At 45.0% G+C, this 57,671-nt stretch carries 46 protein-coding genes (1 of these 46 running past the window's edge); 23 read left to right on the top strand and 23 right to left on the bottom strand.

Features of this window, described 5'->3' with window-relative positions; genetic code table 11:
• A protein-coding gene (locus tag QE357_RS20485; RefSeq protein WP_309711685.1) for an FAD-dependent monooxygenase crosses the window boundary here: on the top strand, nt 1-1,088 show its 3' portion. Its footprint begins 85 nt before the window's first position; the window shows 1,088 of its 1,173 coding nt (coding positions 86-1,173); the start codon falls outside the window, past its left edge; the stop codon is at nt 1,086-1,088.
• A 665-nt stretch (nt 1,089-1,753) separates the two neighbouring features.
• Here QE357_RS20485 and QE357_RS20480 read toward each other — a convergent pair.
• Nucleotides 1,754-2,725, bottom strand: a complete 972-nt coding sequence (locus QE357_RS20480) for a replication initiation protein (protein WP_309711679.1) — start codon at nt 2,723-2,725, stop codon at nt 1,754-1,756.
• Between the two features lie 1,732 nt (nt 2,726-4,457).
• Between QE357_RS20480 and QE357_RS20475 the strand changes: the two genes are divergently transcribed.
• The 3 genes from QE357_RS20475 to QE357_RS20465 all read left to right on the top strand — a co-directional run bounded on the left by QE357_RS20475 (nt 4,458) and on the right by QE357_RS20465 (nt 6,788).
• A complete protein-coding gene (locus tag QE357_RS20475) occupies nt 4,458-5,114 on the top strand; it encodes an AAA family ATPase (protein ID WP_307144340.1) in 657 nt (218 codons plus the stop codon).
• A 125-nt stretch (nt 5,115-5,239) separates the two neighbouring features.
• Nucleotides 5,240-5,536, top strand: coding sequence for a hypothetical protein (locus QE357_RS20470; RefSeq protein WP_309711674.1), 297 nt, complete (start codon nt 5,240-5,242; stop codon nt 5,534-5,536).
• Between the two features lie 874 nt (nt 5,537-6,410).
• A complete protein-coding gene (locus QE357_RS20465) occupies nt 6,411-6,788 on the top strand; it encodes a hypothetical protein (RefSeq protein WP_309711671.1) in 378 nt (125 codons plus the stop codon).
• Nucleotides 6,789-7,213: 425 nt separating this feature from the next.
• Here QE357_RS20465 and QE357_RS20460 read toward each other — a convergent pair whose 3' ends face one another.
• Complete coding sequence (locus QE357_RS20460) at nt 7,214-11,248, bottom strand: two-component regulator propeller domain-containing protein (RefSeq protein WP_309711667.1); 4,035 nt, start codon at nt 11,246-11,248, stop codon at nt 7,214-7,216.
• A 301-nt stretch (nt 11,249-11,549) separates the two neighbouring features.
• On the opposite strand from QE357_RS20460, the gene QE357_RS20455 reads away from it, so the two are divergent.
• The 9 genes from QE357_RS20455 (at nt 11,550) to QE357_RS20415 (ending at nt 26,951) form a co-directional block, all read left to right on the top strand.
• The gene (locus QE357_RS20455) at nt 11,550-14,873 is read left to right on the top strand and encodes a TonB-dependent receptor (protein ID WP_309711665.1); all 3,324 of its coding nucleotides are present in this window, start codon (nt 11,550-11,552) and stop codon (nt 14,871-14,873) included.
• Between the two features lie 12 nt (nt 14,874-14,885).
• Entirely contained in the window at nt 14,886-16,631 is a 1,746-nt protein-coding gene (locus QE357_RS20450; protein ID WP_309711662.1) for a RagB/SusD family nutrient uptake outer membrane protein, read from the top strand.
• Nucleotides 16,632-16,761: 130 nt separating this feature from the next.
• A complete protein-coding gene (locus QE357_RS20445) occupies nt 16,762-17,583 on the top strand; it encodes a glycoside hydrolase family 16 protein (protein WP_309711659.1) in 822 nt (273 codons plus the stop codon).
• Nucleotides 17,584-17,592: 9 nt separating this feature from the next.
• Nucleotides 17,593-19,605 (top strand): glycoside hydrolase family 2 TIM barrel-domain containing protein, encoded by a 2,013-nt coding sequence (locus QE357_RS20440; protein WP_309711656.1) that lies wholly within the window; start codon nt 17,593-17,595, stop codon nt 19,603-19,605.
• 24 nt (nt 19,606-19,629) lie between these two features.
• A complete protein-coding gene (locus tag QE357_RS20435; RefSeq protein WP_309711652.1) occupies nt 19,630-21,168 on the top strand; it encodes a beta-N-acetylhexosaminidase in 1,539 nt (512 codons plus the stop codon).
• Nucleotides 21,169-21,388: 220 nt separating this feature from the next.
• A complete protein-coding gene (locus QE357_RS20430) occupies nt 21,389-25,147 on the top strand; it encodes a polysaccharide lyase family 8 super-sandwich domain-containing protein (RefSeq protein ID WP_309711649.1) in 3,759 nt (1,252 codons plus the stop codon).
• 312 nt (nt 25,148-25,459) lie between these two features.
• Nucleotides 25,460-25,669: a helix-turn-helix transcriptional regulator gene (locus QE357_RS20425; protein WP_309711646.1), complete on the top strand. Its 210-nt coding sequence runs from the start codon at nt 25,460-25,462 to the stop codon at nt 25,667-25,669.
• A complete protein-coding gene (locus tag QE357_RS20420) occupies nt 25,666-25,995 on the top strand; it encodes a HipA N-terminal domain-containing protein (RefSeq protein ID WP_307144329.1) in 330 nt (109 codons plus the stop codon). Before QE357_RS20425 ends, QE357_RS20420 begins: the two co-directional genes overlap by 4 nt.
• Before the next feature lie 26 nt (nt 25,996-26,021).
• Entirely contained in the window at nt 26,022-26,951 is a 930-nt protein-coding gene (locus tag QE357_RS20415; protein WP_309711639.1) for a HipA domain-containing protein, read from the top strand.
• A gap of 494 nt (nt 26,952-27,445) precedes the next feature.
• On the opposite strand, the gene QE357_RS20410 is transcribed toward QE357_RS20415, so the two are convergent.
• Nucleotides 27,446-27,595, bottom strand: coding sequence for a hypothetical protein (locus QE357_RS20410; protein WP_309711636.1), 150 nt, complete (start codon nt 27,593-27,595; stop codon nt 27,446-27,448).
• Nucleotides 27,596-28,386: 791 nt separating this feature from the next.
• Between QE357_RS20410 and QE357_RS20405 the strand changes: the two genes are divergently transcribed.
• From QE357_RS20405 to QE357_RS20390, 4 genes are all read left to right on the top strand, one after another.
• On the top strand, nt 28,387-29,070 hold the full coding sequence (locus tag QE357_RS20405; RefSeq protein WP_309711633.1) for a mutarotase: 684 nt from the start codon (nt 28,387-28,389) through the stop codon (nt 29,068-29,070).
• Nucleotides 29,071-29,171: 101 nt separating this feature from the next.
• A complete protein-coding gene (locus tag QE357_RS20400) occupies nt 29,172-29,324 on the top strand; it encodes a hypothetical protein (RefSeq protein ID WP_409050276.1) in 153 nt (50 codons plus the stop codon).
• Between the two features lie 485 nt (nt 29,325-29,809).
• Complete coding sequence (locus QE357_RS20395) at nt 29,810-30,208, top strand: hypothetical protein (RefSeq protein ID WP_309711630.1); 399 nt, start codon at nt 29,810-29,812, stop codon at nt 30,206-30,208.
• Between the two features lie 33 nt (nt 30,209-30,241).
• Nucleotides 30,242-31,147: a DUF5677 domain-containing protein gene (locus tag QE357_RS20390; RefSeq protein WP_309711624.1), complete on the top strand. Its 906-nt coding sequence runs from the start codon at nt 30,242-30,244 to the stop codon at nt 31,145-31,147.
• A 73-nt stretch (nt 31,148-31,220) separates the two neighbouring features.
• Here the strand turns inward: QE357_RS20390 and QE357_RS20385 are convergent, their stop codons facing one another.
• Entirely contained in the window at nt 31,221-31,604 is a 384-nt protein-coding gene (locus QE357_RS20385; protein WP_309711621.1) for an XRE family transcriptional regulator, read from the bottom strand.
• 12 nt (nt 31,605-31,616) lie between these two features.
• Complete coding sequence (locus tag QE357_RS20380) at nt 31,617-31,910, bottom strand: type II toxin-antitoxin system HigB family toxin (protein WP_309711618.1); 294 nt, start codon at nt 31,908-31,910, stop codon at nt 31,617-31,619.
• A 460-nt stretch (nt 31,911-32,370) separates the two neighbouring features.
• Here QE357_RS20380 and QE357_RS20375 point away from each other — a divergent pair, with 460 nt between their 5' ends.
• Nucleotides 32,371-33,435, top strand: a complete 1,065-nt coding sequence (locus QE357_RS20375; RefSeq protein WP_309711614.1) for an alpha/beta hydrolase — start codon at nt 32,371-32,373, stop codon at nt 33,433-33,435.
• Nucleotides 33,436-33,578: 143 nt separating this feature from the next.
• Here QE357_RS20375 and QE357_RS20370 read toward each other — a convergent pair whose 3' ends face one another.
• The 8 genes from QE357_RS20370 to QE357_RS20335 all read right to left on the bottom strand — a co-directional run bounded on the left by QE357_RS20370 (nt 33,579) and on the right by QE357_RS20335 (nt 39,873).
• Nucleotides 33,579-34,061 carry a cupin domain-containing protein gene (locus QE357_RS20370; RefSeq protein WP_309711611.1) on the bottom strand — a complete coding sequence of 161 codons (483 nt, stop codon included), beginning with the start codon at nt 34,059-34,061 and terminating at the stop codon, nt 33,579-33,581.
• A gap of 25 nt (nt 34,062-34,086) precedes the next feature.
• The gene (locus tag QE357_RS20365; protein ID WP_309711608.1) at nt 34,087-34,818 is read right to left on the bottom strand and encodes a carboxymuconolactone decarboxylase family protein; all 732 of its coding nucleotides are present in this window, start codon (nt 34,816-34,818) and stop codon (nt 34,087-34,089) included.
• A 70-nt stretch (nt 34,819-34,888) separates the two neighbouring features.
• Entirely contained in the window at nt 34,889-35,530 is a 642-nt protein-coding gene (locus QE357_RS20360) for a flavodoxin (protein WP_309711605.1), read from the bottom strand.
• Nucleotides 35,531-35,676: 146 nt separating this feature from the next.
• A complete protein-coding gene (locus QE357_RS20355) occupies nt 35,677-36,660 on the bottom strand; it encodes an aldo/keto reductase (RefSeq protein WP_309711602.1) in 984 nt (327 codons plus the stop codon).
• Nucleotides 36,661-36,715: 55 nt separating this feature from the next.
• Nucleotides 36,716-37,189 (bottom strand): nuclear transport factor 2 family protein, encoded by a 474-nt coding sequence (locus QE357_RS20350; RefSeq protein WP_309711599.1) that lies wholly within the window; start codon nt 37,187-37,189, stop codon nt 36,716-36,718.
• A gap of 56 nt (nt 37,190-37,245) precedes the next feature.
• Entirely contained in the window at nt 37,246-37,701 is a 456-nt protein-coding gene (locus QE357_RS20345) for a cupin domain-containing protein (protein WP_309711596.1), read from the bottom strand.
• Nucleotides 37,702-37,830: 129 nt separating this feature from the next.
• Entirely contained in the window at nt 37,831-38,943 is a 1,113-nt protein-coding gene (locus QE357_RS20340; RefSeq protein WP_309711593.1) for an alpha/beta fold hydrolase, read from the bottom strand.
• Nucleotides 38,944-39,024: 81 nt separating this feature from the next.
• On the bottom strand, nt 39,025-39,873 hold the full coding sequence (locus tag QE357_RS20335; protein ID WP_309711590.1) for an aldo/keto reductase: 849 nt from the start codon (nt 39,871-39,873) through the stop codon (nt 39,025-39,027).
• A 156-nt stretch (nt 39,874-40,029) separates the two neighbouring features.
• Between QE357_RS20335 and QE357_RS20330 the strand changes: the two genes are divergently transcribed.
• Complete coding sequence (locus QE357_RS20330; protein WP_309711587.1) at nt 40,030-40,929, top strand: helix-turn-helix transcriptional regulator; 900 nt, start codon at nt 40,030-40,032, stop codon at nt 40,927-40,929.
• 100 nt (nt 40,930-41,029) lie between these two features.
• Here QE357_RS20330 and QE357_RS20325 read toward each other — a convergent pair whose 3' ends face one another.
• Both QE357_RS20325 and QE357_RS20320 read right to left on the bottom strand, forming a co-directional pair.
• Entirely contained in the window at nt 41,030-43,210 is a 2,181-nt protein-coding gene (locus QE357_RS20325; protein ID WP_409050275.1) for a molybdopterin cofactor-binding domain-containing protein, read from the bottom strand.
• Nucleotides 43,211-43,277: 67 nt separating this feature from the next.
• Nucleotides 43,278-43,748 (bottom strand): 2Fe-2S iron-sulfur cluster-binding protein, encoded by a 471-nt coding sequence (locus tag QE357_RS20320; RefSeq protein ID WP_309711582.1) that lies wholly within the window; start codon nt 43,746-43,748, stop codon nt 43,278-43,280.
• 471 nt (nt 43,749-44,219) lie between these two features.
• On the opposite strand from QE357_RS20320, the gene QE357_RS25075 reads away from it, so the two are divergent.
• The 3 genes from QE357_RS25075 (at nt 44,220) to QE357_RS20310 (ending at nt 45,877) form a co-directional block, all read left to right on the top strand.
• The gene (locus QE357_RS25075; protein WP_409050274.1) at nt 44,220-44,462 is read left to right on the top strand and encodes a recombinase family protein; all 243 of its coding nucleotides are present in this window, start codon (nt 44,220-44,222) and stop codon (nt 44,460-44,462) included.
• Nucleotides 44,463-44,849: 387 nt separating this feature from the next.
• Nucleotides 44,850-45,398 carry a Crp/Fnr family transcriptional regulator gene (locus tag QE357_RS20315; protein WP_309711579.1) on the top strand — a complete coding sequence of 183 codons (549 nt, stop codon included), beginning with the start codon at nt 44,850-44,852 and terminating at the stop codon, nt 45,396-45,398.
• Nucleotides 45,399-45,520: 122 nt separating this feature from the next.
• Nucleotides 45,521-45,877 carry a VOC family protein gene (locus QE357_RS20310; protein WP_309711577.1) on the top strand — a complete coding sequence of 119 codons (357 nt, stop codon included), beginning with the start codon at nt 45,521-45,523 and terminating at the stop codon, nt 45,875-45,877.
• A gap of 197 nt (nt 45,878-46,074) precedes the next feature.
• Here the strand turns inward: QE357_RS20310 and QE357_RS20305 are convergent, their stop codons facing one another.
• On the bottom strand, nt 46,075-46,818 hold the full coding sequence (locus tag QE357_RS20305) for a hypothetical protein (protein ID WP_309711574.1): 744 nt from the start codon (nt 46,816-46,818) through the stop codon (nt 46,075-46,077).
• Nucleotides 46,819-47,067: 249 nt separating this feature from the next.
• Between QE357_RS20305 and QE357_RS20300 the strand changes: the two genes are divergently transcribed.
• The gene (locus QE357_RS20300) at nt 47,068-48,003 is read left to right on the top strand and encodes an alpha/beta hydrolase (RefSeq protein WP_309711571.1); all 936 of its coding nucleotides are present in this window, start codon (nt 47,068-47,070) and stop codon (nt 48,001-48,003) included.
• Nucleotides 48,004-48,367: 364 nt separating this feature from the next.
• Here the strand turns inward: QE357_RS20300 and QE357_RS20295 are convergent, their stop codons facing one another.
• The 7 genes from QE357_RS20295 to QE357_RS20265 form a co-directional block, all read right to left on the bottom strand.
• Nucleotides 48,368-49,771: a S41 family peptidase gene (locus QE357_RS20295; protein WP_309711568.1), complete on the bottom strand. Its 1,404-nt coding sequence runs from the start codon at nt 49,769-49,771 to the stop codon at nt 48,368-48,370.
• Nucleotides 49,772-49,843: 72 nt separating this feature from the next.
• Nucleotides 49,844-50,650, bottom strand: coding sequence for an AraC family transcriptional regulator (locus QE357_RS20290; protein WP_309711565.1), 807 nt, complete (start codon nt 50,648-50,650; stop codon nt 49,844-49,846).
• A 477-nt stretch (nt 50,651-51,127) separates the two neighbouring features.
• Nucleotides 51,128-53,149, bottom strand: coding sequence for a cytochrome c biogenesis protein CcdA (locus QE357_RS20285; RefSeq protein ID WP_309711561.1), 2,022 nt, complete (start codon nt 53,147-53,149; stop codon nt 51,128-51,130).
• 24 nt (nt 53,150-53,173) lie between these two features.
• Nucleotides 53,174-54,262 carry an alpha/beta fold hydrolase gene (locus tag QE357_RS20280; RefSeq protein WP_309711558.1) on the bottom strand — a complete coding sequence of 363 codons (1,089 nt, stop codon included), beginning with the start codon at nt 54,260-54,262 and terminating at the stop codon, nt 53,174-53,176.
• Between the two features lies 1 nt (nt 54,263).
• Nucleotides 54,264-56,243 (bottom strand): TlpA disulfide reductase family protein, encoded by a 1,980-nt coding sequence (locus tag QE357_RS20275; RefSeq protein WP_309711555.1) that lies wholly within the window; start codon nt 56,241-56,243, stop codon nt 54,264-54,266.
• Between the two features lie 20 nt (nt 56,244-56,263).
• On the bottom strand, nt 56,264-56,419 hold the full coding sequence (locus tag QE357_RS20270; protein ID WP_309711551.1) for a hypothetical protein: 156 nt from the start codon (nt 56,417-56,419) through the stop codon (nt 56,264-56,266).
• 64 nt (nt 56,420-56,483) lie between these two features.
• A partial coding sequence (locus QE357_RS20265) for a RagB/SusD family nutrient uptake outer membrane protein (protein WP_309711548.1) occupies nt 56,484-57,671 on the bottom strand: 1,188 nt, incomplete at its 5' end.

The raw sequence follows: 57,671 nt of genomic DNA, 5'->3' as shown, positions 1-57,671 counted from the left end.
CCATTTTAGAGCGAGCCAAGGCATTTACAAATGCGGGTTATTTGCTATCCCTCAAAAATTTTGGGGTGAGAATTATGGAGGAGCTAAATCTGGCCAAGCCGTTACGTCAGGCAGCAACGCCCTCTGACTTCATGGATTTTGTAGAGGGGCAGGGAAACCTCATCCGGCGTATTAGTTACGAAAAGATGAACGAAGGGATGGAACCATCCATCACGCTCACCCGGGGTGACCTGCACCGCGAAATTCACCAAGCCATAAAAGACAAAGTGAATATTCTGATGGACACCTGCATTGACTCTGTGGACCAGGACGCCCATACGGTAAGGGTTACCTTAACTACTAAAGAAATTCTGGAAGCAGATGCTCTCATTATTTCTGAGGGCTTACGATCTACTACTCGCGAGAAATGTTTCGAAGACAGCAAACTAGAAGATTTCAACGTTTTTTACGTAGGGGGACGACTACGCAGAAATCATACGTACCAAGTTGGGTCTTTTAAAACCTTCATTGATGTTCATAAAATGCTTTCCATCTACCCAATTAGTAAAGATGAACTGGCTATTCAATGCTATATCTATCAGACACAGGAGGTTTCCAGCCTACGGCAAAATGCCCGGCAACTCTTAGAGCAGACGTTCCAGAACTATTCTGTGGAAGTGCAGACCTTAATGGCTGACCTGGTCGAAAGTGGATTAGTCTTCGCTGATAAAATGGGAATGATTCATGCTCCAAATCTAGTTAACGGAAGAATTCTTTTGCTGGGCGATGCGGGCTATTGCCCTACGGCTCTATCTGGAATGGGAGCTTCATTGTCAATCTACGGAGCAAAAGCTTTGGCCCATTTCATGGCCGACTCCCCTCAGGATCTTTTGCAGGCGTTTACGCATTACAATGCTCTCATGCAGCCAGTCATTGAGAAATTTCAAAGCAATGCCAGAAATAACGCCGCCTCCTTCCTGCCCAAAGACGAACGGAATTTACAGGCATTTGCTTCTGCCTTCAGGAATGCTTCCGAATCCGAAGCTCACCGGAGGTTAACGGATCAAATCATTCTTACTCCTGATCAATGGCAATTGGTCCTTCCCTAAGCACACGATAAAAATCAATAAGGCATTATTCATTCTAGTCTGCTGTAATCAAACATGCAGACGGCCAGAGCATTAGTGTAAAGATTTTGAGGACTTTATTGTAGCTTCAGCATGAGTTTGACGGCGAATCTCATGTTGGGATTATTGAATGGATTTAGCGGAGACCGTTGGTAATAATAACTATCTCTTAGCTGAGGGATACTATCATTACTTAATCATCAGCGTCTGTCATTCAGAGTGAAGCGAAGAATCTTAGGTCCTTTTTTAAGCTTATTGGGTCATGTGGTAACTTGATTAAACCAGCCCCGCCCCTACGATAAGGCAGGTTCCACCTGCCTTATCTCCCTAGTAAAGCGAAGGATCGCATTCCGATTCGCATGAAGCTATTTAATTTTTAAACAATCTCTTAGACCTTGGCAATCATTGGAGAGATTCAATGCCTTCTACTGATCCCCTACCTAATTAAGTAAAAGTTTTTCAATGGGTGCATGTATAAGCGGACTAGTTGTATGTATTATGAATGAAGCAATATTGATGAATAAAGAGCAGATGAAACTTCGATAGTTAATTATTTTTTTGATTTAATAACGATATAAAAACGTTTTTAAAACTAAAATTATTAATTGCATATTTTCCTTTTCATTTGATCTACTAACGGTAATACCTCAATTTAACTTATCTAACCCCAGACTCTTAGCTAAGTACTTGGTTCGATTCTTAGGTCCTTTACCCTTCGTTGTTTTATCCTCAATGATCAAATCAATACGAATCAGTTCATTAACCCGATCCTGACTTTCCAGAATCCATTGAATCTGCTTTTCTGTGAGCGTGTATTTTTGACAGGCCGCCCTCACCTTGCTGGCAATGTGAAGGTCCCCTAAGGAAGTGACATAATCTATCGTTTTGATGGTTTCTTCGGCTAAAAATTCGCGATTCAGTTTTTCACGATCCCGAATCGTGAAGGTCAGGGCCGTAATTTTTTTTCGCTCTTTAGCCGCCACTTCCCAATCAAAGAAAACGCCGCAATGCTCGGCTAATTCGTTCTGGGTATATTTGAGAATCCGAGTCTCAAAAAGGTTAAAGTTTTTGTAAGCCCCTAACTCGATGTCAAGCAGATTCTTGAGCGTATCTACCTCTATGGTCCAGGGTTCCTGCCGAGCTTTCATACTCAGCAGTTCGTACAATCGAATGGAATAATTGCTTTTGAGGCTGAGAATAGCTTGTAGATCTAGCGTTGAATACCCATTAGAAAGCTCCAGAAACAACTTCTTGGCATCTGGGTTAATTAATACTGTAATCTCTGAATTAACGCCTTTCTTGCCTTCGTATTTAGCTGAAATGATAGGAACAATGAATCCAAAATAATCATGACCAGGCTTGGAGTAATCAAAGTGAATTTTACGAGTTGTCAATCGCTCCAGAGATTCCTTAATTCGTTCCCGGTTAGTCTCCTTCAATTCCGACGCGTTAAAGGTTATTTCGAGAGCCTCGTGCTTCCCACCAAAGTCAGCCTTCATTCCCTGCTTTCCCTTGAGACTTAGCAACGTAAGTAAAACGATATGTTTTTCGACAGCCAAAAATTCCTGCCGTGTAAAATTCATCGTGTTACTGATCCGAACCAAACTCTTTTCTTTCATAGCCAAGTATTGTAGGGTCTCAGCAAATATACATCATCAAATTGCATCATGATTCTTTTATTTGATTTATTTCCCACCCACCTTATGCAATTTGATGCAATACCTTATGCAATTTGATGCAATTACTAAGGGGTAACTTTATGCAATTTGATGCAATACCTTATGCAATTTGATGCAATACCTTATGCAATTTGATGCAATAGAAACATTTTAATTATTGATAATCAATAGATTATCTCATTTATCCACACTCCAGCAATCAATCAATTAATTAATACTACATTTTATCAATTAATTTTCCCCCCACTTTTTCGGCCTGCGTCGGCTCCGCCGCACGCTCATTTTTTGAGAGGAAAAAGTTTTAAATCAATACGTAAAGGTCAGCGGTGAACTAAATGATTAGTTCACCGCTGACCTTTCACAATAAATGTTCTTCTATTCTCTTCAATTACGTATATCTTCATAATTTTTAATTAATTGATAATCAGTATATTAATAAAATATACCTTATGCAATTTGATACAATTAGAAGTGAAAAGGAAGAATTGATACTTTGATTATCAGGCACTTACCTACTAATTGCTCATCTAAAACCTGGTTTATGCAATTTGATGCAATTAAGGATTATATCTGGAGTATTTATTGTATAAACTCCTGACAATCAGTTTATATAATGACTTCATAGTATTACAACCGCTTCAACTACATGTGTTAGCAAGCTTTTACCTTATGCAATTTGATGCAATTAGGCACCTAAAATTTCCAATCATAGTTTCTTACCTCCTGTTATACAGGCAGTTAACAATGTGTTTCATTATACTTTTGGAGTTTATGCAATTTGATGCAATTAGAAAATATTAATAGCTTCCTTGATGCTAAACCTTTTACTTCAGGCATATTGGCTAACTATCTATTCACCAGACCACTAACCACATTTATTATATAAAATTTAATATATATAGTATATTAGTATACATATCAAAAATATATTCAATTGGAAATCTATTCACTTCATTTACATAAGCTTTTCTTCATCTGTTATTTATGTACCTGAAATTTAGTTTACATGTACAGAGGCCTCTATGCTTTGAGTCTATGTCTTTACTCCTATCCTGATCTTAACTAAGATCAGGGAACTTTAGAGTATTTGCATCACAACGATCAAATTATAAGGCTGAAAACGATCTAGAGCTTAAAAGTCAAAGAGATGGAGCTCCCTTCTTCTTATTTCACTGATCTACCTGTAATTATTCGTAGTCAAACCAACGAAACCTTACTGCTAATCCATTTTCCAGAAATACGATTGTTGGCCTGTTTAGAAAAGCTAGATGGGTTCGCATGATCTGCCTTTATTGGGATTAAGGACCTAAAACAGATATATACTAAATGATAGTATATTGATATATAAAGTATTTAAGAACTTCTATCAACCTAGGGTAGAAAATGTCTTCTTAATTAATCTCTTTCGTGAACTATATAAGATGTATGCAATATCTTTTATCGATTAATTGCTCTACTATTTAGCCCTCCCCTTCATCTATATATATTTTTTCATATACTTGTAAATGCTTAATAATTAGATAACTGTAATATTTTATGATATCATTATTGATATAAACTGTATATATACAATAGTTTATAATTTATATAGAATATGATAAGCTTATTGATATTAGTATATATATCGAAACTAATAGTATATTCGCTGCTCAAAGAAAACTCCATAACACTTATGATTTTCACTACAGGTGGGATTAAGGGCGGTAGCGGGAAAACAACTTTAGCGACCAATCTAGCCGTATACCTCAGTAATCAGGGAAGAGATGTTCTGTTCGTAGATGCGGATGATCAGGAATCCGCTCATGAATTTTCTGTACAGCGAGAAATGGCATTAGAAGGTAATAAAGGGTACACTGCCATTCGTCAGTCAGACAAAGAAGTACGATCTGAGGTGCTAAAATTGGCTAGCAAATTTGACGACGTAGTTATTGATACGGGTGGTCGTGATACAGCAAGTCAGCGAGCTGCTTTATCAATTACTGATGTATACATGGTACCATTTTACCCTCGTTCCTTAGACATCTGGACGCTAGAAAAGGTGGAGCATCTGATTTCAGAAATGCAGATAGTAAACCCTAAACTAAGGGCTATGTCTTTTGTTAACCGGGCTGACCCCAAAGGCATTGACAACCGGGAAGTAGGGGAAATGCTAAAAGAATCGCAGGTATTGACCTATCTGGATACGCCCCTGATCAATCGTAAGGCCTTTGCAAACGCCATTTCCTACGGACTTGGAATCCTGGAATTAAAGCCTGCGGATGAAAAAGCTTCAGCAGAGTTTCTAGCTTTATATGAAGCAATGCTAACAGCATTAAATCAGAAAGCGTAGAGAAATCACTTGATATATTCTATTGATATAAATTTTGTAGATCTCGTATACTATAATAGATATATAAACTATATATCTATAAATATCTAAATTGGTATCTTTTTTTGATGTAAAAATCTGTAAGTATGGCAATTGCAAAAAAACCATCTGTAGCAAAGTCTATTGTAGAGCCTGTGGTAGATGAGAAAAAAATAGAAGCTTTGATTAATAAAGGTGGATCATCTACCAAGGCAAAACCTGAGGTGGTAGATAACCTGGATGAAGATGCTGTGAAGACCGTATTACTTCGTTTGTATCAAAGTCAGTTAACGGAGATAGAAGAAGTGTTAGCGAAAATTCCCAAGCGACAGCGGCCTTCCCGGCATGCTTATATCATTCAGGCACTGGAAGAAAAAATTCAGCGAGATTTGAAAAAGAAATAAGTCAGTGTAGATAACGTACTATTTAGAGGTGAAGTACCTGATCTGACAATAGCTAAAGGAGGGTAGGGTAGAAGAGCCAAGTGAAGAAAAGCAATACGTAGTTCATGGTTGACTTTCTCACTGCTATTACGAGCTGAAGAGTCTATCTGTGTAGTAGAAAGCAAATATTAAACAGATAGACTCTTTAACTTACAATCAAAGGCTATAGATATATGCTGATTACTGGCTGAGTTTATTATTGGGGTTCTTTCCAGGGCTGCTGCTATAGCACACGTTTAACTATAGAGCTAACTCCTTTTTAAGAGCTAGAATTTTTCCAGCACTAAGCAGACTACGTCATTGTGGATGTAAGAACATTCGAAAGTCGCCATACTGAACTGTATTCATGAATAAGTAAATACTAACTGCCTGAGTAGTTAGCACATATTAGTACGGGCTTTTAAAACATTGTTGAACAGTCTCTAAAAGATAGTCCCTTAGCGTAAACGTCTTCAATACATAAGATATGTTATATATATATGAATGATATCTATTAAAATATAAAAAACATATAATAGTTAATACTAAAAATAGAATGCTCACAGAAAACATAAGTGATGGTAAATGCAAATGATTCCATAGTACTCGCCCTTATCCCAAACAAGTAACTATAATAAGTAGCTAACTATTTTCTAGTGTTGAGCACCCAGTATTCTTACATAGGTAGATGCCCTAAGAAGCTGATTGTTAATTCAATTAAAATCAGTTTTGTGGAGTTGATCAGGAGTGAAGCAGGCAAAATTCATACGATGGTAAAAGTTGATGCAGCCTATAAGCGTAATTATTGATCTCTCAACTACTAAACCGAATCCCTATCTTATTCACTCTAAAAGCCATGTCAATGATCCGTTTTGTATTATGCCTTACTATAGCCTTGTTTCTTACGGCGTGTTCTTCTACTAAAAACTGGCAGGGCAATTCGAATGATGAGTCTACTCAGGCTGAGTTTAAAGAGTTAAACGGTAAACAGCATTTCATACTACGTGTCCCTAGTAATGATACCTATCTATCGTACCGATTTACAACAGCAGCGGGGGCATTACAAGCTTCCATCAAGTCAGCCTCAGGATTTGTATTTAATGATAAAATTAAATCTTTAGAGGAAAAACGAATTCATGTGGTGAATCAGAAGGGGGCCACGTATAAGGTGATGTTAGAAGGTAATCAGGCTTCGGGCACTATGGATGTTCGTTTTGTATCCTCTAACCTATAGAAATTAGTTTGACTCTAGTGGCTTCCTTGTTATCCACGTCCTTCAGAAGTGAGTAGGCCGTTCGTCGATTCTTTTACGGAAAACTTGTGTTGGATCATCTGCTTTAGTATAGGTTTAGGTAGCACCTATGCTCAGATAAGTCTGGGCATAGGTGCTACCTTCCTTGAGCGAGTAAGGGAAGCGATAACTAAAAAATTAAGGTAACCCCCGCCTGTAAGGGAGAAGCATTACTTAGGATTGGGTTAATCCTTCGGGTTTGAGTGTTGATAGGAGAGAAGGGAAGGGCCTTCGCTTCTCTCTGGATGACAGGGATAATGAACATAAGGTAAACAACAAGAGTCCTATTGAATGCACGGAAAGGCCTACTTGTGGTTTTGCAGCTTCTTTAAATACCATTCTCTGCATTAACATAAAACCTTTACTTCTTACATTTCTGAGGATTGATGAAGGGATGCGTATTCGCTTGGCGTTTGACCGAAATACTTTTTAAACTCTTTGCTAAAGTATTTTCGATCATCGAAGCCTACGGCGTACGCTACCTCATAAACGGTTAGGGGCTGGCTGATCAATAGCTGTGCTGCTTTCTTAAGTCGAATGGTTTTTATAAAATCATTGACTGATAAATCCGTCAGGGCCTTTAATTTTCTGTACAGGACAGGGGTACTCATCGCTACTTCTGAAGCTAGCTTATTTACTCCGAAATCAGGGTGATCCAGATGAGCTTCTATGATGCTGATAAGCTTATGGAGAAAAACTTCGTCCTGTGTATTGATGGGAATTTGTTGCGGTTCAAGCGTCATCATGCGGCTGTATTTTTGCCGCATTTTTTCCCGCGAGGCCAGGAGGTTATGAATCTTGAGTTTGAGAATTTCAACGCTGAATGGCTTGGTGAGGTAATCGTCTACGCCCCGTGCAAGGCCACTGATTTGATGGGCCTGGCTTGCTCGTGCTGTTAACAGAATGAGAGGAATGTGGCTGGTCCGGTCATCCTGTTTTAGCTTCTCAGAAAGCTCCAGTCCATCCATTTCCGGCATGGTTACATCGCTAACGATTACGTCTGGAATCTGACTAGTGGCTAGTTGCCAACCTTCCGAGCCATTCCGAGCCGTTAAGATCCGATACGTAGGCAGTAGTGATTCCTGAATGAACGTCAGCACGTCAGGGTTATCTTCAATCAACAGCAGTAGCGGCCTTTGGGGATCATCCACCGAAGGGATAAATTCTTCCGACGGTACTGCAAACGAAGGCGTGCTAACCTTCCAGGAAGGAGCCTCCCCGAAAGGTTGATTTAACTCCTGAAAAGCATGCTTGGATAGGGCGATTGTAAAGGTGGTTAAACCGGTTCGGCCCGCCTCGGGAAGTGTACTCTCAACGGTTAAGGTTCCGTGGTGCAGTTCGACGATGCTTTTAGCCAGAGCCAGACCAATACCATATCCGGTATTCTGGTGAAGCAGCTCCTGCACCTGAAAGTAGTTGGTAAAGAGTTTTTTGAGGTGCTCAGGAGCAATACCCTGCCCTGTATTGGAAATTTGAATGCATACCTGATTAGCCTTCTCAATGATAGAAACCTCGATGCGGCCCTGTTTCGGCGTAAACTTAAAGGCATTGGTCAGCAAATTGTACAGTACTTTTTCCATCTGCTGAGGGTCAAAGTAGAGTTCAAAATGAGGAGTCTGGGCGTAAAACGACGTTTCTAGGTGATTGGATTGGGCTGCATCTTCAAAGGAGGCAAAAATTTCATCGACAAAAGCTACGATATTCAAACGGCTTACTTTAAGGTCCAGTTTTTGAGACTCAACTCTGCGGAAGTCCATCAACTCGCTTACCAGTTTAAGTAAGCGGTTCGAATGATTTTGTACATGCTGGAGCTGCCTGGAGGCAAAAGGATCCTCTCGCAGAGCCTCTATGAGCGTATCAACGGGTCCCAGAATCAGGGTTAAATGTGTACGGATTTCGTGAGAAATGTTGGTGAAAAAATTCAGCTTCAATTGGTGAAGTTCCTGATTTCGCCTAAGCGAAGCCCGCAGCCAGAGAAAACGAATAAGGATGAAAAGCAATCCGCTAAAACTACAGGCGTATAGCAGATAAGCCCACCAGGTGGCCCACCAAGGAGGAAGTATCCTAATACGAAGCGAAACGGGCTGGGGTGTCCAGATGCCATCATTATTGGCCGCTTTTACAAGTAAGGTGTAGGTACCTGGAGCAAGGTTGGTATAGGTAGCGGAAGGAATCTTGACGTAATTCCAGTTTTTTTCGAATCCCTGGAGTTGATAAGCATATTGATTTTTGCCCGGTTTGATATAGTTGAGCAGGGCAAAATCAACGGAGAAAATATTCTGATCGTGCGTAAAGGTAACCGTTGAGGTTGAGCTAATGTCTTGGGGTAAAATGCCTTCCCCGTCACCAACCTTCACGGCTTGATTAAAGAGTTTAAGTGAAGTAAATACCAGGGGTGGTAAGAATTGATTAAGGGCTATTCGGCTGGGATCAAAGCTAACTAGGCCGCTGTTGGTACCAAAGTATAGGGAACCCCAGGGACTTTTAAAGTAAGCCCGGGGGCTAAACTCGTTGGCTGGTAATCCGTCGCTGGTCGTATAGGTCTTAAAAGTCCCTTGTTCGGGGTTAAAACGGCTGAGTCCGTTCTCAGTACTTAACCATAGGTAGTGTTGATCGTCTTCGAGAATACCGAGCACATTATCATTGGCTAGTCCGTCTTTCTCCGTAAAGGTCGTTACCGATTTTCCATCGGGATTTAACAGACAAAAACCTCCGTAATAAGTACCCATCCAGATGCGTCCCTTGGCATCTTCGGCAACGCAGTTGATATCATCAGATTTTAAATGCAGGGTATTTCTTTTGGTAAACGAGGTAATCTTTTTTCCCGTGGCATCTACCCGGTTGAGACCAGATCCCGTGGCAATCCACAGGTTTTTCTTAGAATCCAGAAATAGGTTACGGATGCCAATCCCACTAATTTTCAGTGGACTGGAATGAATATCTATGGTCTGAAATTGGCCCGTCGCCGGGTCTAGTACACTGATGCCATTCCGATCAGTTCCCACCCAGATTTTTCCTCTGGCGTCTTCGGCCAGGGCAATAACATTGTCGGATGCTAGCGAATGAGGTTGGTTAGGATCGTGCTTGAAATGGGTAAAGCGTTGCGTTTGCGGGGAAAAGGCATTAAGACCGCCCAGGTGGGTACAGACCCACATTGTGCCCTTTTTGTCCCAATATAAACTCTTGATTAAATTGGAACTGATGCTAAAGGGCTGGGAGGGCTGGTGTTTATACGCGTGAAAAGTACCTTTTTGAGTATCGTAATAATTCAAGCCCCCGCCTTCAGTGGCGATCCAGAGTTTGGCTTGGTCATCGGCAGTAATGTAGCTGACGACATCGTTGCTGAGCGTATTCGCCTGTGGATGGTTTTGATAGATGGAAAAAGGCGTAGACGAAGAATAAACAATATCCACGCCTCGGTAGTAAGTGCCTACCCAAATGGATCCGTTGGTATCTTCAAAGAGTGAGTAGATCGAATTCTGACTCAGGCTTTTACTGTTTTCCGGGTCATGCCGGTAGATATGTAATTGTCTGAGAGCTGGATCATAGGTATATAATCCCTCCAAAGAGGCAATCCAGATTTTTCCCATTTTATCCGGCATAATCTTGCGGATGTTCGGATCCATTTGGGTAGGCAGCAAGGCAGAGAAGTGTTTCTGCTGATACAGATTTACTCCGCCATATTTGGTGCCAATCCATAGATTTTTCTCTGCATCTGTAGCCAGACTCGTGATGAAGTCGTCCGTTAGACCGTCTTTTTTGGTAAACCAGCGGCAACGGTAGGTACCGTTCTGCGGGCGAAGTCGAATTAACCCTTTAGACGTTCCAATCCAAAAGTTTCCTTCCGCATCTTCAACTATGCTTCTTACTTCCAGGGGTGGCTGGGAAGTGGGAGCTTTGAACAGAGCCTGAACGGTGGACTTTCGGGGATGGTTTAAAATACGGACGCCATTGGAAGTTCCTACCCAAATTCTTCCTTTAGAATCTTCAAAAAGGCAATGAATGGCCAGGCTATGGAGACCCTGCCGCTTTTCGGCGGAGCTGTTTGAGCGTTGAAAGACATCTTTTCGGGAATCGTAATAGTTAAGCCCCTGCGTGGTACCTACCCATAACTTACCCCGGGAGTCGGCGAGCAGGGAAAGAATATAATTATCCGAAAGGGTCGTTGAATCGGACGGATCATTTTTAAACACCCGAAAATTTCTCGTGTCGTAGCGATTAAGCCCGTAGCGAGTACCCATCCAGATAAAACCGTGAGCATCCTGAGCAATGGCTAATACCGAGTTTTGAGATAAGCCATTCTCTGAGCCCAGGTGATTAAAGGCAATGTTTTGACCCTGGCATAGGACCCCCCACAAAAGTCCAAGTAAGCCCAGAAGTGTTCGAAGTGTAGAGGGGTTCATGCTTTAAATACGACTACCTGTATGTTAGCAAGACGGTTCTTTTCTAATCTACCCTCTTGAAGAATCGAATATACCAGAATCGGGCAAATTTTAAAATGTGGTTTTTCCTGCATTCCATAGATTATTTTATAAAAGAAGCCCTAGGCCAAGTCTTATTCCAGAAGGCCCAAAACCTTATTTTCTGCTGTTTTTAAGATTTTCCCCCCATTCTTTAAGGATTTTGACCGCCCTGACTTACACGCTTGTCGGAGCTTTGCCAATCTAATCATCAAGCCTCTTTATATTACCTAACACTACTTCAATGATTCGTTCAAAGAAACGGAAGTCAGAGCGATTATCGCTACCAAACATTTCCCCTTACCGGGCCTGGCTTCAATGGACTCTTACCTGGGTAGGCGTGTTGTGCGTCTGCGTACCGGGTTTTTCTCAAGCCTTAAGACTACGGGGAAAAATTACCGATGAAAAAGCCGAAGCGATTCCCGGCGTTAGTATTGTTCTGAAGGGTACGTCTAAAGGGACCGTATCGGCCACTGACGGTACCTACGAACTAGTATTGAATCAGGCCGGAGGTACGCTGGTCTTTAGTTCCGTGGGCTATAAAACTCAGCAAGTGGAGTTAAGCAATCAAACGGAGCTGAACGTGACTTTGATAGGAGAGGATCAATCCCTGAACGAAGTGGTCGTGGTGGGTTATGGCACGCAGAAAAAGGTAAACATGACGGGTTCAGTAGCTACCATTTCAGCGGCTAGTATTGAAAACCGTCCCGTTACTAACCTATCTTCCTCGCTGGCAGGCTTAGCCGCAGGGGTGAGCGTGCAGCAGGGTTCTGGTAAACCGGGGTCGGATGGGGCAACCATTCGAATCCGTGGGAATGGAACGCTCAATAACAACAACCCATTGGTCATTGTCGATGGAATCATCAGCTCAATGGACGCCGTTAACCCCAATGACGTGGAAGGTATGTCGATTCTAAAAGACGCGGCTTCGGCTTCTATTTACGGGTCTTTGGCGGCTAACGGGGTGATTTTGATTACTACTAAAAAAGGTAATAAAAACAAGGTAAGCGTTACCTACACGGGTATGTTATCGATTACCCAGCCCATGAATACCATCAAGTTTGTGACCGATTACGCCCGGCACATGAATCTGATCAATGAGGCCTACCGTAACCTGGGGCAAAACAATTTGTTTGCTCAGACCACCATTGATGCCTGGCAGGCGGCGGCCCAGAATCCTAACGGTGTAACGGCAAATGGGGTAGCTAATGCTCTGGCCTATCCTAATACGGACTGGACTAAGACGATTTTCGAAAATAAGGTATTACAAAACCATAATTTGTCCATCAGCGGAGGCAGTGAAAAGTCGAGTTATCTGCTTTCGGCCAATTATCTGGGTAACCCCGGAACGATGGCAAATACGGGTACGGAACGGTACATCTTACGGGCCAATCTGGATAGTAAAATTACAAAATTTCTTACCCTGGGGACTCAGACCTACGCTTCCATCCAATCGTATGGATTAGGTAATACCAGTACTGCTTTTAACTTTTTAAGACAGACGACGCCAGGGGTAGTTCCTTTCTACGAGGGTCGTTATGGTTTTGCTCAGGCTCCCGAGGAGTCAGCTACGGCTAATAATATCCTGTCGTATCTGTATGGAACGGGGGGAGCGGACAAACAAAGTCGGTTTAATACCACACTGTACGCCACACTACAGTTGCTGAAGGACTTATCGTTTGAATCCCGCTTTAACTATCAGACCCGCCTCCGCGAAACCAATACGCATACCAATCCGATTGATCGCTGGGATTTTGCTACGAATACCCTTAAGCAGGCCGCCAGTGCTCCCGATCAGCTTTCCACCAATTACTCCTTTAACAAGGATTACGCAACCACACTGGATTTGGTGTTACGTTACAACAAGCAATTGGGGGATCATTCTCTGGGAGCGATTGGAGGCTTTAACCAGTATTATTTTAACTACTACAATCTGGCTGCCAGTAAAATGGGCCTGATTGATTACAACATCACAACCCCAGGGTCAGCAACCTTACCCACCACTACGACGGGAGGTGAATATGATTTTGCTCTGAAGTCATTCTTCGGTCGCCTGAATTACAACTTTAAAGATCGTTATCTGCTCGAAGCCAACGTCCGTTACGATGGTTCGTCCAAATTTGCTCCCGGTAATCGCTGGGGTGTTTTCCCGTCTTTTTCTGCGGGCTGGCGACTTTCAGAAGAACCGTTCATGAATGGTATCAATAATCATGTACAGAACCTGAAAATCAGGGGTTCCTGGGGGATGCTGGGGAATAACGTCATGAATACCGATCAAAGCCTGGGTAACTATGATTATCAGTCGCTCTACAGCACGAACGCCTATTCGTTCAACGGATTGGCCGTGACCGGACTTTGGAAAGGAAAAATTGCCAACCCTTTACTGAAATGGGAGAGTACAGTCGTGACGGACATCGGCCTGGAAGGTTCTTTCCTGAAAGGAGCCATCAATTTTGATATTGATGTGTACCGCAAATACACGGATGGTATTTTGACCACACCACCCATTCAACTGATTCTGGGAACGGCTACGGCACCGACCCAAAATACAGCCGCTGTGCTTAATAAAGGCGTAGAACTATCGCTGGGCTATCGGGGTAAGTCAGGAGACTTCCAGTTTGGTCTAACGGGAAATTTCGCGTATAACTATAACCGGGTGGAGCAGTATAAAGGCAAACTCGTAGAAGGGTATCAGGATGTCAATGGCGTTCGCACGTATACCTCCAATCTGGGGAATGTATCTTCTGGAGGCGATACCCGAATTTTAGAAGGGCATCAGATTAATGAATATTACGTTCGCACGGTTTACCAGGGCAAGGGTAACTATGTCCCTAGTGCGGATGGAAGCGTAGATATTCAGGCGGGCCCGAAGGATGGCATGATTCGGACACCCGGAGATTTGCAGTGGTTGCAGGATATGACGGCGGCGGGTTATGTCTTTCAGCCCGCGGGGGGCGTTGGAAAATCCAAAATTTATTACGGAGATCTGATTTACGCGGATAACAACGGGGATGGCATTTACGGCAATACCTACGATCGGCAGTTTACGGGTACCAACACGACTCCCAAATACAACTTTGGCTTGAGGGGAGATCTTTCCTGGAAAGGCCTTGATTTTTCGATGATCTGGTCGGGAAGTACGGGTTTTCAATACTACTGGAATGTGCAGGGCTATAATAACTCCACGCTTCAGAATGGCTTTGCTATTCCCTTGCAAGTAGCTAACGATCACTATTACTACAATGATGCCGATCCGTCTGATCCTGCCAATAACATCCAGGGTAAAGCCCCTCGGCTAAAAAATATAACCGATGCCCAGAATGCGGCTGTAGCCAGTAACTTCTGGCTTTATAATGCCGGTTATATCAAGCTACGTAACGTTCAGTTGGGGTATAGCCTTCCGCAAAGCCTGACTAAAAAAGTAGCTCTGGAGCGAGCCAGAATCTATGTGTCGGGCGAGAACCTTCTCCTGATTACCCGTTATCCGGGCATGGACCCCGAAGTGGGAGCAAGCGTGGATTATCCCACCATGCGTCAATTTATGCTAGGCCTGAACCTGACCTTTTAAATCAAAGACCTCATGAAAAAGCTATTGATTTTTGCCACCCTTTTGCTGACGGGGTGCCGGGAAAATCTATTGGATACGTCTCCTTATGACTCGGTAAGTTCGGCTACCATGTGGACGACGGATAATTTAACCGATCTTGGCGTTACGGGTGTTTATAATGCCCTGCGTTTGAACATCAATACGAGTGCCGCCTCTGGAAACGAACTGTATCAGTTAGACCGTTTTTCTACGGGCGGACAGGGCCGGGACGCAGATGCCCTGCTGATGGGGACTATTACTACCTCCAGTGCTCTTTTTAGTGATAACTACCGGCAGCTCTTCGAGGGCGTAAACCGAGCCAACGATGCCATAGTCAACATTCCGGCTAAATCTCCCTCAACGGCTGAGAAAAAGGCCCGACTGGTAGCAGAATGCAAATTCTTACGGGCGTATTTCTACCTCCGACTCAATCAGTTATACAAAGGCGTACCGCTTTTTTTAGAACCCATCACTCCGGAAAATGCCCAGAGGGCTCGTTCGACGGAAACCGAAATCTGGAACGCGGTAATTGCCGATTTAACCGATGCCATTAATGAACCTAACTTGCCCGCCAAGTACGCCAAAGGCAATGGTTTATATGGACACATTACGAAAGGAGCCGCTTACGCTTTACGGGGAAAAGCGTATTTGTATCTGCAAAAGTGGGCTGAAGCAGCCGCTGATTTTAGCAAGGTAAAAGAAGCGGGTTATGCCTTGTTTTCGGATTATAAAACACTCTTCAAACTGGCCAACGAGCAAAGCGATGAGATGATTTTCTCAATTCAGCACATCGCCGTGAGTGGTTCGGGTTCGACTACGCAATTCTTTTGCGGCACCCGCTCTTCCTTTGGTTCTTGCTGGAATAACTTCCTGGTGTCGCCCAACGTGGTTGATCTCTACGAAAATGCCGATGGGTCCCCCTTCAACTGGGATGCCGTTCTGCCGGGATATAGCCGGATGACTCCTGCCCAGCGGGAAGTATTTTTCCTGCGTAATAATTTGACGACCAACGAAATGACGGCGGCCCGCAACCGGGGAGCGGACATGAGCCAGTACCTGCCAACGGGTAATGAAGAGCGGATTTTAAAAGCTTACGCCAATCGAGACCCTCGTCTGGCGGCCAATGTGATTACCCCTTACGCTACCTATCTGGGTGTATTCAATAATGCCAATGCTACGGTGACGTCCCGCTGGCCTTACCGGGCCGAGGCGGCAACCAATGGAGATTTACGTACGGATACCCAACCCTATTTTTATTACTTACACCGCAAGTTTGTCTACGAAGGAACCACCGAAACGCTCAACCGTTCGTATGGTCCGATTGACTTTCCCCTGATTCGCTACGCTGATGTGTTGCTGATGTGGGCCGAAGCCTTAAATGAACAGGGCAATACTACGGGAGCTATTGAATTAGTCAATCAGGTGAGAGGACGGGCAGGAGTAGGGCTTCTCAATGCATCCGCTGCGACGACGGTTAGTTCCCAATCGGATTTACGAGAGCGAATTCGCAATGAACGCCGCCGGGAGTTTGTGAATGAAGGGATCAGTTTCTTCGATGAAATGCGTTGGAAAACCTGGAAAGAAACCGTGTTCTACTCGGGAGCGGGGATTAAGCAGGTATGGGGAGCTAATGTGCAGACCTACTCATGGAAGGGTGATTATATCTATACCTGGCCCATTCCACAGACGGAAATTGAAATGAATCCTGTACTGACTCAGAATCCGGGTTGGGTCAATTAATGTTCGCCCGAGAAAAGGACTCCCTTTTCTCGGGTTACTACTTATTCCACTTAACCTATTATTTGCTACCAGTGATCATTCATCCATTATTCAGTGGATGAATGATCTTTCTAAAAATTCGTATATACATATGCGTTATTTATTACTGCTATGGGTTTTTCTTCCCACCTTGACTTTTGCTCAGAGCAAATCGCCCTATCAAACGTTGGTGTGGTCCGATGAATTTAGCTACCAGGGCTTACCCGATCCCAAGAAGTGGAATTACGAAGAAGGATTCGTTCGCAACAAGGAACCTCAATACTACACCAAGGAACGCCTGCAAAACATCCGGGTCGAAAACGGAACATTAATCATTGAGGCCCGTAAGGAGTCGTATCCGCTTCAAAAAAGTGGCTCGGCTAATGCTCAACGGGCTGGTCAAAGCGTGGCAGGCTATACATCAGCCAGCATTATGACGCTGGGGAAGAAAACCTGGAAGTATGGACGGTTTGAAGTTCGGGCTAAAGTTCCCAAAGGCAAAGGCTCCTGGCCCGCGTTCTGGATGAAGGGGGCCAATAACCCTACCGTCAAGTGGCCGTTTTGCGGAGAAATTGATGTGATGGAATATGCCGGAAAAGATTCTACCCAGGTGTACGGAACAGTGCACTACGCTGATTCGACCGATCAGTATCGTTACGAAGGAAAGAAACCTTCTGTAGGAGCCCCTTACGAAGGCTTTCATATTTACGCGGCGGAATGGTACGAAGACCGTATTGAGTTTTATTATGATGATTTGAAATACTTTGTCTTTGATCTGGCGAAAGCTCAGAAAGGCTCTGAAAATCCTTTTCAGAAAGACTTCTACCTGATGTTAAATCTGGCGTTGGGCCGGCAGGGAACCATGGCAGGTCCCCTGTACGACGAAATTCTACCATTAACCTACGTGGTGGATTATGTACGAGTCTACCAATAAAACCAATGTATGCGAAAGCTATTTCTTACGCTTTGGGGCTTGGGCTGCTGTCTGAGTCTTTGGGGTCAAAACAAACTAAGTTTACAGCAGGGCTGGGATTTTCACTTTGCCTATGACGTACGGCAAAAATTGAATAATCCCGTCATTAATGTACCGCATACCTGGAATGCGGGGGAGGTAGCCGCCGGAAAAATGGATTATACCCGTACGGCAGCTATTTATAAGAAAACCCTTCTACTGGATTCGGCCTGGAAAGATAAAAGACTGTTTCTCTATTTTGAGGGGGTAAACTCGGTGGCAGATGTGTTCATCGATCAACAGTGGGTAGGTAACCATAAAGGCGGATATACAGCTTTCTGTTTTGAAATTACTCCTTTTATAAAAGCAGGAAAAAATCCGCTTATCACCGTTCAGGTTAGCAATGAACATCGGCTGGACGTGCTGCCCTTAACGGGGGATTTCAACGTATATGGAGGCATTCATCGGCCCGTATGGTTACTTATCAAGGAGAAAAACTGTATTTCCCCGCTGCACTTCGCTTCTTCAGGCGTTTATGTGACCCAGCATAACGTGAGTGAGAAAACGGCTGATGTTTTCATAAAGACCCAACTTTCCTTATCCGACCCATCGCGGAAAACCGAGGTTCGCACGTCGATCTTGGATGCCCAGGGGAAAACAGTGGCCCAGCGAAAAGATCCGGCAGGACTTGAACAGAAATTCACCCTTGAAAAACCGCACCTCTGGAATGCCCGCCAGGACCCGTATCTCTACCGGGTGAAAACGGAGTTAATTGTCGATGGCCAGGGGGTAGAAAGTCACACGGAACCACTGGGAATTCGCTCAATACGGGTCGATGCGAACGAAGGTTTTTTTCTGAATGGGAAAAAGCTGGACTTACACGGATTCGGCTATCATGAAGATGTATCAGGGAAAGGCTCAGCCTATGAGCCGGTAGATTACTTAAAGGACATGGACCTAGTGATGGAAAGTGGAGCTACGTCCATGCGACTGACGCATTATCCGCACGGAAAATCCTGGTATGAGCTCAGTGATGAGAAGGGACTGATTCTCTGGTCGGAAATTCCCCTGGTGGGGCCGGGTGGGTATACTGGCATGGGCTATATTAAAAGCAAAGCTTTGGAGGACCACGCCCGGCAAGTCATGCAGGAACTCATTCGTCAGCATTACAATCACCCATCCATTTGTTTCTGGGGCTTGTTTAATGAACTCAAGCTAGATTACGATGATCCGGTTCCGTTTCTAAAAGAGCTAAACCAGTTGGTTAAAACGGAAGATTCTACCAGAATAACCACTTGTGCCAGCTTCTTGGATCGGGATACTTTTAACGAAGTATCGGATGTGATTGCCTGGAATAAATACTACGGGTGGTATGGCGGTTCTTTCGAACAAATAGGAAGCTGGGCGGATCAGACCCACCGGGCTTATCCGGCTAAACCGATTGCCGTCAGCGAGTACGGAGCCGGAGCGAGTATTCGGCACCATCAGGAAAACCTTCAGCCCGTAGAACCTACCGGACGGTTTCACCCCGAAGAGTGGCAGACGGCCTATCACGAAAAAAACTGGGAAGAACTTCGCAAAAGACCTTTCATTTGGGGAAAATACGTCTGGGTATTGGCAGACTTTGGTTCCTCCATCCGCACCGAGGGTGATCAGGATGCCCTCAACGATAAAGGATTGGTTACCTATGATCGTAACATTCGAAAGGATGCCTTCTACTTTTATAAAGCGAACTGGAATACGGCTCCGATGCTCTATCTGGCCGAACGCCGGAACGTTCTACGTCAGCAGTCGGTAACAACAGTTAAAGTATTTACCACCCTGAAGGAAGCGGAGTTATGGGTCAATGGGGTATCTCAGGGCCGACAAAAAGCGGATGACCTGCACCGCATGAGTTGGCCAGGTATTCAACTGAAGCCCGGAAAAAATACGATTTTAGTGAAGTCAGGATCTCTGGAAGATACCGGGGAGTGGTATTTAAAATCGCCCGTTCCCTTACGCTAAGGTTAATCCCTAATGCAGTAGCTTATGAAAATTTTAACCTCTATTCTTTTACTGCTTTCGCTTTGGGGGTATAGTCAGCCCCCTATTATTCCTTTACCCGCTTCTTACCAACGGGTCAAAGGAACTTTTACGCTCAGTGAGCACACCAGGCTAGTTGTAGAAGATTCTGCATTCCAGCCCGCTGCTCGTTACCTGGAAAAAGAAATGCAAAGGCGATGGGGACTCAAACGGTCTCAAAATTCCGCCACAAAAGGCCCAACCCTGGTTATCAAGGCGGGTCTGCCAGCCAGAGAAGGTTCCTATGCATTAGTAATGAACGAAGGTTCCGTGGTCCTGACGGCATCGAGCCCACAGGGAGCTTTTTATGGGGTAGTGTCCTTCCTGCAATTAGCGACTGAAAGCCGGAAGGTCCCCTGCTGGAATCTGAAGGATTCGCCTTTATACGGGTACCGAGGCTTTATGCTGGATGAATCCCGGCACTTTTTTGGAGTAACTAAAGTAAAGGCGTTACTCGATGAGATGGCTTACTACAAGCTAAACCGTTTTCACTGGCATTTAACCGATGAACCCGGCTGGCGAATGGAAATTAAAGCCTATTCCCGGCTGGCGTTGGTGGGAGGTGTAGGTACGGCAACCGACTCACTAAAACCAGCTCAGTATTATACGCAGCAGCAGATCAAAGAGATCGTAAGCTATGCCGCTGAGCGTTACATTACCGTCATTCCCGAAGTAGACATGCCGGGTCATGCGACGGCGGCTAACAAAGCTTACCCGGCTTACAGTGGGGGAGGCTCCCCGGCACACCCGGAGTTTACCTTTAATCCTGGTAAAGAAGAGACGTATACGTATTTGTCTGCCATTCTTAAAGAGGTGAGTTCGCTGTTTCCTGCACGCATGATTCACATCGGGGGCGATGAAGTAAGTTTTGGGAATGAGAAATGGATGAAAGATGCGGCTATTACCCGGCTCATGAAACAGGAAAAATTATCAACTGCTTTAGAAGTAGAGCATTATTTCCTTCGCCGGATGGCCGATACGCTTCGCAATCGTCAGGTGGAAGTCCTAGGCTGGGATGAAGTAATCGAGGCCGGGCTACCCGTCGATCATACGTTAGTCTACTGGTGGCGGCACGATCATCCCGAGCAGTTAGAGGCAGCTTTACGAAAAAAATACCGCGTGGTGCTTTGCCCCCGACTTCCCTTTTATTTCGACTTTGTTCAGGACAGTACACACCGGGTGGGGCGGCGGTGGGCAGGAGCTTTTAACCCGCTAAAGGCTGTCTATGAATTCAACGCCGAGCATTATCCGGGGGTAAAGGATCATCCAGGTCAGGTGCTGGGTTTACAGGCCAACGTATGGACAGAAACCATTTCTACTGCGGAACGGCTGGATTTTATGGTTTTCCCCCGCCTGCTGGCTCTTGCGGAAGCCTGTTGGAGTCCCCGCAAAGACTTTAAAGCCTTCCAGCGGCGGTTGAGTGGACATCTGAGCCAATTGAGAAAACAGGATATTCATTACTTCGATCCGATTAATCCTCAGGCAAGCCCCGAATTAGTGCATTAAGATTACCCATGTCAGGAACCCTGATTCGCCGGAGTGATCTTAAAAAGATTTTGGTTAAAAGTAGTATGCTCACCAGCCTGCATTCCGCTCTACAAGAGTCGAATGCAGGCTTTTTTATGATTTTCTCCCCTTTTACTTCGGATTCTCCTCCCTTCAAAAAAGGCCTGCTCTGTAGTTTTGGTTGAGTGATAAACAATTGCTTTCTAAACTAAAACAATCTATGAAATACCTGTATGTACTCAGTTTTTTGCTGCTGGGTTTCTCCGGCTGGGGCCAGGCCACTGGCGATTTTAAAATCATTATGGACCGCATCTTTGCGGGACTTCAGGCGGGAACCAATGTAACCACGCTAGATGCTTCTACCGCTAGCTTACTGTCGTCAATCAATGCTGATGGTTCCTGGTCAGACATTGACTATTCCAATGCCAGTACTCCTTCGGGCTGGGCTCCCGGCACGCACTTCACACGAATGAATACCCTAGCCAAGGCGTATTCTAATACCAGCAGCAGTTATTACGGAAATACCCAGGTCCGCCAGGCCGTCATTCATACCATGAATTACTGGCTGAGCCTGGATCCGGCTCCGGTAAGTTCCAACTGGTTTTATTACGCCATTACCTTACCCAAAGACATTGGCAACGCCTTAATTTATATGCGATACGGTCCACAGCCGGGTCTTGATGCCAGTTTGGAAAGCCAAATGATTACCTGGATGACCAAGGGGGTGAACATTACGACTTCACCGGGTAATACAGGTTCCAATTTGACCGATATTGCTCAGCATTACATCATGCGGGCGTGTCTGACGCAAAATGCCACTCCTTTATCGCAGGCCGTTACTGAAACGGGCAAGACACTAGTAATAACTTCGGGCGAAGGCATCCAGGCTGATTATTCGTACACGGCTCACGGTCAGCAGTTATACATCTACGGATACGGGCGGGAGTTTGTCTCAGGGGTTTGCAACATCGGCACCTATGTAACCGGGACTTCCTACAATTTTACCGCCCAGCAGATCGCCGTTTTTTCGTCGTATGTACGAAAAGGCTTTATGCAGGTAGCCCGGGGAAGATACAATGACTTTAACGTCTATGGCCGGGGCATTACTCGTCCCAACACAGGAATGGCGGATGCGAATTTGATTGAAAGAGTCAAAGGGATAGATCTATCGACTTATGCTTCGGAATACGATGCTGCCCTGAGTCGTATGCGTGGGCAGGCGGCTCCTTCGTACCTGATAAATGCTCAGCATCAGCACTATTGGCGAACCGATTACACGCTTCACCAGCGGCCAGGGTATCTCTTTGGACTGCGTAGCGTCTCTTCCCGAACGGCTAAATCCGAAAGCGGGAATAATGAAAACCTAAAAGGGTATTACTTAACGGAAGGCGTCAATTTCATTGGTGTGGAAGGAGATGAGTACTATAATATCTATCCGGTGTGGGATTGGAATAAGCTGCCGGGAATCACGGTTCCTGAAATCACCACCTATCCGGTTCGAACGAGCTGGGGCGTAAATCCTGGCATGACCTCTTTTGTGGGCGGCGTATCCGATGGAACCTACGGGGTGAGTTGCTACCGAATGAACGATTACAGTACCACGGCTCGTAAGGGTTGGTTTTTCTTTGACGACGAAGTGGTTTGTTTGGGAGCAGGCATTTCATCGTCGGCTACTCAGGCTATTAATACCACGCTGAATCAGTGTCTGTTAACGGGCCCCGTCACAGTTTCCGACGGCAATAATGCTGCTGTTGTTCCATCGGGAGATTATACCTATGCTGGTGGAACCGTCAAATGGATTCATCACGATCAGGTTGGGTACTACTTCCCGAGTGCCTCGCCACTCCGAGTGCGTCAGGCCGCTCAGACGGGTAGCTGGAGCAGCATTAACGCGGGTTACGCTTCCGATGTCATTAGTAAAGACGTATTTAAGCTATGGATTCCTCACGGCACCTCTCCCGCGAATACTAGCTACGCCTACGTCGTTTTACCGGGTAAAAACGCTACCGAGATGGCCGCCTATTCAGGAAGCCACCTTTCGATTATCGCTAATACGCCAGCCGTACAAATCGTTGACAATCGGACCCTTGATCTATGGCAGGTCATTTTTTACGAAGCCGGAAGCTTTAGTGCTCAGGGTATTACCCTGAAAGTAGATAAACCCTGTACGCTACTGCTCAAGAACGTAACTACTTCTGAGGTAGCGATTGTGGCTGCTGATCCCAATCAGACCGCGACGACCTTAAAAGTGGGACTTTCATCGGCGGCTTTACCGGTCATGAAAGAGGTGAAATTTACGCTTCCTCAAGCCAATGGTACCGCTGGTAGTAGTGTGGAAGGCCTAATCAACAGTTCATCGCCCAACTATACGGAACCCGTCGCCGATAGCCCCGTAACCCTGACCGCTATTGCTGATACCTACGTACGGGACGGAGCGGCCTATCAACAGTCCAATTACGGCACTGCGTCCACGCTGGCTATTAAAAACGATGCCGAAGGGTATAAAAGGGAAGTCTACCTGAAATTTGATTTAAGCGGTTTTAATGCTCCTTTAGATAGTGCAATTTTACGTCTGCGAGTCAATAATGCCAATGCCACGGTTACCAACACCACCTGGGAATTTTACGACGTAGCGGATAATTCCTGGACAGAAACGGGACTGACGTGGTCAAACCGGCCTCTGCCCGGCGGTAAGATTGGTGAAGTAAAAGGGGCCGTAGCGGGAACGTATGTAACGTTGAAAATTACCAACGCAGTTCGGGCCCGGCTGGCCAAGGACCAAATCCTGACCTTACGTGTTTCTTCTTCCGCCTACGGAAGTACCACCGATGCCCAGTTTACCGCCCGGGAAAATGCAAATGCCAGTCAGCGGCCTCAGCTTACGTTGTATCCCAGCGTAGTAGCGTATGACCAAGAGTTAGCCCGGGTTACTTCGGTAGCGGATGCCTACGTGCAGGGCGGAGCTAGTGCGGCTACTAATTATGGTTCCCAAACGGTATTAACCCTTAAAAATGACGCAAGTGATAACACCAAACGAGAGGTATTTTTGAAATTTGATCTGGCGAGTTTGCCTTCAACCGCTGGTCAGGTTCTCTTACAACTCTACGTTCCCTACGCCGGAGCCAGTATTACCCAAACTACCTGGGAATGCTATGAGGTTGCCGACCAAACCTGGACTGAAAGCGGAATTACCTGGAATACCAAGCCTTCGCCTTCCTTGAAACTGGGCGAGATTTTGGGCACATCGGCGGGAAACTTCGTGACGCTGGATGTAACAGAATGGGTTCGTAATAAACAAAGACTTAGTGGGGGAGCTAACCCATTATTGGGTAGTATCAAAATCATTTCTACGTACTCGGGCAGTACAACGGATGCCCAGTTTTCTTCCCGCGAGCAAAGCAACACCACCTTTCGCCCGCAGTTGATTGCGAAAGCTGCTGCCCAATCGTTACCCGTAGTATTAACGCATTTTGAGGGTAAGCGTCTGTCTGAGGAATCTATTGAGTTGAACTGGGCGACCGCTCAGGAGAAAAACAACCGCTATTTCCAACTGGAAAGAAGCAGAGATGCTCAGAATTTCGAGCGTATTTACCAGCTTGTAGGCCAGGGGACGGTTCAAAAGCGGACGTACTACCAATATGTAGATGCCGCAAAAGGAGGGACTTTTTATTACCGACTTCGGCAGACGGATGAGGATGGAAAGCAGACCGTGTCGCGAATCATTGCCGTGACCAGTCCCGCCCCAGTTCTTACCATAGGCCCTAATCCCACGAGTGGATGGGTTCGATTGAACCTGAATCAGGAGCCTACCGAACCCCTGACGGTCGATTTGTATTCATCTACGGGTCAGCACCTGGGGCGTCAAAGCGAACAAAAGGCAATCTTTGACTTCGACTTATCAGGCCTGATGAAAGGGGTGTATCTCTTGAAAATAAGCTATCAAAATCAAATGCAAACGCTTCGCATTTTACGCCACTAGCAGGTTTGCTAAAGTGATAGAGTCAATGCCAAAGGGGCTACAAAAGTTAAGTGACTTTGACATCTACTCAACTTTTGTAGCCCATGTCTTTTTAAGAGAAGCCAAATGCTCGGAGCTATAACGTATTAATTTCCAGATGAACGTCGGATAGGCTTTAATTGAGTGATAGCTATAATCACCCTGCTTCTGGAAAATAGATAATGATTTAAAGTATACCCGATCAGGTATACTTTAAATCATTATCTATTTTTTATACCCGATCGGTTATATTTATAAATAAAACAGGCTATATTGTACCCGAAAGGGTATATTATGAACTTGGCAACGTTTATCAAAGAAAGGCGTAAAGCTGTCCATTTAACGCAACCAGAACTAGCCGAAAAAGCGGGCGTAGGCTTACGCTTTGTTCGAGAGCTTGAGCAGGGAAAACAGACGCTGCGTTTGGATAAAGTAAATCAGGTGCTGCAATTATTTGGATATGAGGTCGGACCAGTCCTCATGAATCGCGATCATGAATCATGAGAAAGGCAACCATAAAAATGGGTACCCAGGTAGCGGGTTGGCTGACCCAGGATGAAAATGGGTATCATTTCATCTACGATTCAGACTATCTGAAAAACCAGGGAGTTAAGCCTATCAGTTTAACATTGCCCTTACAGGAGAAAGCTTTTACCTCCAATGTTTTATTCCCATTTTTCGATGGACTCATTCCAGAGGGCTGGTTACTGGAGATCGCAGAGAAAAACTGGAAACTTAATCCCAGAGATCGCATGGGTTTATTACTGGCTTGCTGTAAAGATTGCATTGGGGCGGTCAGTGTAGAAGAAGTGAAGGAGGAAGACGTATGAAAAGGTGCTTATTCTGTTATAAACCTTTGGAAGAGGAGACAGGCGATTTTCATGGAGCCTGCTCTAAAAAAATATTTGGCCGATCTACCGCTCCCGATTTACCCTATTCGGAAGCTGATTTGGAACCCCTGGCAAAAGAGGTCATTCAAAGTCAAACAGCCGTAACGGGTGTACAGGCTAAATTATCTATTCACATCACGGAAAACAGTATTGGTTCTCAACGATTTACCATCGTTGGTTTGTGGGGCGGATACATTTTAAAGCCTCCTACGCCGTTTTATCCTCAATTACCAGAAGTAGAGGACCTGACGATGCACTTGGCTCAGCTGGCGAAGATTAAAACGGCTCCACACAGCTTAATTAGGTTAACTTCAGGCCATTTAGCTTACGTTACCAAACGTATAGATCGAACCCCGAAAGGAAAGTTAGCCATGGAAGACATGTGTCAACTGACCGAACGGCTAACCGAGGATAAATACCAGGGTAGCTATGAACAAATCGCAAAAACTATTCAAAAATTTTCTGCGAATCCAGGTCTGGATGTCGTAAATTTCTTTGAACTGGTGCTGTTTTCTTTTCTGACGGGAAATGCAGATATGCATCTAAAGAACTTCTCCCTGCTGGAACAGCCTCCCTTGGGAATGGCACTTGCTCCGGCCTACGACCTGGTAAATACGGCCTTAGTTAACCCCGCCGATCAGGAAGAGCTAGCTCTTACTTTGAATGGGAAAAAGAAAAAAATCAAAAGGCAGGATTTTGTCACAGCCATGCGTACGCTGAAGATAGAAGAACGGCAGCAGACCAATATCTTTAAAAAGATGGAAAAAGCATTTCCTCAATGGCTCCATCAAATCGAGATCAGTTTTTTGAGCGAAGACTTTAAAGAACAGTACAGACAGATTATGAGTGATCGGTGGCAGAGGATAAAGGCTTTTAATTCAGATGTTTATGATTAATAATGATATCATAATTATATTAAAAATGGTATTAAATTTATATAAATAATATATCATTAATAGCTGCTTTTAGCATTACTCATGGACTTGTAATGTTTTCTTCTGATTTTTCAAATCGTTTGTTCTATGAATATAAACATCCCGAAAGTTTTAAAACTTTCGGGATGTTGTACCCAAGGTAACAGGCTCGTCATATAGCTTTAAGGGGTCGTTTTTTCGGCGAAAAGCTTAGCTTACCAACGTTTAATCCGTTAGCTGGTATAAAAGTCAGCCTAGTCCAGCCGGATTGAGCCATTTTCACGCCCTTCCAGGTTGATCCAATCCTTTGCTTTCAAAAATCTTATCTAGTTAGCAGGGTAAGGAATGGCTACTCCACTGCCCAGAGGCTCTCCTAAATTGGGAAGGCCATTCGCTTGCCAGGTAAACTTTTGTGCCCTTGGTGAGCGAGCGGCCCCGCAACCTTGACCCGATTGCGAATTAGCATGCTATAAAATTCAGTCCTCTTTCCCATTCGGAGGTTTGAAGAAACAATGATGACCCGGAGCAAATACATGGCGAGAAGGAGCCTGTTGAAAGATGGGAAGTGCATTTTTCTTCCATGACTTCGCATCCAATAGATTAGCTCCGTCAGTGACAGAAAGCATAACCCACGGAGTTTCTACGGTACTAGGATTTGGAGTGCCCATTCCTTAGAGGGTCTTTGTCTTCTTGAACGAAGGCAGTTGAGGGAATTCCGCGATACCCCTGATCTGCTATCCAAGGTAAAGTACAGAAATTACTAGCCTTCCTAAAAGTTTTGACATTTAATAATAGAAGCGTTCATAGATTTAATGCGTTATAGCATATAGTGATTAATGATCCATTTAAATAAGGAAATGTTATGATTTGAGGTTTTATAACATTTTTTGAACGGGCGTTTTTAAAATGTTATAAATCACAATTTTATGATTTTCGCCCCTGTGGAATAGTTAATTAATAAAATATTTTAAAATATGGTTTGGTAATTTATGCTTTATTGGAAGCTTGACTTAAACGTAGGCACGGTCGGGTTCGGGGCCCGAAGCTCAGGACAAGTCATCAAAAAACTTTTAGGAGGCTATCTCGCGTCATTCAGCCGAGTGAATATACGCATGAGGCAATCCCTTCTGAATCATTCGAGATTATTTTCACTACTTATGTAAGACTCCGCATCCTTACTTTTTGCACAATCAAGTAAAAGGGCATACGCATGAAACCTGAAGTAGAATAATGGTTAAAGAGCGAAATCGGTCATGTTTTGGACGTAATCGTACAGAATCTCCTTCATTGTTTCTGATGGCTCACTTAGTCCATGCCTGCTAACCGTGTAGATATAGGTAATCCCGATCATTCGAACGCTCATTTTTGACCCTTGAGGGATGAGTAAAGCACTTGCTCACCCGAGAAGCATACACTAATGAATATAGCTCAGCGATACAATGCACTGTTTGAAGATGCCCGCGAAAAAATAACGTTGGATCAATATCACTTGGACTCGCTTATCAGTTCATCTTCCGATCAAAGAAGGGGAGTTACCCTAATTGCTCGCCCTAGTAAAACAGTAGTAGACCAGATTCAATGCTTTCTTAAGCCTTTACAAGCCCTTGAGCCTACTCAATACTACTATCCCACATCCGATATTCATATCACCATCTTATCGATCATTTCCTGTTACGAAGGTTTTGCCCTCTCACAGATACAACCCAGCGATTATAGTAACGTAATTAAAGAAGCCTTAAAAGATCAGACCTCTTTTCAACTGGACTTTACAGGCATTACGGCTTCACCCGCAGGCATCATGATTCAGGGATTTTGGCAGGATGATTCTCTTTCCCGAATCCGAAACAGGCTTCGAACGGCCTTTGCTACTACGGCTTTACAGCAAAGTCTGGATGAGCGGTACGTACTCCAGACGGCTCATGCGACGGTAATGAGATTTCAATCGCCCCTCCAGCGGAAAGAAGAACTTTTAAATTATCTCTTGGAACACCGAACCCATGTCTTTGGTACCACTGGCGTAGATACCCTTGAATTGGTAAGTAATGATTGGTACATGAAAGAAAAGCAGCTACAAACTCTGGATCGCTTTTCCTTACAATGAAGGTTTAGCCCTTCACCTGGGTTAATTACTAGTTTTTACCCTTCATGCTTCCGGGATTCAACTCTAATGGCGGTGATAGGCCCTAAGCCAATACACTAACCATTGGTATCCTAGCCACAATGGCTCAGCACGAGCGGAAGTTAATTGCCGACCGCACCAAGAAAGCTCTGGTCGAGAAAAAGAAACGGGGCTTTGTGCTGGGAACTCTGGCTGACCTGCATGCCTCTATATTACAGCTTGAATGTATTCCTTAATCGGTCAAGTCTCAGATTAACTAATTGCTAGAATTTGTTAGCCAAGGAGGTAACATAGCATTTTTCTTTCAACTGATTCATGGCTTCTAAACCTATCTATTTAATCGATTTAAGAATCCATTCCGTTAACATTCGGGCCAAGGTTGTATTTGGAACAAAATGAGGTACTACGCTAATGATAATGATCCAGAATAATCTTTTTGATAGAACAGCCAAGTGCACTGACCAAATAAGGCTTTTAACTTCTTTGATCGTATAAGATCCCTTTATCTTAATACCATCTGCTTCGAATTCTTGTATTTCTCTGTCCATGGGGGGTGTGTTTTTGATGACGCAAAGGTTTCGCAAACAGAGGCTGGAAAAAAGGACAGGAAATTCGATTTTGTAAGACAAAATTAAAATAGACTACTTAATATACTGATTTACAGCGATTTGTTTTGTCTTACAAAATTATTAGATTTGAGAGAGCAATTAAACATTTCAAAATGCCATACAAAAATGTGGGAAGACCCACTTTATCGGATCGAGGAGAGGCTTCACGAGTTGTCAATTTTCGCTTGACGCAGCAGCAATATGATATGCTACGTAGATTACATGATTCGAGAGATACTTCTTACTGGACAGGAGAAGATTTGACCTTTTCTGAAATGGTACGAAGAATCCTATTGCATTCGCCTATTTCTATAAATGTTCCTTCCCTTGAGCAATCCGTTCATAGATATTCATCAGAATTCAATGAGATGAAGCGGTTACTGAATAAAAAGAAGGACCTTCCGGGCTATGAAGAGTTAACTGCTGCATTGGAACAGTTTACTCAGAGGTTAGAAACTTTAGAAAAAAGAGTGGATGAAATTCATTTAAAGCCTATCGCAGAACTGAACTAGTCATCTATTCATCATTTATACTGTATTAATCCGATGAAAATTAATCCTATCCCAGATGTACTTCCTCAAGCGATAGATGCATCTGTTCAAAACGAACTGAATAGGCTTTCTGAAATAGTGAGCGAATTTACCAACCTGGGGATGCACCTCTATGCGTGGGATTTGGAACAAGCTAAAGGGGGTGAAGAAAATATACCTCCTTTATTATTATTTAGAAATATCCTTGAATTGTTAGATTCAATCGCCATTCTTATCAGGCACTCATCTACTGATCCCTGTAAGCTCATCATCAGAACTATCCTTGAGTCAAAGTTTTATTTAGATTATCTTTTTAAAGAGCTTACGTATCAACGGAGTATGGCCTATCTAGTTTGGCATACCCATGAAGAGATCAATGTATTGAATAAATACAGTAGTGATACTGCCCAAGGCAAAGCATTCCAGCAAACGTTAGATGCTGACCAACGGTTCAACATTAACGTATCAGAACTTGCCAAGAAATTTGAGATTGAGAAGATGATAACTAGTAAAATGACTATGCTGGGCTATCCTCAATTTATTGACGCAGAACAAGAGTATCAAAAGGTTAAAAAAACTAGAAATCATATCTTCTGGTATCATCTCTATAATGGTCCTACCAGCATTAAGAAATTAGCTGAGTACCTAGGTGAATCTGCCCTCTATGAGATGCACTATGGGGGACACTCCGGCAGTATCCATGGAACAAAAGTGATGCATGGGCTCTATAACAAACCTGCTGAAGGGATGACAGAGTTTGTTCAAATCAGATACGCTAGAGATGCTAAAAGTGTTGTCAAAGAAGCATTAACCTTTTGCCTTTCAACATTTAACCTATATTTAGAAAACCGAGTACCCCAGAAAAGACCAGAATACCTCTCTCTCTATCGGTTGATAAGAGGTGATTTTTTAACTTTGTAATCGTATTTGATGAATTTTCTTTTATCTACTCTATTGAGACAGTACCATTACTAGTACTGATCACCCCAAGGACTTAACGCTTCAGTTGATAGGGCTTAATGAGCAATTCGGCAGGTAATCGTAGCAATTCACTGAATTTACGAATCATCGTCAGCGAAAGAGCTTGCTTATAATGCAGCACTTTACTTACGGTTGAATCATCTCCGTACGCACGAGCCAGATCCGCTGGTTTATAGCCGAAATCTTCCATCCGGATTTTAATCAGCTCTACGGGATCGGCCTCCGGTAGTTCATCTTCTACCAGCTTTTGTTCGTAATCGCTTATCAGCCGAACTAGAAGTCGTTTCTCTTTATGCTCGATGCTTCCTGGTTCAGCATACTTAATTTCCTGATAACGAGCCATGGCAGCCTCGTAATCAGTTTCACTTTCAATAAGAAACCACTGTTGAGTGATCATTTTTTGGTTTCGTTAGATGGTAAGAGCATCGATACGATCATATTCTGCGTGGGTGCCCACAAATCGGATTTCGACTTCCTGATCGATGAAATTGATTTCAGCCACGAGTCGATAACTATTTCCTTTGATCGCAAACCTTGCTCTTTTTCCGTTTAAAATCTTTGCTTTAGGAAAGTCCTGAAGAATGTCTTGTGACTTCGCCCATGCGGCTTGCAAAACAATCCTATTCCATTCTTTCAGGCTTTTGCCCGCGTCATTATGCTTTCTGGTAAAGTCCACCAACCGCTTGGCTCCAATAATATCCATTAGATATACAGAGAGTTAAAATCTTACTCATGTTACATCGCAGTTAAAGGGTTGACTGCCAGTTCGATAGTAAGAACCCACAAGGGTATACTCATAGGCAAACCATCGAGTATGCAAATATACGAATAGCCGGGTAATTTACCCGGTTGTTATAGAATATTTATAAATAGGCTTTAAAAAGATTCTCCTTTGAATTAGTGAGTTCTCTTGGATTATAATGCATCCCCTTATACTATTCTTTCAAAGTAATATTGGTACTAGAACCAGTAATCCATCTACCCAACCATTTCTCTATCGTTCAGACCTTTGTAGAGTCAAAGCCATACTCCAATAGCAACTTCCCATCGTTGGTGCTACTTAAAAGCGATTGGTGAGAAAGGAAGCTAGGCAGTGAAGGCAAATCAGTTCTCTTCATCCCTAGGCGTATCGTTGCTTGACATACACTTAAATCAATCCTAAAATGAAAGGTATAAAATTTCTGGTAACTGCTTTTACGGCATCACTGCTCATGGATGCATCCGCACAAACGAACCAAAAGACCGTAAGTCAAAACCCTTTTGGGTTAGTGTATGGAGGAGCCCTTACGGAAAATGTGAAAGGACAAGTCAGCATTCACCCCGTTCGTTATCAACTCCATGGGATTGAAATAGTGGCCAATGTGTATACGCCCGCTAACTACGACCCATCAAAAAAATACCCAACGCTGGTAGTAGCCCATCCCAACGGCGGAGTCAAAGAACAGGTAGCCGGGTTGTACGCCCAGCGATTAGCTGAGAATGGTTTCATTACCATTACCGCTGATGCCGCTTATCAAGGTGGCAGTGGGGGGAGCCCTCGGTACGTTGATAAGCCTGCCAACCGTATCGAAGACATCTACGCTATGGCTGATTTCATGAGCCAATATCAAGGGGTAGATACCGCAAAACTAGGCTTATTAGGTATCTGTGGGGGTGGGGGCTACTCGTTGAAAGCAGCCCAGGCCGACAAACGGTTCAAGGCAGTGGCTACGCTAAGCATGTTTAATTCCGGTCAGGTCAGACGCAACGGTTTTATGAACTCTCAAACGGCAACGATTCAGCAGCGTTTAGCGAAAGCTTCCCAGGCACGGGCTATAGAAGCGGCTGGGGGCAAAACGCAGTATGCTTTAACCAGCACCGCTCCCTTAACGGATGAACAAATTGCCAAATTACCCTTTGAGTTGTATCGAGAGGGCTCCATTTACTATGGGAAAACGCACGCCCACCCTAATTCAAGTGGCAACTATACGTTGAGTAGTCTGATGGATTTAATGAGTTGGGATGCCAGTACCAATTCAGACCTAATCAATCAACCCTTACTCATGATCGCTGGTAGTAAAGCAGACACCAAGTACATGACAGATGAAGTCTTCAGCCAAGCGGTGAACGCCAAGAGCAAAGAGCTTTTTTTACTTGATGGGGCCACGCACATTGAAACCTATTGGAAACCAGCGTATGTAGATCAGGCAGTGAAAAAGCTGGCTACTTTTTATCAATCCAATTTATAATCCGTAGCTCTTATTTGAGGTCAAAAGAAAATTGGGATTGATGCGTAACCAGCGTATAGATTCGCCTAAGTATAGGCTAATAAAAGACCCTTCGTTTAAGGACGTAGGGTCTTTTATTGATACCACTCATGTAATGAATTCTCTCATTTGGAGACATTTCTGTATTCTTGTTCGGTTACTGCCTGTAGCCATGTTACTCTTCCTCGGAGGGTATTAGGCGTAATGGCTACCTGGATAAATACCGTATCGGGAGAGGCACCATGCCAATGAGGAATGTCCGAAGGACATTTAACTACGTCACCCTTTTTAAGAATTTGAATGGGCTTACCTTTTTCCTGATAGTAACCAATGCCGCCCATCGCCATAATGACTTGCCCTCCAGCATGACTATGCCAGTAGGTACGAGCACCCGGCTCGAAGGTAACGTTGGCCACGGGAATGTTGAAAGCACTATCCGCTTGAACCAGCATTTTTACGTAGGCAATCCCAGTAAAGGTATTAGCCGGGACCCGATCCCCTTTCGGAAAAATAGACTCTAACTCCTTGCTGGATTGGGCCATCAGGTAATTGCTTATTAAACAGGCATATAGGATAGTAATAATGAGTCTGAATGGCTGCTTTTTCATTCTTTAAACGTTTGAAGGGTTGGGATTATCTTGTAGAGATTACTTGATGCAAAATGGCTCGGCTAGCATCAGCCTGCGGTTTGCCAATGTTTTCTTCGATGATGGAAAAGACGTGCTTGAGCTGGTTTTCCGATATTCCCTGCCGCAGAGTAAGACCCAGATGTGATTGAAGCATCGGCTCTACGCCGCCAAGGCTCGATAAAACCGAAATGGTCGTTAGTTCCCGCTCGGCGTAGGTTAACACATCCCTTTCAAACAAATCGGCAAATAAGTGTTCTTTGAGAAACCGATCTATTTCGGGACTAAAGGCTCCGTACCCTCTTTGAGATCCCGTATCGGATTGTCCACTCAGCGTTTCAAGCACCTTTTTACCCCGGTCATATTTTGGAAGTTGACTGGAAATGGGAGAGGCCTGTTTTCCGGAAGCATCGGTAATGCCCTGTTGTTTTCTTTGCTCGAGAACTTTCATAAAGGTCTGTAACCCTCGAATGCTGCGGGGAAATCCACAATACGCATACAAGTGAACCAGCACTTCTTTGATTTCGCTGATAGTCATTCCAGCTTGTAAACCATTCGCTAACGCTAATTCCAAAGCATCTAACTTCCCTAGGGAGGTTAATGAAGCAATGGCCACGATGCCTTGCTGTTTACGACTCAAGCTGTCTGAAGATGCTTTGTGTTGATTGGCATAGAGGGACTGATGTCCCACTGCAATGAGTAAGGAAAATAGAGTCAATATCAGGCTAAGTGACTTCATAGCAGCGTGTTTAAAGGGTTAAGCATTTAAAAAACCAAATCAATTCTAACGCTATTCAGTATACGAATAGCTATTTCAAGTTTAATTTCTGAAGCCATTGAATCACCTCTCTTTCCACTTCTTTGGCTCGCGAATCTTTAATGGCTAAAAGAATGCCCTTTTTCTCTATGCCCCCCTGCGTAGTAAAGCCTTCCTGCACGTTACTTTTTGGGCAAAGCTCCCTAACCGTTTGAAAGCTACTTCCTATACCGTATCCACCATTACTGTTAAAAGGGATAATCGTTTTACCGCTCAAATCATGGGACGTTAGAAAGCTTTTCATGGGCGGGGGAAGCTGCATTCCCCAAGTAGGAAAGCCGACAAACACCAGATCGTAGTGATCCATGTTTTTAATGCTGGTTTTCAAAGGGGGTAGAAATCCCGTTTCATTTTCACGAGTCACCTGGCCGACCGTAGCCTGATAATTTTCGGGGTAAGGCGTCTGTAATTCTAAGGCAACTAATTTGCCCCCTACCTGGTGATGAATCATTTCCGCCAGTGTTTTGGTATTACTGGTGCGGGAGAGATAAACAATCAAAATTTTCGCGGAATCAAGGGAGGTTTCTTCTATGGAGATTTCAGAAGTAGGTACTTCCTTTTGAAAAAAAGAGCACGAGCCCATCAGGACTATAAAGGCCCAGCAGACGTAAGTAAAGGATCTATGGAGTGGCATGGCTTCATGGGTTTAAGGAGAAAGCAGTTTAGCCCAAGAATACGCCTTTTCTAACGCCACTATTCTTGGGCTAAGTCAACCTCAAATAGATATGTTTAAGAATCGCTTCTTACGGAAGAGTGTAAACGTTTACAGAGATCCGTTACTTAACGGTTGATCATCTTTTGTGAGCTTTCCGAGTAGCGACGGCCCTGCACCTCAATTTGAGAAACGGCCTGATTGATCTCCTGGAGATCGGATTCGCTTAGGATGATTTCGGCCGATGCGATATTTTCTTGCAGCCGGTGTACTTTAGTGGTACCTGGAATCGGTACAATCCAAGGCTTTTGGGCGAGGAGCCAGGCTAAAGCAATTTGGGCGGCCGTAGCCTTTCTTTCACTAGCCTTAGCCGTCAACACATCCACTAAGACGCTATTCGCTTTCCGGTTTTCCTGCGAAAAACGGGGCACAGTATTTCTAAAATCATCTTTAGCAAAGCTAGTGATCTCATCAATTTTGCCCGTTAAGAACCCTTTTCCTAAGGGACTAAAGGGAACAAAACCAATACCTAATTCTTCCAGCGTAGGCAGAATTTCCGCTTCAGGCTCTCGCCACCAGAGCGAATATTCACTTTGCAGGGCGGCTACGGGTTGAACCGCGTGAGCTCGTCGAATGGTAGCGGTTCCCGCTTCGGAGAGTCCAAAATGTTTTACTTTCCCTTCGGCGATGAGTTCTTTAACCGTTCCCGCTACTTCTTCAATGGGCACGGATGAATCAACCCGGTGCTGGTAGAGTAGGTCAATGACATCCGTTTTCAAACGCTTCAGGGCAGCTTCGGTGACGGCTCGTATGGTCTCCGGGCGAGAGTCGGCTCCTAAGGCTGGTTTGCCTTCCTTAAAGCCAAATTTCGTAGCAATCACTACGTCATTTCTAAAGGGTGCTAACGCTTGTCCCAGTAATTCTTCATTGCTGAAAGGGCCGTAAGCTTCGGCCGTATCAAAAAAAGTAACCCCCACCTCAAAGGCCTCACGAATCAGCTGGACTGCTTCTGCACTAGTTACGTTGCTAGCATACCCGAAATTAAGTCCCATGCAGCCGAGTCCCAGGGTAGAAACTTCCAGACCACTCGTGCCTAACATTCTTTTTTTCATAAATACCGTATGGTTTAATCGCCTCTAGGCCTTCGAAGCGGGTTAGTCGATCTTACTACTTTTTAACGGGCCGGGTCAGTCTTGAAAAAGAAAGGGAGCCCATTTTCCACTGTCCTTTTTCTTTGATGTAGACTTCGGTGACCATGAATGGATTAACAACTTCGTTTCCGCCCACCTGGGCAACCAGGTCAATGTCGTTCAATAGAATAGCCGTGCTGCCGATGATATTCACGGATACGGAATGGATGGTGGCCTGCTTGTACCAAATGTTACCACTTTGAATGACTTCCAGCTCCCGGCTCTTGCCCCAGCTTCCACCCATGTGAACGAAGACGGCTTTGTCATCAAATAAGGTAGCCAGCGTATCTACTTTCTTTTCGGACATCCAACGCCACTTGTCTTTGGAAAGCTGGATAATTTCCTGTTCAGTGGGATTTGCCTGAGCAAAGCTTCTCTGATTAAGCAATAGGAGCAGGCCCAGTGCACTCACAGATAGCTTTATCACTTGTAACAAGGAAAGGGGTTTCATGGTCTTCAGATTTAGGATTCATATTCTCAAATAATTCAAGCAGTGCTTTGGCCCTGTTATTCTTTAGCAGAACCGTATTCTTCATCCGTTACCCGTTTAAACCAGATGGTTTTTCCCTTTTGAGTCGGGGAAGTGGCCAGGTAGCCAAAAGTACGATCTGGCGTAGCTCCATGCCAATGTTCAACGCCGGGGGGGCATTTAATAATTTCCCCTTGACGTACCGTCTGGCGGGCTTTGCCTTTTTCCTGATAATAGCCTACGCCTTGGGTAATCATCAGGATTTGCCCTCCGGGATGCATGTGCCAATCGAGCCGGGCTCCAGGCTCGAACGTGGCCAGGGAGGTACTGTAGGAAAAGACGCTGTCGGCCTCACTCAGCTCGTTCAGATACACCGTACCTACGTGGTGAACGTTGGCCGCTTTTTCCCCTTTAGGAAAAAGCGTTGATTGCTGAGCCTTGACTTGCATGGAAATGGCCAACAGCAGAATGAATACGATTCTTAGGATTTGCATGAGATCAAAGAATTGGTAGGCAGAACGTTGCATAGTACCACCTGGCTTAGACTTTTTATAGTAGCTCAACAAAGGTCTCTCATTTCTTGTGAGTCGTCCGTAGATGGATTACGGAGATTACTACCAATATCACTTGTCCAGCTGATGCTGCCGAAAGAAAGCGGATAACTCATCCGCTATTTCTACATTATTCAAGTCCGAAAAGGGAAAATGAGTATTGCCCCGAATGCCTTTTTCGGGCAGGTGCACGACGGTAGCATTACCCCCGTGTTTAGTAATAGTCGCGGCAAAGATTTTAGCCATTTCAAGTCCTACCCGCCAGTGATCTTTATTCCAGACCTGGGTTGGCTGCTTGGCAATGTTATCACCGTAATAAATAATGATCGGAATTTGCGTGAGCTTTTTAAAGTCAGCGAGTGGTATTTCCACGCCCTTTAATTCGCCAAATAGCCCAGCCGATGCCAGCGGCGGCGGTAGTTCTCCCTTAGGAAAGACAAAACCGCTGAAAGGTTCATAAGCCACCACCGCCTTTACCTTTTGGCTGACAATGGCTGTCATCCAACCGGGTCCCCCGCCTTGCGAATGCGTAATGAGAATGCCTTCGCCAATGCGGTCAAAAACTTTTGCACAGGCCTTCGTAACGACCGTGGCATCAAAGGCTCCCGTATTAGGCGTCATTTGCCGAAAGAATTGCTCTAAGGAAGCAGAATCCCTTGGAAACTGACTCCCTTCAAAATAATCGGGATAATTACCAATGCGAAACTGCGTAAACCAGAACTGTTCGTCGGCGGTAGGAGTGATGGTGATGGGTACGCTGCTTTTTCCCGCTTCTCCCCGTCGGGGCTGATCCAGGAGATAAACACTGAAGCCACGTCTGAGAAAAAGCGTTTGAAACCCCTCTCTGCCATCGGGCGTCGTTTCCCAGGTTTTTTTGGATTCTGCGGCCCCGTGCAGAAAGACCAGCGGATAGTTGCGGGCTTTCACCGGGACCTGGTAAAAAACGTAAGCATGATCACCGTGAAAGGTTTGCCCCTGCGGTTTTAAGGCGTTGGCCAGGTCAAAGCTTCCCGGTTCTCTTCTGCTAGTTCCTCCCACTAGAAAACTACCCTGCTCCTGAATACGCAGGGGCTTGGGGCGTGACTGAGCGATGAGTTCACCCGAGAAAAGGAGAGTAATCCATAGGATAACGCCTAAACCAATTCTGAGGGGAAAAAGGGCTGCACTAGGGGACGTATGTTTCATTAGGTTGAGAGTAAAAGATGATACTTGAAAACCCCAACCCACGCCTTATTAATCACGACCATCGGTTGGGGAACACATAGCCTAGGCCAGCGTGCGTTCTCCCAGCCATTTGACCATAGCCGGGTCTCGGTGATCAAAGAAAAGACTCGCCTTGGTATCCAGACTTTGAATGGTCTGCATTTGAGATGGGCTTAACTCAAAATCGAGGCTGTTAAAATTCTCAACCATCCGCTCTTTGCGAACGGATTTTGGAATCGCTACTACGCCCCGTTGGGTGAGCCAACGCAGCACCACCTGAGCTACCGTTTTATCGTGTTCAGCCGCAATTGAGCGAAGTACTCCATTGGTGAACAAATCGTTTTTTCCTTCCGCAAAAGGTCCCCAGGATTCAATCTGAATGTTATGTTCCTGGAGAAACTGCTGAGTTTCGATTTGTTGGTGAAAGGGGTGCGTTTCAATTTGATTCACCGCTGGTACAATATCGTGGTGAACGATTAGATCCATGAGACGATCGGGATGGAAATTACTAACGCCGATGGCTCTGACTTTTCCCTCTTTGTAGAGTTCTTCCATCGCTCGCCACTCGCCGTACACGTCTCCATAGGGTTGGTGAATCAGGTATAAGTCCAGGTAATCGAGCTGTAATTTTTGAAGCGAAGTTTCAAAAGCTTTCTTCGTGCCTTCATAGCCCTGAGACTGAATCCAGAGCTTGGTGGTAATAAAGAGTTCCTGCCGGGCAATACCACTTTTTCGGATAGCGGCTCCAACGGCTTCTTCATTTTGATAGGCTGCGGCCGTGTCAATGAGGCGGTAACCCGTCGCAAGGGCATCCAACACGCTACGTTCACATTCGGCAAGGTCAGGTACCTGAAAAACACCGAACCCTAAAATGGGCATTTTTACCCCATTGTTTAATTCTACTTCTTGCATGATTTTATTGTTTTCTTGGCACAAAGGTCTAGGGTAGATCGAAACCGAACCGTAGATAAATTACGGGGATTACTACCAATATTCCTGATGAGCCGTAAGTGAGAAATAAGAGCTGAAATAAAACCGTATGTTTGAAGTAGATAAAACAACGTTCCTATGAATGAACTGCGTCGGTTTGAGAGCATTGATGCGTATAATGCTTTTAACAAAAATGAAACCCGTCACCCCTTAATCAATATAGTAGATTTGGCGAAAGCCGATCCACGGCAGGGGTCACGGATGTACTTTGGCTTTTATACTGTGTTTTTGAAAGAAGTAAAATGCGGAGATCTGGTCTATGGTCGTCATACCTACGATTATCAGGAGGGAACCTTAGTATTCATTGCTCCTGGGCAAGTGGCAGGTATGAACAGTAACGGAGAAATCTATCAGCCTAAAGGATATGCCCTGGTTTTTCATCCCGATTTGATTCACGGGACGGCTCTAGGCCGCCACATGGCAGAATATACCTTTTTTGGGTATCAATCCAATGAAGCCCTGCACTTATCCAACCGGGAAAGACAGCTGGTGCTTGACTGCTTTGCCAAGATTGATTACGAGCTCGAACACGCCATCGATAAGCACAGTAAACGGCTCATTGTCTCAACCATCGAGCTATTTTTAAACTACTGTACCCGGTTTTACGAACGGCAGTTTATTACCCGCAATCACGTACATTCGGGTATTTTGGAGCGGTTTGAACAATTACTAAATAACTATTACCAGACCGATAAACCCCAGACCATCGGCTTGCCCAGTGTGACGTATTGTGCTAGCGAGCTAAACTTATCGCCGAATTATTTTGGGGATCTCATCAAAAAGGAGACGGGGCAATCGGCTCAGGAATACATTCAGTTAAAAGTGATGGATCTGGCCAAGGAAAAAATCTTTGATTCAAGTAAGTCTGTTAGTCAGATTGCCTATGAATTAGGATTTAAGTATCCCCAGCATTTTATGCGTGTATTCAAACAACGCGTCGGACAATCGCCCAACGAATATCGCATGCTACATCAGTAGAAATCAAGGTGCTCATGCAAAGAAAAACCCGCATAAAGAGATACATCTTTGTGCGGGTTTTTATAGGTCTTAAACAGGGATTGCTAACCCAGAAATACGGCTATATTTGCTTGTCAAGCTCCCGATGGAACGGTTGGTTATAAAACCGTTTTCCTTTGGTTTTATACAGGGCGTTCGCTACCGCTCCAAACACGGGGGGAAAAGGAGGCTCCCCTAAACCCGTCGGATCGAATTCATTTTCAACAAAATGAACTTCGATTTTTTGCGGGGCTTCGTTATGCCGAATGAGGCGGTATGTATCGAAGTTACTTTGCTCGGCTGCTCCCTCTTTATGGGTTAAAGCTCCGAAAAAAGCATTTCCTATCCCATCCACAACGGCTCCCTGTACCATGTTACGGGCAGCTTCCGGATTGACGACAATGCCGCAGTCCATGGCACTGAAAACTCTTTCCACGTAAGGCTCTCCGTTTTTGGTGGTCATGTCCACGACGTGGGCCGCATAGGAATTGTGACAGAAGTAAGCGGCTACGCCCCGATGGTATTTTTCAGCACCAGGCTTATTCCAGCCCGACTTATCGCGGACGAGTGTTAAAACGCCCGCGTAGCGATCCGGATCATACTCATTATTCTTGCCTACGGGAGCTTCCTTGGCCCGTTTTAAGAGCTCCAGTCGAAAGGCAATGGGATCTTTTTCCATGGCTTCGGCTACTTCATCCAGAAAGGATTGTTCAGCGGCTGCGTTGAAATTAGAACGCGGTGCCCGGAAAGCTCCAATGGTGATGTTTGAAGGAATTTCCCATCCTTCTGCTAAATAATTATCGATTGCTCCGGCCGGAAAGCGGTTGGGATGAATAGCATGCTCAGGAATACCTCCCCCTTTCACGTGGAAGGCAATCAGGTTTTTATTAACATCGAGTGCCGCCCGGTAGGTAGCCGTGTACATCGGTCGGTAAATGCCGTAGGTCATGTCATCTTCCCGGGTGTAGATAAGTTTGACAGGAGCTTTCACTTTTTGGGAGATCAGAGCGGCTTCATACAAATACTGACCATAGGCCCGGCGACCAAAACCACCTCCCATGCGGGTCATCTGAATTTCGATTTTGTCAGCGGGAAGATGTAACAACTTGGCCAGGGTCGGTTCACTCCAGCCGGGGGCTTGCAAGGGGCCTGCGACCAACGCTTTTTCATCTGTTACATGAGCAAAGAAATTCATGGGCTCCATACAGTTATGAGCTAAAAAGGGAGCCGTGTACGTGCGTTCAATCACTTGAGCCGCATTTTTAAAGGCCGTTTCTGGATCACCATCTTTGCGTAACTGCTGGGCAGGCTTTTGAGCATAGGCCTTCATTTTTTCCAACTGCGTAGCCGTGGTTTCCAGCTCGCCGGGAACCATCACCTCTCTGGCTCCATTGCGGCCGGCCACATTATCCTTTCTATCACCCGTAGGTTCCCATTCAACCACCAGCTTTTTGCGGGCATTCATCACCTCCCAGGTGGTTTTACCCACGATTACTAATAAATCGTTAAAGCTCCGGGTATCAAATCCCCCCTGGGCAAATCCATCTTCGTATAATTTCAGAGTAAATACGTTTGTAATTCCCGGCATTTTAAGGGACTCCGACGCATCAAATGACTTCACTTTCATGCCAAAGGCAGGGGGATGCTGAATCATGGCGATCAGCATTCCATCGGCCCGGTAGTCAAGTCCAAATAAGGGGGAACCCATGACTATTTTTTTGCCTTCCACATTTTTGGTCGGCTTTTTAATAATCGTAAAATCTTTAGGGGCCTTCAATTTGAATGCTTTGGGTACAGCGAGGGCAGCTGCTTTACTGGCCATCTGACCGTAGGTAGCCGATTGACCACTACTGTGGGATAAGACTCCAGCTTTGGTAGTAATTTCATCGACGGGCAGGTTCCAGGTGTCCGCGGCCGCCTGACATAGCATCTGCCGGGCGGCAGCTCCAGCCTCCCGTAGCGGTTTCCAGTACATGCGAACGGAATTACTACCCCCCGTAAATTGCGGGCCTAGTTTTACGTTATCATGAGGGCCCATTTCCACGGTGACGTTTTTCCAGTTCACGTCTAACTCTTCGGCCACGATCATGGGCAGCGAAGTCATTACATTCTGGCCAAACTCTGGATTGGGGCAAAGAATTTTGACCTGATTGTCAGGGGTAATTTTTATATAGGCCGTCAGCTCGGACCCGTTTTCGCTGAGCCCGGATTCCTGCCAATGATCGGCGGCTTTTGCAGAAGAAAACCAGCTGAAACTTAGCATCAAGCCCCCGCCTGCCAGAGCCGAAGATTTAATGAAGGAGCGTCTACTTGATTTGGATTCCATACGATTATCGCGAGTTAGGCTTGGCTTTAGCAGCCGTTTTGATGGCTTCTTTAATTCGCAGGTACGTCCCGCAGCGGCATATATTACCACTCATGGCATTATCGATATCTTCATCAGTGGGGCGGGGCGTACTTTTTAGAAGGGAAGCCGCACTCATGATTTGGCCCGCCTGACAGTACCCGCATTGGGCCACATCTTGCTCCAGCCAGGCTTTCTGCACCGGATGCTCTCCTTTGACCGATAAACCTTCAATGGTAGTGATCTCCTGTTTGCCAACGGCTGATACGGGTAATTGGCAAGAGCGAACGGCTGTACCACTCAAGTGAACCGTACAGGCCCCACATTGAGCTACTCCACACCCATATTTCGTACCCTGAAGATCCAAATGATCGCGTAAAACCCAAAGCATCGGAGTAGACGGGTCTACATCGACACGCCTTATTTTCCCATTGATCTTTATATTATAGATAGCCACTGTGGTAGAGTTTAGGGTGGAAGTTGATCCACTCAGCTTGGTCTTTTCAACTATGAAAGCAGGGTACTACCTACAAAGGTCTTTTTTAATAAATTAATCAGTGGTAGATAAATTACAGGGATTACTACCAATATCACTGTTCAGGAAAGGACGGATACGCAAAGAGGACTTTAATAAATGAAGACGATAGAGTTAAACAATGACAAGCTTTGTAATTTGAGATACGATAGCTCTAGCTATTTCAGCTATTTGTGTGCTACAAAAGAACTGAGATAATACTATAAATCTCACGGCACCTTACAGGCGAACCTGTCTTTAAAATATAAGAGAAAGTGTTTTCGCGGTATTGTTACCAAGCTTATTTACATGCTTTAAAGGTACGTTTATAAAATATTTTAAGCGTAAAGGGCCTCTGGATGCTCTCCAGAGGCCCTTTACGCTTAATAGTAAATTAATGAATAATTATAAAATATATATCAGCAATTTATATCGTACTATCGAATCTCGACCATTAAGAAAGGGAGGTCGGTTCTTGAATTCGAAGCCCAAAAGCAAGCCGTTGAAAAGTTCACTTACTCAAAAGAGGAGGTTCTGACTAGCTTTACCGATATTGAATATGGTAAGAAGAATGAGCGGCTCCAGCTTCAGGCGGCTATTGCCTATTGCAATATCTCCTCTACTCGTTGCGAAACTGGATCAACTCACTTGGAATGAAGCTTTCGTCTTTAATCTTCGGGATTCGGGGGCAATTTCGTGTGCCGTGATAGGTCGGAAGCTAATACCTTAAACACTGGCATTTTGACTATGATGGCTTAGCACAAGCGGGAGCTAACAACTGATCTAAGAGCCGGGCGATTTTGCGTAGGTACGCTGCTGGTATTCCTCATCCGTTGCCCTGTTCGTAATACTTTAGCAGCCCTTTATGCGTAATTGATACAATCATGTTCTAAATGTCATAAGTAATAGGACGCATGACAAATGGAATTACCAAACTTTTATCCTTTGAGATTTGGTTATAGCTTCACACTAGCTCCATTAAAAACCTACAGACCATTCTCGATGACGATATAAGAGCATTTCCAGTATTGGCAAAAAAGGACAATGAATAATCAAATAGAGTGGACATCCCTTGGCATATTCTTAGAACGTGAAAGCCAGCAGATACAAAGCCGTTTGCGGCTAAAGCAGCTTCAAAAGAATGAATTCCTGCTTAGAGAAGGGATGCTTTGCCAGTCGATGTATTTTATCCAGTCGGGTTGCGTGTATGAATATACGATGGGAGAAGTGGAAGAGCGAGTTACGGCTCTTTATGGGCCAGGAGAGTGGTGTATGAACTATTCCAGTTTTATATCTCAGAGCCCTTCTCAAACTTCAATCAAGGCCTATGCCGCTACTCAGGTGCTGGAGTTAACGCTCGTTGAGATTCATGCCCTGATTGCCTTATCTCCTGTCTATCTTCAGCTCGGAAAACTCCTGGAAGGAGCTTTGCATCGATCCCAGTATGGGGATGCTGCGATGAATCCTACCGAGAGATACCACCAGTTACTCAAAGACAAACCGCAACTCTTACAGCTCTTTCCTTTAAAGATGATTGCATCCTATCTTCAGATAGCCCCGGAAACGCTGAGCCGGGTTAGAGCTCGTTTCTAAGAGTTCATTTCTTGATTACAATCAAGTGCTTACGTAGGCAGGATACTTCATCTTTGCAGGTAATAACTTTCAGTCCAGTCCATGGCTGGTCAAGTATACACTCATATTCTAAAATCCCGGTTATGTTACTTGCTGTTCACCCTAAGTTACCGATGCGTCAGAAGCACCTGACGAAAGAATTTTACTTGCAAACCTTAGGCTTTGAGCAGGTGGGTTCTGATGCGTTTCCCGATTATCTCATGGTCAGAAAAGATCAGATCGAGATTCATTTCTTTGTTTTTACAGAGCTTGATCCCGCTCAAAACTACGGGCAGGTATACATCCGAACGGAGCAGATAGAGGCCTTGTATGCATCCTTAGTAGATCAAAACGTGAGCATTCATCCGGCGGGGGCTTTACAGCGAAAGCCCTGGGGACCTAAAGAATTTTCCCTGTTAGATCCCGATTCTAACTTACTTACGTTCGGAGAGCAGATGTAAGGAGCTTCTGGTTAAGAGAATATCTTGATTTCCATTTGTAATACAATTAGGTTAGCTAACCTATAAAAAGAGAGTTTCCATTCGCATGAATGACTACTGAAAGGAGAGGGTTTCGCCTGTCCTTAAATGGACGCTTTTCTGAGCCTAGTATCGAGGCAGGGTTCTGCACTAAACAGCTTCTTATAACAAGCAGTGACTTATTGACGACCAAAGGCCGTTTGCCGGCCGATAACAATTGGATTATACTGCGGATTAAAGTCCGCTAATGGCGGCTGAGTACTCCAACTATACCCACTCAGGATTCCGAGGCTGTCGGCGTATAGTCGAAACGTGCCCTGGCCTAAGCCTTGGTAGTAGGTGGTAGTCGACGTATTACGGGTATCGGTTGGGCCATGGGGATTTTCACTCGAATCGATAACGGCGAGTGCATATTGGGTGGTGTGGGCAATGAGTTTAGTAACGGGGGAGAGGAGGGTGGGCCTTGACGTGACCAACATGCAATGGCCCGTGTTGTCGCCATGGTTAGTAGGGTCCAGGTATTTGATGGCGATGATGTCGCCTGGTTGCACGTCTGTGACTTTACGGATGGGCTGGAAGCGATTAGCCGCCTTGATGGCCTCATAATAGCTAACGGCTTGAGGACGTTTTTGGCCCAGCCAGCTGTTGAGATACGCATCATTGACTCCGTAAGCATGCTCAAATAAGGCGTTTAAAAAGCCACTGCAATCGGCGTAGGCATGGTAAATAGTCGCAACGCTGGTTTGCCAACCGACGTCAGGCGTACCATGTTTATAAGTAGTATTACTAGCCGTGATGTGGGTTAGTAACTCTTGGGCCATTTTAAGATGTTGCAGCGGGTCGGCTGTTGGTTTAACCGGGTCCGTTTTCTGACAGGTAAATAAGGCTAGGATTAATAGCAAAGGCCAAAGTGACTTTTTCATCGTCGTATAGGAAAAACAATAAGCAAGAACGCATCAATTGCCCCAACAAAGAACTACAGATAGTCGATCAGACGCAATACCCCATTTCATCCCCTGAACAAATGGTAGGAGTAAATTATAAGATTCGTCAGGAGCCATTTATTTTATAAAGATTAAATTGAACCGTCTACGTAAAACAGGAGCTATCATTTCTGCTCTTTTTTTTACTTTACCCAAAAGTGAGATTTTGGTAAACAACGCTGCTTACCTATGATTCAGCCCTTTATTGGCGTTCCAGTATTCTTGGTGCTCCTGCTATCACTGGGTTGTACCAGCCCTACCTCGGTTGGTCCTACTTCCTCCACCATTCCCCTATGGCCTGCCGGTCGGATGCCTGATAGCACAGGCGTACATGGCCCCTTGATGACCAGCTCTACGGGCAATATAACGAACGTGGCGGTACCCTACTTGATAATACATAAACCAACTCAATCCAATGGACGAGCCATACTGGTCATCAGTGGAGGTGGGTACAAGCACATTGAATCGGGCAACGAGAGTGGAGCCGCTGCGAATTGGCTGAGCGGGCAGGGATTCACGGCCTTTGAATTAATCTATCGACTGCCCGCTGAAAATTGGCAAACCAAGTTCGTCGCGTTTGAAGATGGGCAACGGGCTCTTCGGCTGATCAAAAGCCTGGCTCCTCGGTATCACTATGAGGCAACTAAAGTTGGGGTGATGGGCTTCTCAGCAGGCGGGCACTTGGCGGGTATGCTGGCGATGGTACCTCAGCGACGCTTTTATCAGCCCATCGATGAGCTGGATAGTCTTCGGGCGGATGTACAGTTTGCCGCTCTGTTGTATCCAGTGGTTACCATGCTTCCCCCTTACAATTCGACGGTGTCAAAAAAAGTACTGTTTGGAAACGGTGACGACCTGCCAGCGGAGCGGCAGTATTCGGTGGAGCAGTTGGTCAGTGCCCAGACACCCCCCATGTTTTTAGCACAAGCCAAAGATGATTCGACGGCCTCGGTCCAGAACAGTGAGTTGCTTTATCAGGCTCTGTCCTGTCATGGGATAACGGCCTCTCAACTACAGCTTTTTGAGAATGGGGGGCATGGCTGGGGGTTGGGGAAGGCAGGTACGGCTGAAACCGTATGGCCTTCTTTGTTCCAGGCCTGGGCCGTCAAAAACGGTTTTTGGTAGCGATCAGGTTACCTAAAAGGATAACGCCGTTTGCTCCTAACTCAACACGCCAAAGGCTCCTTGTGTGAGATAATCCAGTGTTCATGAATCTGCTTGAGTTTCAGCCTTGAACCAGATGCGTAGCCTCCTTCCAACGAGGACTGAAGGGTGACTAGTACTGGGGCATCCCTTACCAGAATTGGAAGCATCGTATGAATTGATTACAGCATTCTACTCAGCCGCCCTGTTTGCCGCCAGCGGCTTACAATGGTGATGGCTTAGTGCAATTCTACTCATGAAGGGAAGCCCAGAAACGGTCCGTATTTGTTTTCTAGACTCTTTACGTATCGATACATTAAAAGGTGTTTTAACGTATTGCCCTACGCTATTGCTCTAAATAACTTAAGGCAAAGGCTACCCAGTCCTTTATGGATTTATCCAAATACATATCGGGTTGAATACCAATGTTATCGATGGGGTAGTCCGGCAACCGTAAAGCTCGATACGTGGGCATGAATAATTGGTAGGGCGGACAGCCAAAGTCAATCAGATAGGCATTTCCATAATCTAAGGCTCCGTAGCTGGGTGTGCCTAGTACCTTTACTTTTTTACTTTGCTTGGCAATAAACAAAAAATATTCTGCTGAACTGCCTGTGCCTTTGTTGGCAAGAATGACGATTTGTTGGGGACTTTTAGGAGCTAAGGTAAGGGTATCCACATAGACAGGCTGTCCGGTTTTATTGAAGTTCACGAACGTTCCCAGATTTGCCTTCAAGGTTTGAATCTGTCGATCTGTCCCCTGGGTTGACGTGTTTTTATCCAGGCTTTTTTTATACGTTTCTAGATTATCAATGTACGTTTGAGTAGCTAGAAATTCGGCTCCTGTATGACGTACGAATTTTCCTGAAATGTAAGGAAGCAATCTTTGATAGGCATCCGTGGTTCCACCGGGATTGCCACGAAGGTCAATGATCAGGTTTTTACTGGATTCAAGTAAGGAAATATGTTCAGTCAGGAGGTGGTTGATCGTCTCTAAATGCTGATACTCAAAACTGGGTAGTCTTAAAACCGAAGTCTTTTCGGATAGTTTTTTAAAATAAAAGCCTTCCAGCTCTTTGAGACGGCTTTCGATCTGAATCTTGTCGATCCGAGGTTTGGGCAATTCTTTGGTTAAGACTACCTGTATCTGCTCTAAAAACAATAAGGCTCCATGAAAGCTTTGATACTGTCCTTTCTGAATCGACCGATCCATCAAGGCGTAAGTAAAGTCACCACTGGCAAGCAATTTAAATTTGATGTCTTTCGGTTTCCAGGCATTGGATGCCGACTCAATAATGAACCCGATGTATTCATTAGTGTGTACCTTTTTTAAACCAATTTTATACCCTTGCATGGTATAAATGCCTTCCAGGCTGTCTTGCGTGCTCTGTAGGTGTTGCTCAAATTCTTTAAAATCAATCGTCAGCTTCTCGCTAAATTTACCAGTAGCAGCGGCGAATGGCGTCCCATTAGATCCTACCCAGAGATGCGGATCTTTAAAAAAATCGGTGTATGTTTTCAACAGGCTCTGGCACCCCTTATCATCCCTGTTTTTTGCCTCATTATGGAGCGTTTGCTTTAAACTCTGATAGAGTGAAGGGTCTTGCGTTTTAGCGGAAAAGCCGGGGTATTCGCGTTCTACTTTAATAATCAGCTTTTCCAAAGTTCTCGTACAGGAGCACTGGGGTGGTTGAGCTTGGAGTGGGAGAATGAGCAGTAAAAGGGCAGACAGGTAAAGTAATCGTTTCATTTTGATACAAATCGGTTATCGGGCAAAAGTAATAGGCTGCCGACCCGCTGAAATTGTAAAAATGTAAACCCGCTAGATAAAGAGCCAAAGGCATTCCTGATTAGTATCTACTTTTTTAAAGAACGTATAAGGATTTACAGAAGTGAGTTGTTTAAAGTCTTTGATGAGGTGGGACTGGTCGTAAAACATGCTTTCGTAGGAAAGTTCCGTTAAACTTTTCATGTTTTTTTGATTAGCGATGGCCGCTCTAAATCGATGAATCTTGCGGTATTCAACCGGAGATTTGCCTATTACTTTATTAAAAAGTTTGCTTAGGTACTGCCTCGAAAAGCCATGTCTGTGAGCGATGTCCTCTATTTTTTCTTCTGACTCAAGAGCGAAAAGAACCTCCTTCAGGTGCCGAAACTCCCTGATCTGTAGCTTGGAAAGCCAGTACGCTTCCAATTTTTTTCTCTGAAGGCTTCGATCGGAAGTCGAGAGAATTTCATTCATGTTAGGAATAAAATCAGAGAAGGGATTAAAATCGAGGGCGGTGTTTCGTTCAAAAAGTGAATGAGGATTCTCAATGAAATGATTAATTCCCAGAGGTTTGAAATAAATGGTTATCTCCAGGATCGGTCCATCATAGAGCACCTCAATGGGAGTAGTATAACGGGAAACGAAGTTAGAAAGGACCGTTTGCTGAGCAGAAGGACGAACCAGGAGCCTATTCTTTTCCATCTCAATAGTAACGCCCTGACTTACGGAAACAATAAAATAATTATTGGGGAACGTCCAGTAATGAAGGTTATCAGCATGTGTGCCCGGAGCGATGAAGTAATATCCCTCGATATAGGGGGTTAAAGCCTCCAGGGTTGGCCTATAAAATTCCAGGTTCATGGGGTGCTCGTGTAAAGCTTTGTTGTAAATGAATGGACTAGCAAGAAACTGGATAAAGATTCAGGCAATAGCACAAGAGTGATTAACAAAAAAATTAGCTGCGACTGCGGCACGTTGACCGGGTTACGCGGATCGGGTCGTCAATGGAAGATAAAAATAAGTGTTCTTGGGCGAGGATTGTCTTTAAATGCCATTTTCTGTGTCTGGAAAACGTACGATCCTTTTTACGTTTTAAAGGAAGCACTAGAAAAAGTTACTTTGGAAGTGGTAGTAAGCGATAAGTATCTTTTCTGAACAAGCAGTACATGAGCGGATAGGTACAAGACACCTATATATCAGAGGCTGCTTGTTACGTAAGTGTTTGGGTTTAGCTACCTGATTGATCAGAATAAATAAGAGACAGGCTACAAAAAATAAGACTCCCTCAAAGAAGGAGCCCATTAGGCTACACTTAACCAAAACTAAAAATTAAACGACTTATGGTTTCGAAAGTCCTGCTTTAAGAAAAGCTAGGAACGCTGAGGTGTCATAATTTGCTCCTTGGGGCGGCACCAGGGTTTTTTCACTTTGCGGATCCAGCAACACGTAATAGGGCTGAGAGTTAGCCTGAAAACGCAGGGCCTGCAAGGTGCTCCATTTCTTACCGATCGTTTTTATTTCCTTGCCGTTGATTACCGTTTGTTCCGATGGGTCTAATTCCGTTTTATCATCCACGTATAATTGAATCAATACGTAGTCCTCTTTAATAGTCTTTAGCACCGCTGGATCAGGCCAGACGGTAGCTTCCATTTTGCGACAGTTTACGCAGGCATGCCCGGTAAAGTCAATTAAAATGGGCTTGCCTACTTTTCGGGCGTACGCCAAACCTTCGTCGTAATCAAAGAAAGCATTGAGTCCCAGGGGAGCGTGAAAGAGTTCGCTATACTTATGCTTTTCGTTTGCAACTGGAGTGCTTCCTGTATTTCCCGCCAGACTAGCCGAATACAGATCGAAGTCCTGGGTTTGTTGCGGGGGCAGAAAAGCAGCAATGGCTTTCAGGGGAGCTCCCCACAGCCCCGGCACCATGTAGAGCGAGAAACTCAGCGAAAGCACTGCCAGAAAGAAGCGGGGTACGGAAAGAGAAACCAGCGGCGAATCATGTGCAAAGCGAAGTTTACCCAAAAGATAAAAGCCCAGACAGGCAAAGAGGATAATCCACAAGACGAGGAAAACTTCCCGGTCAAACCACTGCCAGTGGTAGGCTAAATCAACATTGGAGAGAAATTTCAAAGCCAGGGCCAGTTCCAGGATACCTAGCGTCACCTTCACTGAATTGAGCCAGCCACCGGATTTAGGCAGGGTTTTCATCCAGGAGGGAAACAGGGAAAACAAAGTAAAAGGCAGCGACAGAGCCAGAGCAAAGCCGAACATACCCACGGCGGGCCCTAGAAGGGCTCCCTGGGAAGCCGCCTGAACTAAGAGCGTACCGATGATGGGACCCGTACAGGAAAAGCTGACCAGCGAAAGCGTCGTAGCCATAAAGAAAATGCCTAACAGGCCTCCTTTATCGGCTTTTTGATCCATTTTGTTAGCCCAACTACTGGGCAGTATGAGTTCGAAGGCACCCAGAAAGGAAGCGGCAAATACCAGTAGCAGCAGGAAAAACGCAAAATTGAAGAGGCCATTGGTGGAAAGATTATTCAGGGCATCCGCACCAAAAAGAATAGTAATGAGGAGTCCGAGCAGGACATAGATGATGATGATGGACAGACCGTAGAGTAGGGCATTACGAATGCCGGAGGAACGTGACTCCGCCTGTTTGGTAAAGAAGCTAACCGTCATGGGTAGCAGAGGAAAGATGCAGGGCATAAAGATGGCAGCTAGCCCCCCCAGCAAACCTGCTACGAAGGTCACCCACAAGGATTCTTCTGCCGGTTGAGGCATGGCTAACACGTCTTTCGCTTCGGTTGGCATGGCAGATGTACGTCTCACGGTATCGCTTACCTGAGCTTTTGTTACGTTTGCCGTATCTGTTAAAGGCTCCTTGACGATTCCTTTTTCTTCAATTCCTGTGGTTTTTACCGGAATGCTGAACGCTACTTCTTCGGGTGGAAGACACCGCTGATCATCGCAAACCATGTATTCCAATGTACCTTTAATAGTAGCTGTGGGTTGGGTCAGACGAAATTTTTGCGTGAATACGGCTTGCTTTTCAAACCAGCGAATGTCCATATTGAAAGTCTTCTCAAAACCTTCCATCAGTTTCGATTTTTCCTGAACTTTCCCGAGGGCCGTATAAACTTTGGAGGGTGTAAAGTGGAAAGAAGTGGGCACGGGGCCACCCGCCTTGACGTGCTGGGAATATATATGCCAGCCTTCATCGACACTGGCGGTCAGGGTAATTTCTACTTCACCTTTTTCCAGCATTTTCGACGAAAACTTCCAGGAAACGGGTTGTAAAATCTGAGCCTGTCCAATGAGGGACAGGCTCCAGAAAAACACGAAAAAGAGTTTTCTCATGATTTATAATAGGGCTAATGAGCCTTAATCTTTTTTAGAAGTCGTATGAGCGACAATCCAGTCGCCAATCGTAGATAAAACGTCGGCCGGAAATTGTTTTTTCAGACTGGCAAATTCTGAAGGGGTACACTGTTGACAAGCCAGAAACTGGTGATTCAACCCCGGAAAAACTTTAACGGTAACATCCTTATTACCCCCTTGCTGTAGTAATCTCTTGAAGTTATCCAGGTTTTCTTGGGCCGAAACGTAGATGTCTTTGTCTCCGTTGATAGCCAAAAAGGGGGCTTGCACGTTGGGTAAAAACTGAGCGGGATCGTATTGAATGTGATAACGATACCAAGGCCCTGTAGCCTGCACAGTATAGGAGTAAATGGGAAAACGAAAGTGATCGTGCTCAATGCTTAGCGATTTTACCAGCTCATCATCTTTCTTTTTCCATGTATCATAGGTTTGCTGTATGGCCTTTACCAGACCCAGCGAATCCCGATTGACGTTCGCATACACGGTTTGAAACATCAATCCATTGATCTCATTATATCGCTTTTTGTCATGCTCTGGAATTGGGGCCGCCGCTACCAGATCAGCATTTTGTTTTAGTAAGGCATCTAGTCCTTTTCTGCCTAAACCAGCCATACTTACTAAAAAGGCCACATCCCGACGACGCGAGCCAATAATGGAAATGACGGCTCCTCCTTCACTATGCCCGATTAATCCGATTTTTTGGGGATCAACTTTGGGTTGCGTTTTCAGAAAATCGATCCCAGCTTCAGCATCCTGAGCGAAATCTTCAGTCGTTGACTGATTATAATTCCCGGAAGTTTTCCCAACCCCCCGATCGTCTACTCTTAAAACCGCGATGCCGCGAGTATTTAGGTATTGAGCCAGGTCGGCGAAAAACCTAAATTTGCCCATCGTGCCATCCCGATCCTGGGGCCCCGTTCCTGAGACGAGAATAACGGCTGGTACTAACCCTTTTTGATTCGGGTAACTCAGCGTTCCGCCGTAAGTAATCCCGTTTTTAGTATAACTGACGCTGTCGCTACGCACGGACTGAGCCAGGGCCGAACGCATTGTTCCGGCGATCAGCAGTAGTCCTATCATCCAATTCTTCATCTTACTCCGCTTTTTTCGTTAACTCAACCATGGCCGAGATTTCATCCGATAAACCCGTGGCACTTCCTTTGAAACCAACCGTTATGAAACGAAGCTTTCCCTTTTTATCAATGATGAGTTTTTGAGGAATACCGGAGATGCTAAAGGCCTTACAGATGCGTTTGAAGACTTCATCATTGGCTTTGGCATTCGGTAACTTGTTATCAAATAAAACAACGAAAGGGTAGTTGTTTTCCTTGATGTACTGCATGATTTCCTGCTTGTAATTGGGCGTACGCTCTTCGGTATCCACAAAAAAGAACAATACGTCCGGATCATTTTTATATTTCTCAACGGCCAGTTTCATGCCGGGGAAAGAGGCTTTACAGGGAATGCACCAGGTTGCCCAGAAGTCCATCACAATCGTCTTGCCGCGTAGCTGACTAAACTTGACGGTTTTGCCATTTCCATCTTTCATCGTCCAGTCGGGCATGTCCTTGTTGACCATGATTTTTTCCAGCTCTTTTAATTCTTTTGAAGCTAGCTCCTGACTTTTCAGCCCCTCCACATACGTCTCAAAACCCGTCAACGAGCCTTTGGAACGCTGGTAGTCTTTCTTTAACAATTCCAGCATCTCAGGAGAACTCTGGTTTTCGTGCATACTTTTTACCAGTAATTCCCGCAGTTCGTTTGGCTTGTTGAAATGATCGAGTAGCAAAGCTTGTTCATTATTCAGCTCCGCCCGTTTGTATTGCCAGACTTGCTGCGTGCGGTTAGCCAGAGCTAGGGCCTCTTCAAAATGTCCCGTATTACGTAAAATCTGAATCTGAGTTAAAGCGATGGATCGCAAAAAGATTTCTTCGTATGTAGCCTGATACTCTAAAGGAGACAAATACCAATAATCGGCCGGACGCTGGTTTTTAAAGCTTTCCATACGATCCAGTAAGGCCTGAGCGGGGGCCAGTAAGGTTTTGTCGTCCGCTTCATCTTTGCGTTTATGAGCAATCTCAATCGTTTTATAATAAATCGTTGGAATCGCCGAAAAAGGCAACTCATGAGCCAAAGCAGTTAAGGCTGCGTAATCTTTCTTAAGCAGGGTCTGAATCGCCAGATTTAAATAGACCGAGGTGTAATTGACGTTATAAGCATGATTAAAGGTATAATCGGCATCGTTGTAAGGGAATTTTTGAAGAAAAGCCCGGCTTAACTCTACTTTCTTCTCAAAATTCGATTCCAAATTCATCTGACGGAAAGCCTTCAGTCGAGCCAGATTTCCCGCTGGAAACTGTTTCTCCAAAGCCTGTTGCAGCGAATCGGCACGGGTTTTACTACCTGGAATCTGTGAAAAAATAGTATAAGCCTTCATCAGATTTTCTTCACCGGAAAGACCCATGAGATACTGGGTAGCCCGATTGATGCGGGGCATGGCGGCTTCTCCCTGAAATTTGTAAAGCGACCGAGCAAAAGGAACCGCAACTTTAGAACCAGCCTGCTTGAAATTAGAGCTAATCTCCTGATTCATCCAGTGATAAGTAGCCGTATCGCTGATGGAAACTCCTTCCAGATAGCCCGGAATAGTAAGGCCATAATTCGGAGATCGCATCAATCCCCATCCGGCGTAGGCACCGGGAGCTTGGGGACTGGTATCCGACTTCAACATAATGGTAAAAGACTGATTATCATTATTGTCTACTAGTTTTCCGCTTTGATATTTAATAGTGGCCAGTCCACAATCTTTGCCTAACTGAAGTTTCGCCTTCCAGGTCTGACCTTCCTGCGTTAAAGGCAAATCGTTGGCATGCCAAGCGTAGTTGTCGTAAGTGTAAACAACCGCTCTAATATCTTTTTTACCCGCCAAAGCAGAACCTTCGGGGGTATAGGTGATTAGTAATTGATCGCCAGGTTTAGCAACCGCCGGAGTAAAAACAACCCGTTGCGTTGGATTTTGCCCGAAAAGCGAGGAGGAAAGAAGCAGGGATAATCCCAGAATTAACGTTTTCATGAGCTTGGTTAAATGCGTTTTTAGTTTTTATAACAGGCAATGGTTTTTGCCGGAAAGTTGATGATGGTTTTATAGGGAATCAGAAAGGGCGTTCCCCGCAATCTTTGAATCGGTAATGGTTGCTTGGCTTTGATGTGCATATAACGGGCTCGGGGCAGTAAGGGACCATCATCCAACCGTTTTACGTATCATGGCTTTTATAAACCCGGATGAACTGAAGTCATCCGGGTTTTTCAATCATTAAGGATTTGGAACAATCTCGGGATTCAGCTGAATCAGATATGAGGCGATGGGAAATACGTAACGTTTACTATCTGGCGTTAGCGTATAGGTAATACCGTTAAAGGTCCGAGTAATCGTTTCCTGAAATATAGTTTCGCTTTTCAGGCGACGCATATCCCACCAGCGAAGGTTACGAAAACAAAACTCCCGACGACGTTCGTTAATCACTTGTATCAGAGCGTCGTTGGCGGAAGTAGCCGTTAGGGCCACAAAACCAGAAGCCTTAATTCGGTTTCGACGAAGGGTATTTACCAGTGCCATCGCCTGGGCAGGCTGACCGGCCCGAGCCCGGCCTTCGGCTTTAATCAGAATCATCTCCGCTACGGATGGGCCGACGTTTCTTGGTTCACTAATGGCCTGATCCCGGTAATAGTAGCGTCCGGTATACGCGGATGAAATTTTGGAAGCGGGAACGGTAAACAGGTTGTACCGCTGATCCGTCGTATCATACAAAGCCAAAAGGTCCGTGCTCATCCGTAAGGCCGTTGGTGTATAGCCTTCTGTTCCGTAATTAACCGTTTTGGAAAGCAGGAGCTCCGGGTCGTTGATCCGCTTGGGATGTTGGGAAGCCGCTGTTAACGTCGAAAGATTATTTAGCGTACTACGAAGAGCCAGGGCACTATCCGCGTAGGCTTCCGCATTCGCATAATCATTCTTATACAGATAGGTCCGGGCCAGTAATCCATAAACCGCAGGTTTCGACGGCAGGGTATTATACGCCTGCGTTACCGGAATGGCAGGAACAGCCTGTTTTAAATCCTTCAGAATCTGCTGATACACGGCTTCTACACTGGCCCGTTCCAGGGACTGCGAAACGGTTTGAGTGGTCAGTAAGGGCACGCCCAAATCGGTAGCGGCATTAGCTCCGTAGGGCAGAGCATACTGATTAATCAGGTTTAGATAGGCATCCGCCCGGTGCACGAGGGCTTCTGCAGTAAGAGCGGCAATCTGAGCAGGGGTACCAGTACTGGCGGGCAATTCGCTAATGATGGTATTGGTGTTGTAGATGATGGAATACATCCGGTTCCAGTCCCGATCATTTTCGTAACTAGTACCCAATACAAAAATATTATCCTGCCAGGTATAGCTATTACGGTAAGGGGCGTACGTATCCGAAGAAATAAGACTGCTTTGCTGGCTGGCATC

This window comes from Siphonobacter sp. SORGH_AS_0500, assembly GCF_031453245.1.
Lineage (GTDB): Bacteria > Bacteroidota > Bacteroidia > Cytophagales > Spirosomataceae > Siphonobacter.
The sequence above is the reverse complement of the archived record's forward strand: the minus strand, read 5'-3'. Positions and strand labels throughout refer to the sequence as shown.

What these genes read in the sequence shown, in the direction of transcription:
- QE357_RS20335 (WP_309711590.1), bottom strand. Translation starts at nt 39,873, where the DNA reads ATGCAAGAAGTAGAATTAAACAATGGGGTAAAAATGCCCATTTTAGGG.
- QE357_RS20475 (WP_307144340.1), top strand. Translation starts at nt 4,458, where the DNA reads ATGATTTTCACTACAGGTGGGATTAAGGGCGGTAGCGGGAAAACAACT.
- QE357_RS20285 (WP_309711561.1), bottom strand. Translation starts at nt 53,149, where the DNA reads ATGAGAAAACTCTTTTTCGTGTTTTTCTGGAGCCTGTCCCTCATTGGA.
- QE357_RS20480 (WP_309711679.1), bottom strand. Translation starts at nt 2,725, where the DNA reads ATGAAAGAAAAGAGTTTGGTTCGGATCAGTAACACGATGAATTTTACA.
- QE357_RS20380 (WP_309711618.1), bottom strand. Translation starts at nt 31,910, where the DNA reads ATGGATATTATTGGAGCCAAGCGGTTGGTGGACTTTACCAGAAAGCAT.
- QE357_RS20435 (WP_309711652.1), top strand. Translation starts at nt 19,630, where the DNA reads ATGAAAATTTTAACCTCTATTCTTTTACTGCTTTCGCTTTGGGGGTAT.
- QE357_RS20395 (WP_309711630.1), top strand. Translation starts at nt 29,810, where the DNA reads ATGCCATACAAAAATGTGGGAAGACCCACTTTATCGGATCGAGGAGAG.
- QE357_RS20465 (WP_309711671.1), top strand. Translation starts at nt 6,411, where the DNA reads ATGTCAATGATCCGTTTTGTATTATGCCTTACTATAGCCTTGTTTCTT.
- QE357_RS20355 (WP_309711602.1), bottom strand. Translation starts at nt 36,660, where the DNA reads ATGAAAAAAAGAATGTTAGGCACGAGTGGTCTGGAAGTTTCTACCCTG.
- QE357_RS20410 (WP_309711636.1), bottom strand. Translation starts at nt 27,595, where the DNA reads ATGCTTTCTGTCACTGACGGAGCTAATCTATTGGATGCGAAGTCATGG.
- QE357_RS20385 (WP_309711621.1), bottom strand. Translation starts at nt 31,604, where the DNA reads ATGATCACTCAACAGTGGTTTCTTATTGAAAGTGAAACTGATTACGAG.
- QE357_RS20425 (WP_309711646.1), top strand. Translation starts at nt 25,460, where the DNA reads ATGAACTTGGCAACGTTTATCAAAGAAAGGCGTAAAGCTGTCCATTTA.
- QE357_RS20370 (WP_309711611.1), bottom strand. Translation starts at nt 34,061, where the DNA reads ATGAAAAAGCAGCCATTCAGACTCATTATTACTATCCTATATGCCTGT.
- QE357_RS20420 (WP_307144329.1), top strand. Translation starts at nt 25,666, where the DNA reads ATGAGAAAGGCAACCATAAAAATGGGTACCCAGGTAGCGGGTTGGCTG.
- QE357_RS20450 (WP_309711662.1), top strand. Translation starts at nt 14,886, where the DNA reads ATGAAAAAGCTATTGATTTTTGCCACCCTTTTGCTGACGGGGTGCCGG.
- QE357_RS20360 (WP_309711605.1), bottom strand. Translation starts at nt 35,530, where the DNA reads ATGCCACTCCATAGATCCTTTACTTACGTCTGCTGGGCCTTTATAGTC.
- QE357_RS20440 (WP_309711656.1), top strand. Translation starts at nt 17,593, where the DNA reads ATGCGAAAGCTATTTCTTACGCTTTGGGGCTTGGGCTGCTGTCTGAGT.
- QE357_RS20405 (WP_309711633.1), top strand. Translation starts at nt 28,387, where the DNA reads ATGAATATAGCTCAGCGATACAATGCACTGTTTGAAGATGCCCGCGAA.
- QE357_RS20325 (WP_409050275.1), bottom strand. Translation starts at nt 43,210, where the DNA reads ATGCTAAGTTTCAGCTGGTTTTCTTCTGCAAAAGCCGCCGATCATTGG.
- QE357_RS20470 (WP_309711674.1), top strand. Translation starts at nt 5,240, where the DNA reads ATGGCAATTGCAAAAAAACCATCTGTAGCAAAGTCTATTGTAGAGCCT.
- QE357_RS20280 (WP_309711558.1), bottom strand. Translation starts at nt 54,262, where the DNA reads ATGAAGAATTGGATGATAGGACTACTGCTGATCGCCGGAACAATGCGT.
- QE357_RS20345 (WP_309711596.1), bottom strand. Translation starts at nt 37,701, where the DNA reads ATGCAAATCCTAAGAATCGTATTCATTCTGCTGTTGGCCATTTCCATG.
- QE357_RS20365 (WP_309711608.1), bottom strand. Translation starts at nt 34,818, where the DNA reads ATGAAGTCACTTAGCCTGATATTGACTCTATTTTCCTTACTCATTGCA.
- QE357_RS20310 (WP_309711577.1), top strand. Translation starts at nt 45,521, where the DNA reads ATGTTACTTGCTGTTCACCCTAAGTTACCGATGCGTCAGAAGCACCTG.
- QE357_RS20305 (WP_309711574.1), bottom strand. Translation starts at nt 46,818, where the DNA reads ATGAAAAAGTCACTTTGGCCTTTGCTATTAATCCTAGCCTTATTTACC.
- QE357_RS20460 (WP_309711667.1), bottom strand. Translation starts at nt 11,248, where the DNA reads ATGAACCCCTCTACACTTCGAACACTTCTGGGCTTACTTGGACTTTTG.
- QE357_RS20350 (WP_309711599.1), bottom strand. Translation starts at nt 37,189, where the DNA reads ATGAAACCCCTTTCCTTGTTACAAGTGATAAAGCTATCTGTGAGTGCA.
- QE357_RS20290 (WP_309711565.1), bottom strand. Translation starts at nt 50,650, where the DNA reads ATGAACCTGGAATTTTATAGGCCAACCCTGGAGGCTTTAACCCCCTAT.
- QE357_RS20340 (WP_309711593.1), bottom strand. Translation starts at nt 38,943, where the DNA reads ATGAAACATACGTCCCCTAGTGCAGCCCTTTTTCCCCTCAGAATTGGT.
- QE357_RS20330 (WP_309711587.1), top strand. Translation starts at nt 40,030, where the DNA reads ATGAATGAACTGCGTCGGTTTGAGAGCATTGATGCGTATAATGCTTTT.
- QE357_RS20300 (WP_309711571.1), top strand. Translation starts at nt 47,068, where the DNA reads ATGATTCAGCCCTTTATTGGCGTTCCAGTATTCTTGGTGCTCCTGCTA.
- QE357_RS20375 (WP_309711614.1), top strand. Translation starts at nt 32,371, where the DNA reads ATGAAAGGTATAAAATTTCTGGTAACTGCTTTTACGGCATCACTGCTC.
- QE357_RS20275 (WP_309711555.1), bottom strand. Translation starts at nt 56,243, where the DNA reads ATGAAAACGTTAATTCTGGGATTATCCCTGCTTCTTTCCTCCTCGCTT.
- QE357_RS20455 (WP_309711665.1), top strand. Translation starts at nt 11,550, where the DNA reads ATGATTCGTTCAAAGAAACGGAAGTCAGAGCGATTATCGCTACCAAAC.
- QE357_RS20295 (WP_309711568.1), bottom strand. Translation starts at nt 49,771, where the DNA reads ATGAAACGATTACTTTACCTGTCTGCCCTTTTACTGCTCATTCTCCCA.
- QE357_RS20445 (WP_309711659.1), top strand. Translation starts at nt 16,762, where the DNA reads ATGCGTTATTTATTACTGCTATGGGTTTTTCTTCCCACCTTGACTTTT.
- QE357_RS20315 (WP_309711579.1), top strand. Translation starts at nt 44,850, where the DNA reads ATGAATAATCAAATAGAGTGGACATCCCTTGGCATATTCTTAGAACGT.
- QE357_RS20390 (WP_309711624.1), top strand. Translation starts at nt 30,242, where the DNA reads ATGAAAATTAATCCTATCCCAGATGTACTTCCTCAAGCGATAGATGCA.
- QE357_RS20430 (WP_309711649.1), top strand. Translation starts at nt 21,389, where the DNA reads ATGAAATACCTGTATGTACTCAGTTTTTTGCTGCTGGGTTTCTCCGGC.